A 56788-nucleotide genomic window follows, 5' to 3' on the forward strand; every position below is an offset into this window, starting at 1 on the left:
CCGCACCCACCCCATACGACAACGCCGGCCTTCAAGACCACAACCGAGTCTTGAAGGCCGACGTCACGCCAGGCCCCGAATTAACCAACGGCATCCGCGTGGAGGCGGACCGGGGCCCCTTCGCGCACATGCGCTCAGGAGCCTGCTGCAGGGCCCGTGGAGCCGCGCGGGGCCAGGGTCACGGGCAAGAGGTCGGGAGTAGCCGCTTCGCCCGCCAGGACGCTCAGGAGGGCTTCCATGCCCCGTTCCCCGATGCGCTCGGCGGGGAGGGCGACGGTGGTCAGCTCGGGCTCGACGGCGGTTGCGAGCGCCAGGTCGTCGAATCCGGTGACCGAGACGTCTTCGGGGACCCGCAGTCCGAGGCGGCGCAGGGCCTTGCAGGCCCCGGCCGCGAGGATGTCGTCGTCGCAGACGAGGGCGGTGGGACGGGGGCCGGGCGCGGCAAGGGCCCGCTCGGTGGCGGCCATGGCGCCGTGCACGTCCAGCGGGGCGCGGACGGTCCGCACCGAGACCTCGGCGAGGGACTCGGCGAGGGCTGCGGCGCGGACGTCGAAGGTCCAGGACGGCACGGCCGAGGCGAGGTGGACGAAGCGCCGGTGGCCGAGCGCGAGGAGGTGCCCGGTGACCTGGCGCATGCCGTCGGCGACGTCCAGGTTGACGTGGGCGGCAGCGGCGTCCGCGGGGTCGCTGTCGAGCATGACCAGGGGCAGGTCGGTGCCGCGGAAGGCCTTGAGCGCGTCGGACGCCATGGAGGAGGCGATGACGCCGTCGAGGGCGGCGCGGGCCGAGGCGAAGGGGTCCTTGGCGGGCCCGATGCCGTCGGGGGAGGGGTAGAGGACGACGCCGAAGCCGTGCCGGGCTGCGACGGAGGCGGCTCCGGTGTAGACCCGGGCGAAGAACTCGTTGGTGAGGGCCGGTACGACGAGGAGCGCGGTGCGGGTCCGGCCGAGACGGAGGTTCCGGGCGGCGAGGTTGGGGCGGTAGCCGAGTCCGCGGGCGGCCTCGCGGACGGCCTCCGCGGTGCGTTCGGAGACCCGGCCGCGCCATTTGTCGCCGAGGACGAGGGAGACGGTGGCCTGGGAGACGCCCGCGGCCCTGGCGACGTCCCGGCTGGTGGGGCGGGAGCCGCCGAGCGGTTCCGGGGTCTGCACAGGAGCCTCCGAGTCGAACGGTCACGGGGCGCGGGCTGGACCCGCGCACAGGCGACATGGTACGTATGACGCCAGAAGTTATACGTAAAACCTCGATCTGGGATCGGGGCGACGGGAGAGTGACATGGCCACCGAGGCCCCCGCGCACGGCGGCTATCTCGACATACTCCGGGCGCCGCACGCAGCCCGACTGCTCGCGGGAACCCTCGTCGGCCGGCTCCCCAACGGCACCGGCCCCATCGCCATGACTCTGTTCGTCCGGGACCAGGGCGGCGGCTACAGCCTGGCCGGTGGCCTGATCGCCGCCTACGGCGTCTCCAACGCGGTCGGGCAGCCGCTCCTCGGCCGCGCCGTCGACCTCAAGGGACAGCCCAGGGTCCAGCTGCCCGCCGCGGTGCTGTCCGCACTCGGCATGGCCCTGTTCGCCCTCACCGGCATCGGCAACCTCGCGCTCGCCTATGCGGCCGTCGTCGTCGCGGGGCTCTTCACCCCACCGCTGGAGGGCGGCCTGCGCGCCCTGTGGCCGAGCGTGCTGGGCCGGGAGGACCGGGTGCACCGGGCGTACGCGCTCGACGCGGTCGCCCAGGAGGTGATGTTCACCGTGGGCCCGCTCCTGGTGACGCTGCTCGTCGCCCTGCGGTCGCCCGCCGCCGCCCTGCTCGTCATCAACCTCCTGGGCGTGCTCGGCGCTCTCGCCGTGGTGCTCTCCGAGCCGTCCCGCACCTGGCGTTCCGCCGCGCGCGAGGCCCACTGGCTGGGCGCCCTACGCTCGCCGGGCCTCCTCGCCCTCCTCGGTTCGTTCTTCTTCGTCGGGCTGGCGCTCGGCTCCATCACGGTCTCCGCCGTCGCGTACGCCGACGACCGGGGCGCGCCGTCCGTGTACGGCTGGCTGATGGCGGCCCTCGGCCTCGGCGCGCTGTTCGGCGGGGTCCTCTACGGCGCCCGGCAGTGGGTCGGGGCACCCGAGCGGCGCCTCCGGGCCCTCGTGGGCCTCCTCGCGGTCTGCTACCTGCCGCTCATGCTGACCCCCGGCCCCGTCGCCATGGCCGGCCTGTCGGTCCTCTCCGGGGTCTTCCTCGCCCCCGCCCTCGCCTGTGCGTTCATCGTGGTGGACCGGCACGCCCCGAGCGGCACCGTGACCGAGGCCTTCTCGTGGCTCGTGACCACCTTCGGGGTCGGCGCGGCCCTGGGCTCCGCCGCTGCGGGGCCCGCCGTCGAACTGGCGGGAACCACGGCCGGGTTCGCCGTCGCGGGAGCCGGCGGGCTGGCCGCCCTGCTCGTGCTGCTCGCCACCGGTCGCGCCCTCCGCGCCCCCACCGGCCGCGGCACCACCGTGCGACACGCCGCAGGAGGGGCGGTTCCCGGCGGCGTGCACGCCGAAAAGAACGCGCACTGATCGGAACACGACCGAAACGGGAACGTCCAACCCGGTTTCAGCGCACGCCGTCAGGCGTAATGTTCAGACATGGACCGCCGCATTTTCGGGCTGGAGAACGAGTACGGCGTCACGTGCACGTTCAGGGGACAGCGCCGACTGTCTCCTGACGAAGTGGCGCGCTACCTCTTCCGCCGTGTCGTGTCATGGGGCCGCAGCAGCAACGTCTTCCTGCGGAACGGCGCCCGCCTGTACCTGGACGTGGGTTCACATCCGGAATATGCCACACCGGAATGTGACAACGTGACCGAACTGGTCACCCACGACAAGGCCGGCGAGCGCATTCTCGAGGGCCTTCTCGTCGACGCCGAACGACGCCTGCACGAGGAGGGAATCGCGGGCGACGTCTATCTCTTCAAGAACAACACCGACTCGGCCGGAAACTCCTACGGCTGCCACGAGAACTATCTCGTCGCCCGGCACGGGGAGTTCTCCCGGCTCGCGGACATCCTCATCCCCTTCCTCGTGACGCGGCAGCTGATCTGCGGCGCGGGAAAGGTCCTGCAGACCCCGCGGGGTGCGGTCTACTGCGTCTCCCAGCGCGCCGAGCACATCTGGGAGGGCGTCAGTTCCGCCACCACGCGCTCCCGGCCCATCATCAACACCAGGGACGAGCCGCACGCCGACGCCGAGCGCTACCGCCGGCTGCACGTCATCGTCGGGGACTCGAACATGTCCGAGACGACGATGCTGCTCAAGGTCGGCGCCACCGACCTCGTCCTCCGGATGATCGAAGCCGGCACGGTGATGAGGGACCTGACCCTGGAGAATCCCATTCGGGCGATCCGCGAGGTCAGTCACGACATCACCGGGCAGCGCAAGGTCAGGCTCGCCAGCGGCCGTGAGGCCTCCGCCCTGGAAGTGCAGCGCGAGTACTACGAGAAGGCCGTGGACTTCGTCGACCGCCGGGGCATCCGCGCCGGCACCGTCGCCCAGGTCCTGGAACTGTGGGGCCGTACGCTCGACGCGATCGAGAGCGAGCAACTGGACCGCATCGAGACCGAGATCGACTGGGTCATGAAGCACCGACTCATCGAGCGTTACCGGACCAAGCACAACATGACCATGTCCAACCCGAGGGTCGCGCAGATAGACCTCGCCTACCACGACATCCACCGCCGCAGGGGGCTGTACTACCTGCTCCAGAAGAACGGCCAGGCGGCCCGGATCTGCAACGACATGAAGATCTTCGAGGGCAAGTCGGTGCCCCCGCAGACCACCCGGGCCCGGTTGCGCGGCGATTTCATCCGGCGCGCCCAGGAACAGCGGCGCGACTTCACCGTCGACTGGGTCCACCTCAAGCTGAACGACCAGGCCCAGCGCACGGTGCTGTGCAAGGACCCGTTCCGTTCCGTCGACGACCGGGTGGAAAAGCTGATCGCCGGAATGTAGGAAGGTCGCACTGGTCGGCTGGGCCCCGCACGTTCCCCGTGCGGGGCCCTCGACGTGACAGGAGGAACGCCTAGAGTGTCGGCACCATTACTGTGCCGTCTGAGATCTGAGGAACACGTGCGCCGACTTGCCGGCCTACTCGTCGTCCCGCTGCTGCTGCTCTCCACCGCGGCGTGCGGCAGCGACGACAAGGGCTCCGATTCCGTCTCGATGAAGAACGGGCTGCCCGCCATCACCGCGGGGGAGAAGTTCGGGGAGAAGCCGACCCTCTCCAAGGGGGAGGGCGACCCGCCCAAGGAACTGAAGGTCAACGTCATCAGCGAGGGCGACGGCGCGGTGACGAAGAAGGGCGATGCGCTCCAGGTGAACTACCTGGGCCAGGCCTGGGACTCCACCACCCCGTTCGACAACAGTTTCGACCGCGGTCAGCCCTTCGACCTCACGCTGGGCGCCGGTCAGGTCATCAAGGGCTGGGACCAGGGTCTGGAAGGCCAGAAGGTCGGCAGCCGCATCGAGATCGGCATTCCGCCGGAGCTCGGCTACGGTGCGCAGGGGCAGGGGGACATCAAGCCCAACGCCACCCTCGTCTTCGTCGTGGACATCCTGAAGGCCGTGACCATCCCGAAGTCCGCCACGGGCACCCCGGTCGCCCAGGACGACAAGGACCTGCCGCAGGTCGGTACGAACACCGACGGCAAGGCCCCTTCGCTGACGGTCCCGAAGGCCGACCCGCCGACCAAACTCGTCTCCAACTACGTGCTGGAGTCCACGGGCGAGGCCGTCCAGGCCACCGACACGGTGGTCGTGAACTACGTCGCAGCCCTGTGGGCGGACGGCAAGGTCTTCGACTCCACCTACACCACGGGCAAGCCCGCCAACTTCCCGTTGCCGCAGCTCACCCTGAAGGGCCTCAAGGACGGTCTCGTCGGCAAGAAGATCGGCAGCCGCGTCCTCATCGTCGCTCCGCCGTCGGAGGCGTTCGGCAACGAGGAGAAGCAGGGCATCCCGAAGAACTCGACGCTGGTCTTCGCCGTGGACATCCTGGCAAAGATGTAAGACTGTCCCGATCGCGCATTTCACCCTTGCGCAGTTCATCAGTATGAGGAGCAGTTCAGTGAGCATCGAGAAGCCCGAGGTCGACTTCCCGGGTGGCGAGCCGCCGAAGGACCTGGAGATCAAGGACATCTGGGAGGGCGACGGCCCGGAGGCCAAGGCCGGCGCCACCGTCTCCGTCCACTACGTGGGCGTCTCCTTCTCCACCGGTGAGGAGTTCGACTCCTCCTGGAACCGCGGCACCCCGCTGCAGTTCCAGCTCGGCGTCGGCCAGGTCATCCAGGGCTGGGACAAGGGCGTGCAGGGCATGAAGGTCGGCGGGCGTCGCCAGCTGATCATCCCCGCCCACCTGGCCTACGGCGACCGGGGCGCCGGCGGCAAGATCGCTCCGGGCGAGACGCTGATCTTCGTTTGCGACCTGGTCGCCGTCTGATCGGTCACGCCCGACCGGTGACGGTCTTCCGAGGGTCCTCGTCGTCCACGGCGAGGACCCTCGGCTTTTGTCCCGACACTCCGGGGCGGTACGGTCGGACGTCCGAGAACTGGAACCGGGGAAGGGTGCGGGGCGTCGATGGCGATCGCCAAGTCCGAGCGGCTGATGAATCTCGCGCTGTGCCTGCTCGGGACGCGCCGTCCGTTGAGCAAGCGCGAGCTCCGCGGTTCCATCGAGGCGTACCTCGAGGCGAGCGGCGACGACGCCTTCAACCGCATGTTCGAGCGCGACAAGGACGACCTCCGCGAGCTCGGCCTGGTCATCGAGACCGTCGAGAACCTGGAGGGCGAGACCGGTTACCTCGCTCGCCGCGACTCCAACCGGCTCCCGCCGATCACCCTCGACGCCGAGGAGGCCGCCGCGCTCGGCCTCGCGGCCAAGGTCTGGCAGCAGGCCCGTCTGGCCGGGGCCGCCAGCGGTGCCCTCCAGAAGCTTCGCGCCGCCGGCATGCCCGAGGCCGGGGACTCCTACGACACCCAGCCCAGTGCCCTCGAACCGCGCATCCCGGTGCGCGAGACCGCCTTCGAGCCGCTCATGCTGGCCTGCCGTGACCGACGGCCCGTCGTCTTCGACTACCGCAAGGCCAATGCGGCCCGCCCCGAGACCCGCCACGTCGAGCCGTGGACCCTCGAATGCTGGCGCGGTCACTGGTACCTGGCCGGTTGGGATCGCGACCGCGGTGCCGAGCGCGTCTTCCGGCTCTCCCGCATCACCGGGAAGGTCCGCTCACGGGCCGGTGCCTTCACCGCGCCCGTCCCCGACGTCTCCACCGTCCGGGAGACCGTCGAGAGCTGGGCCGGCGAGACCGCCACCCGCTCCGCCCGGATCAGGCTCCGCGCCGGCTGCGGCTACCCGCTCCGCGCCCGTGCCGGTTCGGTGACCGAGGGTGACGACGGCTGGGACGAACTGGAGATCCCGTACGGGCACGGGCTCGACGCCTGGCTCGTCGAGTTCGGCCCCGACGTCGTCGTGCTGGAGCCGGCCGACCTGCGGGCCGACGTGATGGACCGGCTGCGCGCCGTGGCCAAGGGCTGAGGGGGAGACGTACCGCATGGCTGCCAACGCGATCGACCAGACGAGGCGAATGCTCTCCCTCGTCACCTATCTCCGCGAGCGCCCCGGCGCCCACGTCGCCGACGTGGCCCGTGCCTTCGGGATCACCGAGGACGAGCTCATCGCCGACCTGGACGTGCTGCCCATGTGCGGCACCAGCTTCCGCGGCGGGGACCTGCTCGACATCGACACCGACGGCGACCGGATCTGGTGGCACAACCCCGACGACGTGGCGGAACCGCTGCGGCTCGCCGCTGATGAGGCGACCGCGCTGCTCGTCGCCGCCCGTGCCGTCGCCACCCTTCCGGGGCTCCGCGAGAGCGACCGGGAAGCCCTGCTGCGGGCCACCGCCAAGCTGGAGGCCGCGGCCGGCGAAGCCGCCGGGGCCAGTGCCCGGCTCTCGGTCACCTTCGAATCCGAAGGAGGGGTCTTCGCCGAGGTGGACCGGGCGATCTCCGAGCGGCGACGCCTCTGGGTGCGGTACTACTCGCCCGCGCGTGACGAACTCACGGAGCGCGAGGTCGACCCGATCCGGCTCTTCGCCGTCGGCCACACCTACATGGAGGCGTGGTGCCGGCTCTCCGAGGCACGCCGCACCTTCCGGCTCGACCGCGTCGCGGAGATCCGCATCCTCGACGAGCACGCCGCGCCGCCCGAACTGGAATTGCGGGACCTCTCCGAGGGCCTCGTCCAGCCGTCCGCCGGTGACCCCGAGGTGATCGTCGAGGTCGGACCCGGCGGTCGCTGGGTGGCCGAGTACTACCCGCACGACCGGGCCGAGGAACTGTCCGACGGCGGACTCCGGATCACCCTGCGGACGCCCGATCCCGCCTCGCTGCGCAGGCTGGCGTTGCGGTTGGGCAGCGACGGACGCATCGTGGCGCCTGCGGACCTCGCGGACAGCGCGAGGGCGGCGGCCTCTGCAGCGCTCGCCGCGTACGAAGCCGTGTGACGTTCTCCGGTTCGGGGGCGCTGTTACTGACGTGATGCCAAAGTCGAGAGAGATGAGGGAGATGTCCGCGATGTATGGATTTGCGGCTTCCGTGACCCCGGTCCTCTTCAAGGCCGCCTGCCCCGACTGCCGCTCCCGCTTCGAACTCTCCGCGAGTGCCCTGCGCCTCGCCATCGGAGCCAGCCGCCGCACCACCTTCTACTCCTTCACCTGCCCCGAGTGCGGCAGTTCCGTCCGCAAGCCCGCCGGTGAGCGCATCGTCGAGCTCCTCACCGGCGGTGGGGTCCGTACCCTGCGCCTCCACACCACCGTCTGAACGATCCGCATCCGTCCAAGGTCTAGGCTCAGCACATGTTCTGGCCCATGCTCGCCATCGCCCTCGGCTTCCTCGGCCTCGCCGTCCTCGGCGTCCTCGCCGTCCGGGTCTTCCTCGAGGTCAGGCGCCTCGGCCGTCAGGTGGCCCACACCACGCGGCGCATCAACCAGGCCGCCCAGGAATTGGAAACCGCTGCCGCCGATCTTGCCCGAACCGGTGATTCGCTCCGCTAGGTCGGTGCCGTACGCTGCAGGAAACGCCCTTGGTCCGGGCCCGCGCGGCGCAATCGGGAGTATGCACGGGCATTGCCCCGCGTTTACTCCTGCGGGTTACGATCGCAGGCAGCGCGGTGGCCGGACGCATGTCCGACCGGCCGGGCACGCACTCCCCATGCCGCCTCGGTGAGAAGGTAGACCACAGCCATGTTCCGTCAGATCGGTCCCCTCGAGATCAGCCTCATCCTGCTCGTCGTCGTGCTGCTCTTCGGCGCCAAGAAGCTCCCCGAGATGGCGCGTTCCCTGGGCAAGTCCGCCCGGATCCTGAAGAGCGAGGCGAAGGCGATGAAGACGGAGGGTGCGGAGGGCGCCGCCGCCCCCGCCGCCCAGCAGGCCGAGCAGACGGCCGCTGCTCCGCGGACCATCAAGGCCGCCCCCGGCGACGTCACCTCGGCCCGGCCCGTCACCGAGACCACGGACACCACCCAGCGCTGATCCGGTTCGACCCGCTCGCCCCAAGGCCGCAGCACGGCGGCCTGCCCGCATGAGATGAGGACGTGGGTTGCTCAAGTCTGCCCGCACACAGAAGCAGAAGGACCCCGAGGGGCGGATGCCGCTCGTGGACCACCTGCGCGAGCTGCGCAACCGCGTGGCCAAGGCGATGCTGGCGATCGTCGTGGCCTCCATCGTGGCCGCGTTCTTCAGTCAGCAGCTGATGGACCTTCTGTCCTCGCCCGTGCCGAAGTGCCCGCCCGACACCACGGTCTCCGACAACACCGGCGGTCGTTGCGTCATCATCGCGTACCAGACCATGTTGTCGCCGTTCACCTCGACGGTGAAGGTCGTCATGCTGGCGGGCGTCATCGCCTCCACACCGGTCTGGCTGTACCAGCTGTGGGCTTTCGTCGCGCCCGGCCTCCACAAGAGCGAGAAGAAGTACACGTACTACTTCGCTGCCGCTGCGGTTCCCCTCTTCGCCGCCGGCACGTACACCGCCTACCTGATCATGCCGGTCAGCGTGAAGGTCCTCATCAGCATCACGCCCGACGTGGCGTCGAACTTCCTCTCGCTCGACGACCTCCTGGACTTCACCACCCGCATGGTGCTCGTCTTCGGCCTGGCCTTCGAGCTGCCGCTGCTGTTGATGATGCTCAACTTCACGGGACTGGTCACGGGCAAGCGCATGGCCGGGTGGTGGCGCGCCATGGTCATGTCCACCTTCATCTTCGGTGCCGTGGCCACCCCGTCCACCGACCCGCTCGGCATGATCGCCCTCGCGGGGCCGATCATCGTCCTCTACTTCATGGCGGTCGGCGTCGCCCTCCTCAACGACCGCCGACGCCAGCGCGCCAACCCCGACGCCGAACTGAGTGACGACGAGGCCTCTTCGCTCGACCTCACCCCGGAGGCCGTGGGTGCCGTCGAACCCTTGAACGGAACCCGCTCCCTGCCCGAGCAGGCCACCGGCGAGCAGGGTGGGACCGGGACGCACCGGCTCAACGGTTACGACGACATCACCTGATCTTGTAGGGTCCCCCCAGACTCCGTCCGGGGGGACCCCCAATGGCCAGCGACATCACCCTCTTCGTCAATCCGACTGCCGGCCGCGGCCGTGGCGCCCGCGCCGCCCAGCCCGCAGCCAGGACGCTCCGGGACGCCGGATTCTCCGTCCGCACCGTCCTCGGGATCGACGCCGAGGACGCCCTGGCGCGCGCCCGCCGGGCCGTCGGCGAGGGCACCGGAGCCCTCGTCGTCGTCGGAGGCGACGGCATGGTCTCCCTCGCGCTCCAGGCCGTCGCCGGCACCACCACCCCCCTCGGGGTCATCGCTGCCGGAACCGGCAACGACTTCGCCCGCACCCTCGACCTGCCCGTCCGTGAACCGGCCGCCGCGGCCCGGCTCGCCGCCGACGTCCTCAAGGGCGGGGGAGCCCGGGCCATGGACCTCGGGCGGGTGACGGTCGGAACCCGCACCCGCTGGTACGGCACCGTCCTCGCCTCGGGCTTCGACTCCCGCGTCAACGACCGGGGCAACCGGATGCGCCTCCCCGTCGGGCGCTTCAAGTACGACCTTGCGATCCTCGCCGAGCTCGCCGCCTTCAAGCCCGTCCCGTACCGCCTCGCCTTCGAGGACGGGCGCGTGCTGGAGGTCGACGCGACCCTCGTCGCCGTCGGCAACGGCACCTCCTACGGCGGCGGCATGCGGATCTGCGCCGACGCCCGCACCGACGACGGACTCCTGGACGTCACGGTCGTCGGCGACTGTGACCGCACCACCCTGATCAAGGTGTTCCCCCGCGTCTACCAGGGCACCCACCTCGACCACCCCGAGGTGACCACTCACCGGGTCCGCTCCCTCACCCTCGACGCCCCCGACACCACCGGCTACGCCGACGGCGAGCGCCTGGGCTCCCTGCCGCTCGCCGTGGAGTGCGCACCGGGTGCGCTGCGCGTCCTCGCGCCGCCCGTGCCCTCCACCGGAGCCCCACCCTCCGCATCCCCTCGATAAAGATCGCGTCACTGTCACAGGGGGCGGGTAGGCTCGACAACAAGATGACAGAGGACCTCACACCAGCCGAGGCGTACGCGGCGGCCCGCGCCCGCAACGCCGAGCAGGCCACCGCGCTGGCCCCCTTCCGCGAGATGTACGACTTCGACCTGGACCCCTTCCAGATCGAGGCCTGTCAGGCACTCGAAGCGGGAAAGGGCGTGCTCGTCGCCGCGCCGACGGGATCCGGGAAGACCATCGTCGGCGAGTTCGCCGTCCACCTGGCCCTCGCCCAGGGCCGCAAGTGCTTCTACACGACCCCCATCAAGGCGCTGTCGAACCAGAAGTACGCCGACCTCGTCAAACGGTACGGGGCCGACAAGGTCGGTCTGCTCACCGGTGACAACAGCGTCAACGGCGACGCCCCGATCGTCGTCATGACCACCGAAGTCCTCCGCAACATGCTCTATGCGGGGTCGCAGACGCTCTCCGGCCTCGGGTACGTCGTGATGGACGAGGTCCACTACCTCTCCGACCGCTTCCGCGGCGCCGTCTGGGAGGAAGTGATCATCCACCTCCCCGAGTCCGTCACCCTCGTCTCGCTCTCCGCGACCGTCTCCAACGCCGAGGAGTTCGGCGACTGGCTCGACACCGTACGCGGCGACACCGAGGTCATCGTCTCGGAGAGCCGGCCCGTGCCGCTCTGGCAGCACGTGCTCGCGGGGCGCCGGATGTACGACCTCTTCGAGGAGGAGACCGACCACGGCGGTCGGGGCGCGTCCCGGCGGGAGCTCAACCCCGACCTCCTCCGTCTCGCCCGCACCGAGAACACGCGCACGTACAACCCGCGCGACCGGCGGCGCGGCAAGATGGTTCGCGAGGCCGACCGCGAGCGCGAGCGCCGCCAGCGCTCCAGGATCTGGACGCCTGGCCGCCCCGAGGTCATCGAGCGCCTCGACGCCGAAGGGCTGCTGCCCGCCATCACCTTCATCTTCAGCCGCGCCGGCTGCGAGTCCGCCGTGCAGCAGTGCCTCTACGCCGGTCTCCGACTCAATGACGACGAGGGGCGGCAGCGGGTCCGGGAGATCGTCGAGGCGCGCACCGCTGCGATCCCCTCCGAGGACCTCCACGTCCTCGGGTACTACGAGTGGCTCGAAGCCCTGGAGCGGGGCATCGCCGCCCACCACGCCGGAATGCTCCCGACCTTCAAGGAGGTCGTCGAGGAGCTCTTCGTCCGTGGGCTGGTCAAGGCGGTCTTCGCCACCGAGACCCTGGCCCTCGGCATCAACATGCCCGCGCGCTCCGTCATCCTGGAGAAGCTCGTCAAGTGGAACGGCGAGCAGCACGCGGACATCACTCCCGGTGAGTACACCCAGCTCACCGGCCGTGCCGGGCGTCGCGGCATCGACGTCGAGGGGCACGCCGTCGTGCTCTGGCAGCGTGGCCTCGACCCCGAGCACCTCGCCGGACTCGCCGGCACGCGCACGTACCCGCTGCGCTCCAGCTTCAAGCCCTCGTACAACATGGCGGTCAACCTGGTCGACCAGTTCGGCCGGCACCGCTCCAGGGAGCTGCTGGAGACCTCCTTCGCCCAGTTCCAGGCCGACCGCTCCGTCGTGGGCATCTCGCGCCAGGTCCAACGGAACGAAGAGGGGCTCCAGGGCTACCGCGAGGGCATGACCTGCCACCTCGGTGACTTCGAGGAGTACGCGCGGCTCCGCCGCGACCTCAAGGACCGCGAGACCGAACTGGCCCGGCAGGGCGCGGCCCAGCGCCGCGCCCAGGCAGCCAGTTCCCTGGAGAAGCTCAAGCCCGGTGACGTCATCCACGTCCCCACCGGAAAGTTCGCCGGCCTCGCGCTCGTGCTCGACCCGGGCATCCCCGCGGGCCGCACCAACGGCCACCGGGGCTTCGAGCACCACGACGGGCCGCGCCCCCTCGTCCTCACCGCCGAACGACAGGTCAAGAGGCTCGCCTCGATCGACTTCCCGGTCCCGGTCGAAGCGCTGGAGCGCATGAGGATCCCCAAGTCCTTCAACCCACGCTCCCCGCAGTCCCGGCGCGATCTCGCCTCCGCCCTGCGGAGCAAGGCCGGGCACATCAACCCCGAGCGGCACCGCCGGCAGCGGTCGGCAGCCGCCGATGACCGCGAGATCGCCAGGTTGCGCACCGAGATCCGCGCCCACCCCTGTCACGGCTGCGACGAGCGCGAGGACCACGCCCGCTGGGCCGAGCGCCACCACCGGCTGCAGCGCGACACCCAGCAGTTGGAGCGGCGGATCGAAGGCCGTACCAACACCATCGCCCGTACCTTCGACCGGATCGTCGCGCTTCTCACCGAGCTCGACTACCTGCGCGGCGACGAGGTCACGGCCAATGGCAAGCGGCTCGCCCGGCTCTACGGCGAACTCGACCTGCTGGCCAGCGAATGCCTCCGCGACCGGGTGTGGGAAGGGCTCACCCCGGCCGAGCTCGCGGCCTGCGTTTCGGCGTTGGTGTTCGAGGCGCGTCAGTCCGACGACGCCGTCGTGCCCAAGCTGCCCAGTGGGAACGCGAAGGCCGCCCTCGGCGAGATGGTCCGCATCTGGGGTCGACTGGACGCTCTCGAAGAGGAGTTCAAGATCAACCAGGCGGAGGGGGTCGGCCAGCGCGAGCCCGATCTCGGCTTCGCCTGGGCCGCCTACCAATGGGCCTCCGACAAGAGCCTCGACGAGGTGCTCAGGGAGGCGGAGATGCCCGCGGGCGACTTCGTCCGGTGGTGCAAGCAGGTGATCGACGTCCTCGGACAGATCGCTGCGGCGGCGCCCAAGGAGAACAGCACCGTCGCAAAGAACGCCCGCAAGGCCGTGGACGCGCTGCTGCGCGGTGTCGTCGCCTACAGTTCGGTGGGCTGACGGACCGTCTCTTTCCGGTGGGGTCCACGGCCTTCGGGGCGTGGACCCCACCGTTGCGTCGTGCCGGCGGTTGTCCACAGGTACTTGTCCACAGGGGTGGCGCGGGGGTCCGGCCTTCCGCTTGCATGGACCTGCAAGCAGAGGAAGCCAGTCGGGGAGGACACGCATGACCGTGCACGCTGGTCCGGGTGTGGGGGCACGAGACGAGGGACAGCGGGCCGAGCCGTCGGGCCGGGAGCACGCCGAGGGGGCGACACCGGTGTTCGCCGAGGGGCCTCGGGGCCTGCCGCTCCTCGGGAACCTCCCCGCCTTCGGCAAGGACCCCCTGGCCTTCTTCGAACTCCTGCGGGAGCGCGGGGACTTCGTCCGCTGGCGCTTCGGTCGTGGTCCCGCCCTCTTCATCGCCGACCCCGATGCCATCGGTGAACTCCTCACCGAGGTCGAGCGGACCTTCGACCAGCCCGATCTGGGCATTGCGTTCCGGACCCTCCTCGGCAACGGCACCGTCGTCGCCAAGGGGGCCGACTGGCGGCGCAAACGCTCGCTGGTACAGCCCTCGGTCCGCCCCAAGCAGGTGCGTTCCTATGCGTCGACGATGGCTGAGTGTGCGGTCGCCCTGGCCGACCGTTGGACGGACGGGCAGCACGTCGACATCAAGAAGGAGATGGCGGCGCTCACCCAACTCATCGCGGTGCGGACCATCTTCGGCGTCGACACCGCTGCGGACGCCGAGTCCATCGGCCGTGCGATGGATGTCGCGCAGAAGGAGATCGGAGCCGAGTTCAGCGGCATCGGCGCCCTGTTGCCCGATTGGGTACCCACCCCCGGGCGCGCCCGGATCAAGCGGGCCACCGCCGTCATCGACGCCGAGGTCTCCCGGGTGGTCTCCCGTCACCGCGGCGGTGACACCGAGCGCCCCGACCTGCTGAGCAGGCTCCTGACCGCCCGTGACGAGACCGGCGCCAGCCTTTCCGACCGGGAGATCCGTGACGAGACCGTCACCCTGTACATCGGCGGTCACGAGACGACCAGCTCCACCCTCGTCTGGGCCTGGTACCTGCTCTCCCAGAACCCGCGGGTCCGTGAGGCGCTCACCACGGAACTCGACCGCGTCCTCGCCGACCACGAGCCCGGATACGACGACTACGCGGAGCTCACCTACACCCAGGCGGTCATCAAGGAGACGCTCCGCCTCTACCCCACCATCTGGCTCCTCACGGGCATCGCCAAGGAAGGCGCCACCCTCGGTGGCACCCCGGTGCCCGCCGGTACCCGGGTGTGGTCGAGCCAGTGGGCCACCCACCGTGACCCCCGCTGGTACGGCGACCCCGAAGCCTTCCGCCCCGAGCGCTGGCTCCCCGGCGAGGACGGCGAACCGGCCGAACGGATCCCGGAGTACGCCTGGTACCCCTTCGGCGGTGGTCCCCGCGTGTGCCTGGGCACCCGCTTCGCCCTCGTCGAAGCGGTCCTCGTCCTCGCCGTCCTCGCCCGGCGCTACGACCTCGACCTCACGACCGGGGGGATACGTCCGGTCCCCAGCCTCACCCTCCAACCGGACCGGGACGTCCTCGCCACCGTGCGTGCCCGGAAGTGAGGACGGCGCCGGGTCGCTTCCCCGCGGTCGCGCGTTGACCGGGTGCGGCTAAGGTCGCTGGATGGTTCATGATCCGGAGGCCTTCGACACCGCGATGATCGCCTGGCAGGAATGGCAGGAGGCCCCGTGGGGCCGGCTCCGTTACGCACTCGCTGAGGCCAACCTGGTGCATGACCTCGGCGACGGCTGCGGCGCCGGGCCCCTGCGGGTCCTCGACCTCGCGGGTGGCGACGGAGGCGACGCGCTGCGGCTGGCTGCGCGTGGGCACCTCGTCACCAACTGTTGGCGTGGATCGAGGCCGCTACCACCGTCGACTTGCCCAGCCTCCAGCGGTTCGCCCGGTACCTGGAGCGCGACCTCGACGCCGGCACCGCCAGGCTCTCGCAGCCGTGGAACTCCGGAGTCGTCGAGGACCATGTCAACCAGATCAAGATGGTGAAGCGCCAGATGTTCGGCCGAGCCGGCTTCGTGCCCTCCTCGGTCACGCCAACGCCGAGCGTGAGTTCGCGAGGGGATGCCGAGCGAGGCGGAGGCCTGCCGCCGTTCCGGGACGGGAGATCCTTGTGTGCCAGAGGGCGGTTCATGAGGCTTTGGCAGGTTCTGTCGTCGCCTGATGGTGTGGGCGCGGGGCGGAATCCGCCGGTCCGTAGCCGCTCGTCTGCTGGTGTGGTGATGTGAGCGAACGCAAGCCGTACCCCAGTGACTTATCGGACGAGCAGCGGTCCTTGATCGAGCCGGTGATCACCGCGTGGAAGGACCGGCACCGCTCGGTCAGCGGCCATCAGGGCGCTTATGCGATGCGGGAGATCGTGAACGCGATCCTCGCCGTCATCGTCCTGGCCGCGAACACCCACGACAACACGCGGGCATCGCCCTGCTGGACCAGGTCGCCGAGCACACCGGCGGCATCGTGGACAAGGCCCTGGTCGACCAGGGCTTCAAGAACGCCGTGGTCGCCCACGGCACCGCGCTCGGTATCGACGTGGAGATTGTCGAACGCAACCCGCAGGAGACGGGGTTCGTGCCGCAGTCGAAGCGGCGGAGGGTCGAGCAGACCTACGGGATCCTGATACCGCACCGGCGTCTGGTCCGCGACCACGAGCACCGCCCGGCCTCCTCCGCCTCCCGCGTCTACTGGGCGATGACCCATGTCATGGCCCGCCGCCTCACCAGCGCGAACACCCCCACCTGGCGCGAGCCGCAGGCAGTGGCAGCGTGAACGTCAAACCCCTCCTCGACGCGCTCGGTCTTCAGGAGGACGCCGCCCGGACCATGGCCGACGACCTCCGTACCCAGATCGAAGAACTGCACGGCCGGCTACGGGGGCACCGACGGAAGTCGCTGACGAGCGGTGATGGAGCTGCTACAGCTAGGGCCATCCCACGTCGGTGGAGATCGTTTCCCACGTTCCTGGCGTACTGCCTGGTGCTTACGGCGTAGCTTCGGGGCAGTCGGCTGGGACCCATGTGGCGGTGGAGGCTACGGATCGAGAGCGGCATGACCACACACCTATATCTGGCCAGGCCCGAGACCTCGACACCGTATAGCTTACCGCTGCCGCGTAAGGATGTACCGCTTACCCGAATCCGGCTTGCCGATCCAGGTGAAGACCGTCGGGTGTTCCTCCGTACCGCCGATGTCCCAGCCGAAGCGCAGGCTCTCGCAGTCCGCGATGCGGAGCTCGTACGGCCGACCGACACCGTCGTTCTCGGTCAGCTGCCATTTCCCGGTGCAGTTGGAGGCACCAGACTGCTCACCCGTGGCCTCGTACTGGTTGACGCCCTTCGCCGTCACCGTGCCGTCCGCCTCGAAGCGGAGGCTTCCGCCGTCGCCGTCCGTCCAGGTGCCGACTATGTCGGCTTCAGTGAGCCGGGGCGGTTCGTAGATCTTGAGGATCCCCGAGATGTACGCCGCGACCCCGACCGCAAGCGTCACCGCGAGCAGTCCCAGACCGCCCAACGCCACGCCCCCGAGCACCCGCCATCGGGCCCCGGGCTTTCCGGGGTCCCCCGCCGCCCGGGCGCATAGGGTCGCGGGTGCCAGCCCGACGATGAGACTGAGGGCAAGGACGGGATAAACGAGCAGGTCGCCGGGGCCGCCGAAGCCGTCCAGGAGCATGTAGGAGCCGATGAGCAGCGCCAGGGCGGCGGCAACGACCGCCACAGTGGCCAGGGTGAGCTGCCAGCTGTCGCGCCGCCCCGTGCGGCGGGCCACCGCACGCCCGAGGAGGACTAGGGGAAGCACCGCCATCGCCGAACCGGCCAGCCCTGCGATCGTCGAAATGACTGCCAGCAGCACGAGCGCGAATATGGTGCCGAACAGCCATCCCAGGCCGCCTTCGCCTCCGTGGTGCTCGGACTGCAAGCTGTACAGGACGGCGACCAGCGCGGCTATCACGATCTCAGCCCCGATTGCCACAGCCCCGACGGTGAACACCGCGGCGTTCCCGCCGTCCGGAGGCCGCACGGGCATGAACCCCTGCGGCGGCACACCCGGATTCCCAGGAGCCCCCGGCGGTGTCAGCCCCCATTTCGGCGGCGTGGTCTGCGTCATGCGTCCCCCCTATGTCCAGTCACATCATGCACCCAGGCACACCGGCGTGATCAAAGGGGGGGCAAAGCGCTCGCTTCCCGCGATCGAGCAGCGACCCCGGCAGGAGGTCCGGACGAACCACGAAAGGTGCCCCGCCACCAGCGACTTCCGTCACAGGGACGAGGCACCTCTCGTCGGTGCTTCGCGGGAGGCAGAGACCCACCTCGAACACCTCGCGATCACCCGGAAGACCCTCACTGGCCTCGCCGACCGGCTCCCGGCCGTCCCACCGGCCCTGCCCGAGCACCCGGACTACCTCCCGCATCCTCGGTGTCCTCAATGATGCGACCGGACCGCTACGGGCCCGGGACGTCTGTGAAGCCCTCGATCACGAACTGCTGCCGAAGAACATCGAGGACACCCGCGCCAAGCTGAAACGCCTGGTCAAGCTCGGCATCCTCACCGAGATCGACACGGGCAGCTTCGCCAGGAAGCAATAGCCGACCGAGCCCCGCGACCAGCGGTCCTGCCCCAACCTCACCGGGAAACGGACATCAGATCACGAACCGCCCTCTCAGAAGACCAGCCGACGGTGTCGCTGAAGGCCGATGACCTCATGGACATCACCGACCCGCCGACAGATGCCCGCCCTCAAGCCCCAGCCACCGATGGGTCAGCGCAGTTCCCCCAACGGGGCTCCCCACCCAGGAGCGTTGCGCCCGCCCGCCCAGCCAGGGACAGTCCGCATCCGTATCAACATTCCTGGTAGCAGGCCCATCCCGCCAGTTGTTGTGCGTCCCCTCAGGACGGTGATCACTGAAGCCCGCTCTCGGGCAGAAGTCCAAGGCCCGCACCGGCCATCGACCCGGTAGGCGGACCCGAACTCATTCGTCGACCGCATGATCACCCACGACGTCCTCGACCGCGCGGTCACGTCCGCCGGAGTGGTGCATCAACGGCCACTCGGTGATCCCGTTTTGAGGCCGTGCGGTGAGTTCGGTCGGGATGGCGGGTTCATCGGTTCCTGACTCGATCGGGTGGAGTCGGGCCTCGGCGAGGAGCCATGCCGAGGACCAAACTCTCCGTGGCGTGAGGCATCGGCCCGAAGCTGGCGATCCAGGTCTCGACGAGATGGATCACGCCCGCTTCATCGATGCCCAGGAAGAACCGGCCGTGGTCCAGCTCGCCGAGCGGGTAAAGACGGCGCCCGATCGCTTCGCCCCACTCCGCGAACCGGTCGTTTTCGCCCCAGGCCAGCTCGGGGTCCAGCTCGAACGGCGTGCGTGCACAGCTGATCCCCGGTCCGTTGACGTTCACGGTCAAACCGCCGAACTCTTGCAGGAAGGCTTCCGCGGCGTCGTGCATGGCGAGGCCGACGGATTCGAACATGGATCGCCAGCGATCCGTGCCCACCTTCCGTCCAGGCGTCCATCCCGACGCCTCCAATACCGCATTTACCTCTGGCGACCAGTTGCTCATCTGGGTCCCGACTCCTCAGCTGCGGGTGAGCAGTGGTCATCTCGGCGGTCGACTTCACTGAGCAGCGCGTGACCGCTGCGTGCGACCAGGGCCGCGGCCATGGTCCGCAGGTCGTCGGCGTACAGGACCCGGCCGGCGGAACCGGGCAGGGGGACGTGGAGGAGGGAGGTCCAGCGGGCGGGAATGGCGGCGGGGCCGTACACCGCGCCCGCGAGCGTTCCGGTGACGGCCGCTACGGTGTCGGTGTCGCCCCCCAGGTCGACGGCCGAGGCAACGGCCCCCTCGAAGGAGGCCGTGGTGCGCAGCGCCCACACGGCCGAGCCGAGACAGGGCCAGACCGCCCCGTTGAACTCGGTTGCGGCGTCCGGGTGCCAGTCGGGGGCGAGTACCGTCGCCCACCGTTCCCGGTGCGCGGGCGCCACCTCGGCCAGGGTGACGGCCAACACGTCGAGCGGGTCCTCGCCGAGGAGGGCGGCCCTGACCAGCTCGTGGAGGATCGCCGTGCCCTCCCAGGCGGCGGGGTCCCCGTGCGTCAGCGCGGCGATCCTGCGGGCGGCGTCCATCGTCGCCGCTCGCCCGTGTGCGGCGAAGAACACGGCCGGGGTCGAGGCGCGCATCAGCGAACCGTTTCCGGCGGCCCGACCGTTGACCTGGAAGTGCAGCTCGGCGGCGACGTCCCAAGGGTCCATGCCGAGCAGTACCTGCTCGGTTTGGAGGCCGATGTCCTTCGGATCGGCCGCTGCCCACTGTCGGAAGCGACGGAAGACGTCGGGCAGGTCGAGGCCGTCCCGTTCGAGCAGCGACTCCCCGAGCAGGACGGCCATTTGCGTGTCGTCCGTCGCCTCTCCCGGATCCCAGCCGCCGCCCCCGCGCATGTGCCCGACGCCGTCCGGGAACCGCTCCCGAAACGCACCGGGCAGGCCGAACTCGAAGGGCGCGCCGAGCGCGTCCCCCACCGCGGAACCCAGTACGGCGCCCTTGGCCCGCTCGACGTCTGGCATCCGGCCAGCCTAGACCGGTGGGTCGCGCAACCGTCCGGCAGGTCCCGGGCCGCTCTGGGGGGGGCGGCCCGGGCGGTCACGCGGCTACGGGGACCGCTTGCCGGTGCTGCCGGGACACCCGGATCGAGCGGACGACCAGGAAGAGAGGGAGTCCGAGGGGAGAGAGGAGGATGGTCAGGAGGAGCAGGGGCGCCATCAGGAGCGGGGGGACGGCGAGGCGGCGGGCCTCGCGGTACATCCACTGGCCGATGAGGAGGTCCCAGGCGATGACCTGGGCCCAGAGCGCACCGGCGCCGTTGGGGAGGGCGGTGAGGGCGCGGAAGACGTCGAGGTCGGGTTGGCTGACCGCTGCCCAGAGTTCCGGCAGGACCGGGACGGCGAACACCGCCCAGAGGGCCAGGAGCGGCAGCACGGTGAGCGGAGAGGCCGCGAGGCGTTCGGTGCCGCGCCAGCGCGGTGCCACGATCATGAGCAGCCAGACCGGCGCAGCGAGGAGGAAGGCCAGCTCGAAGAGGCGGTCGGTCATCCCACGACCTCCTCGACCCGGGCGGGGGAGTCGGCGGAGGTACGGAGGGACAGTACGGCGGCTGCGCCCCCGAGCAACAGGATCGCCCCCGCGCCGGCGAGCGTCGCACCGTCCGGTGCGAACAGCGCCTGGCCGCGCAGTGCCTGCCAGGTGAGCAAGATGAAGACCGCCGCGTACACGGCCGAGGCAGTGAGCGTGAGGCGCAGTCGTACCTGTTCGTCGGCGAGGCGGGCGAGTCCGGGGAACCGGTGGGAACGCGAGGCGAGGGCGGTCAGGGCGATCAGCAGCAGTGGGAGCAGTTGGAGCGCGTGCATGCCGAAGAAGTGCGCCACGCGCAGGTCGCCACCGGTGGCCGCCCAACCGGTCAGCGGCATTGACGGCCCGCCGTCGGGGACCCCGACGCTGTGGGCGCCGATGATCGGCGAGTCGTCGACCGCCAGTTGTTCCGGCGTGGGGCCGACCATCAGGAAGCCGACGGCGGCGCCCGCCAGGGCGATCAGCGAGGACAGCCGGACGGCCCAGGCCATCGCCCGGTCGAGGATCCGGGCGCGCAGCAGGAGCACGGCAATGACCAGGGCGGCCAGCCACAGCACGGCGACGGTGCCGCCCATGACCTGGAAGACGGCTGCGTCGAAGGGGGTCGCCTGGTTGAAGTGGCTCTGGGTGCCGCGGAGGACCTGGAGGGTGATGAGGGTCATCTCCACGGCGCTGGCGGCGGTGATGACCGTCCCGGCCCACCAGCCGATCCATCGGCCGTGGGGCAGCAGCGAGAGCATCCAGGCCAACGACAGTCCGTAGGCGATGAACGAGACCGAGAACTTGAACGGCTTGGTCCAGATCGGCACGCCGACCAGGATCCGGTCGTCGAAGAGGAGGCCGACGACGGAGACGAGGGCGAGGACGCCCATCGATGCGGCGAACCAGACCAGCGGCTGGTGCAGCCGGGGTGGTGCGGTTGAAGGGGCGGGCGAGTGCTGCGGGTTCGGCGAAGACATGGGAATCCCCCGTGACAAGAATAGATAGTGGCACTCGCCACTATCTGATAGCGCCACTATCTATGATGGGATGTCGGTGGGCAAGGCCTGATTGGTGCTGGGAAGGTGAACGCGCGGTGCGTATCGGAGAGTTGAGTCGCAGGACCGGGGTGTCCGTGCCGACGATCAAGTTCTACGTGCGGGAAGGGCTCCTTCCTGCCGGCGAACTGACCAGCCCGAACCAGGCCTCGTACGCTGAGACGCACGTACAGCGACTTCGCCTGATCCGGGCGCTCCTGGACGTCGGTGGTCTGTCGGTGGCGGACATCCGCGAGGTCATTGCGGCGATCGACGACTCCGGCCGGACCGTGCACCAGGTGCTGGGCGATGCCACGGAGCGAATGGTGCCGCGCTACGACCGCGAACCGAGCGCCGGCTTGGAGGAGGCGCGGGAGCGGGTCGCCGAACTGATCGCCGCGCGCGGTTGGCAGACCTACTCGGGGGGCCGGACGACGGAGGTGTTGGTGGCGGCCCTCGCTGCGCTGTACGAGGTCGGGCACGGCTCGTTCGACCAGGTCCTCGACGTCTACGCGGACGCGGCGGAGCGGGTGGCGCAGGCGGATCTGGAGTACGTGGCGCGCTACGTGGCGCGCGAGGAGCTCGTGGAGCGGGTCGCCGTCGGTACGGTCCTCGGCGACGTGATCTTCTCCGCGCTGCGCCGGCTGGCCCAGGTGGACGCCTCGGAGCGCGTCTTCGGCGAGTCCATCTGAGGGTCGTCCCGCACCCACCGGCGGGTGCGCGGTGAAGGTCACGGTGCCTCGCCGGGGCGTCGGGCCACTGGAACGGGTCCGGCGCGAGGCCCCCTCCGGCCTGCGGCGCACCGCGCCCGGCGCCGGGCGCTGATCCGGCCCGACGTCTGTTCGGCAGGGGGCGGGCGCGATGGATCGCCGGCGGCCCCGCCCCGCCGAACGGCGAGGGGGACGGGTGTTGCCCCGTCCCCCTGGGAGTCTCAGTCCTCCTGTTCGCGCTCCACCTGCTCGTTCCACTCGCGCTTGATCGCCCGCCAGGCTTCGTCCGACTTGCCCAGGCGCCAGTAGCCCGAGATCGACAGGCGCTCGCGCGCCACTCCGCGGTCGTGCCGCAGGTGCCGGCGCAGCTCCTTCACGAAGCCCGCCTCGCCGTGCACGAAGGCGTGCACGTCACCGGCGGGGAAGTCCAGTGCGGTGACGGCCTCGACGAGTGCCCGGCCCGTCGGGGCCCCGCCCCGGTGCAGCCAGGTGACGTCGATGTCCGTCGCCGTAGCGAGCTTCTGTTCCTCGGTCGCATCCGCGACCTCGATGAGGACCCGCGCCCGAGCCCCCTCGGGCAGTTGCTCCAGGGTTGCCGCGATGGCCGGCAGGGCGCTCTCGTCCCCCACGAGCAGATGCCAGTCCGCCGTCGGGTCCGGCGCGTAGCCGCCGCCGGGGCCGAGGAAGCGCACGACCTCGCCCGCCTGGGCGCGTGCCGCCCAGGGGCCCGCCAGCCCCTCGTCGCCGTGCACCACGAAGTCGATGGTCAGTTCGCGGTGGACGGGGTCCCAGGCCCGCACCGTGTAGGTACGGGTCGTCGGCCACTGCTCCCTGGGGAATTCCGCCCGGATCCGCTCCATGTCGAACGGCTCCGGGTAACTGACGCCCTCGGGGGCGAAGAGGAGCTTCACGTAGTGATCGGTGTAAGTACCCGCCTCGAAGCCGTCGAGTCCGGAGCCGCCCAACACGACCCGCACCATGTGCGGAGTGATCCGCTCGGTGTGCACCACGCGCGCTTCGGTGGCCTTGGGTGCCTTGCGGGTCGGCTGTTCTGCCACGGCGGGCTCTCCTGACTCTGCGTACTTAGGTATGCCTAAGCTAGCACTTCGTGCGCCAAGAGGCCCGGTGTGCCTTCCGGGGAGACCCGGGAAGGGGAGGCGGCTCAGCGCTCCAGGACCGGCAGCAGCCTGCCCACCGCGCCGCCCAGTCCCCAGCGCTTCACCAGTGCCTCCAGGGCGGCCGGGTCGCGGGGGGCGGTCGGCAGGGTCGGATCGAACTCCGGCAGGGGCACGTCGGTGGCGACCCGCACCACCGTCGGCGCCACGTCCAGGTATCCGGCTGCCTCCAGGATCCCCCGTCGCTTCGCCGGGGTGAGCTTGGAGGTCGGGTCCCCGGCCGCCGCCCGTACGCCCGCCAGGTCCTCGTACTCCGTGATCAGCTGTGCCGCCGTCTTCTCGCCGATCCCCTTCACCCCGGGCAGGCCGTCGCTCGCGTCTCCGCGCAGCGCTGCGAAGTCCGCGTACTGGTCGGGGCGGACCCCGTACTTGGTGCGGATCAGCTCCGCGTCCACCAGGTCGCAATCGCCCACGCCCTTCCGCGGGTACAGCACCCGCACGCCCCGGGCGTCGTCCACCAGTTGGAACAGGTCGCGGTCTCCCGTGACGATGTCCACGGCGTGCTCGGCGCGGGTCGCCAGCGTGCCGATCACGTCGTCCGCCTCGTATCCCGGGGAGCCGATCCGGGCGATGCCCAGCGCGGCGAGGACCTCCTCGATCACCGGCACCTGTGGGGCCAGTGTGTCCGGGACCTCCTCCTCGTCCGGGCCGGTCGAGGTCTCCGCGACCGCGCGGTGCGCCTTGTACGAAGGGATCAGGTCCACCCGCCACTGCGGTCGCCAGTCCTCGTCCCAGCAGGCCACCAGTGCATCGGGGTGGTGGTCCTGGACAAGCCGGGTGATGAAGTCGAGCAATCCGCGGACGGCGTTCACCGGGGTGCCGTCGGGTGCTCGGACGGAGTCCGGCACGCCGAAGTACGCGCGGAAGTAGAGGCTTGCGGTGTCGAGGAGCATCAGGCGTCGCGTCACCCCCCGATCATGCCGCACCCCACTGACGGTCCCGCCGAGCGGCGTGCTTCCCCTCTCGCGTCCGGGCGCGGGGCTGCGCCCCCTCCGAGGGGGCGTCCACTCGGGGATGACGGCCCCACCCCACCCTTCCGTAGCCGTAGCCGTAGCCGTAGCCGTAGCCGTAGCCGTAGCCGTAGCCGTAGCCGTAGCCGTAGCCGTGATCGGGGTCGAAGGCGAAGCCGGGGCCCTGGGCGGGCTTCCGCCGCTTGCCTTTCGTGACCCCTGTCACCTTTGCGTTTGCGTGCTGCGAAGGCGGAGAGGCGTGGGTCCGGAGTGGAGCCCAGTGCGGGATGCAACTAAATGGATTCCCGTGCACAACGGGCCCGCGGGCCGATCCCGTCCGCTCCGTGGCCCGACCGCGCGGGGGTGGTGGGGCCGTTCTCCGTTTCTACCCGTGAGGTGTATGTGTCCAGGCTTCAGGCCGACCACCTGTACAAGGTGTTCGGCGGACGAGCCGGCGAAGCCGTCCGCCGGCTCGCTGATGGTGCCGACCGCGAGGAACTGCGTGCCGAAGGAGTGACCGCCGCGGTCGTCGACGCCGACTTCACCGTCGAGCCCGGCCAGATCTTCGTGGTGATGGGACTCTCCGGATCCGGGAAGTCCACCCTCCTGCGCATGCTCAACGGCCTGCTCGAACCCACGGCCGGTCGGGTCCTCTACGACGGCCACGACCTCACCGCGCTGTCCCCTAGGGAGCTCCGCGCGGTCCGCTCCACCAAGATCAGCATGGTCTTCCAGCACTTCGCGCTCTTCCCGCACCGAAACGTTCTGGAGAACGCCGCCTACGGCCTGGAAGTCCAGGGCTTGCCGCGTGCCGAGCGGGAGGCCCGGGCCGCCGAGGCCCTGGAGCTGTGCGGTCTTGCCGGCTGGGAGAAGTCCTGGCCGGACGAGCTCTCCGGCGGGATGCAGCAGCGCGTCGGTCTGGCCCGCGCGCTGGCCACCGACGCCGACCTGCTCCTCATGGACGAGTCCTTCAGCGCGCTCGACCCGCTGATCCGCCGTGACATGCAGGACCAGCTCCTCGTCCTGCAGCAGCACCTGAAGAAGACCATCGTCTTCATCACCCACGACCTCAACGAGGCCATGCGCCTGGGTGACCGGATCGCCGTCATGCGCGACGGCAGGATCGTGCAGCTCGGTACCTCCGAGGACATCCTGGTCCGCCCCGCCGACGATTACGTCGCCTCCTTCATCCAGGACGTCGACCGTTCCCGGGTGCTCACCGCCGCCTCCGTCATGACGGAGGCCGTCGCCCCGGCCGACTGCGCCGGGGACTGTGCCTGCCGGCCCGTCGGGCCCGACACGTCCGTCGCCGACCTGTGCGCCGTGGCCGCCGTGACCCCCCATCCCGTGACCGTCGAGGACGCCGAGGGCTCCGTCCTCGGCGTCGTGCCGACGGAACGCCTCCTCGCGGCCATGGGAGGACTTGCCGTCGGGGAAGCCGCGAACGGCCGGAAGGAGACCGCCCGTGCCTAGGCTCCCCCTCGGTCAGTGGGTCGACGGCTCCGTCGACTGGCTCCAGGACCGGCTTTCCTGGCTGTTCGACGCCGTCAGCGCTGGTGTCAGCGGCCTCTACGACGGCATCGACGCCGTCCTTTCCGCACCCCAGCCGCTGCTCTTCGCCGGCGTCCTCGCCGTCGTCGCCTGGTGGCTGCGCGGCCTCGCGGCCGGCGTCCTCGCCTTTGCGGGCCTCGCCCTCGTCGACTCGGTCCAGCTGTGGGACGAGGCCATGGCCACGCTCTCCCTCGTCCTCGTCGCCACCCTCGTCACCCTGGCGATCGCCGTCCCGCTCGGGATCTGGGCGGCCCGCTCGAAGGCGGTCAGTGCCGTCCTGCGGCCCGTCCTCGACTTCATGCAGACCATGCCCGCGATGGTCTACCTGATCCCCGGCATCATCTTCTTCGGCGTCGGCGTGGTCCCCGGCATCATCGCCACCATCGTCTTCGCGCTGCCGCCGGGCGTCCGCATGACCGAACTCGGCATCCGTCAGGTCGACGGCGAACTCGTCGAGGCGGCCGAGGCGTTCGGCACCACTCCGCGCAACACGCTGCTGCACGTACAGCTGCCGCTCGCGCTGCCGACGATCATGGCCGGCGTCAACCAGGTCATCATGCTCGGCCTCTCCATGGTGGTCATCGCCGGCATGGTCGGCGGCGGTGGTCTCGGCGGCGCGGTCTACCGCGCCATCGGCAACGTCGACATCGGCCTCGGTTTCGAAGCCGGCGTCTCCATCGTGGTCCTCGCCATGTACCTGGACCGGATGACCGGAGCCCTCGGCCGCCAGGTCTCCCCGCTGGGCCGCCGCGCAACGGCCAAGGCGCGCGCCGCGAGCGACAAGAGCCCCGGCGCCCGGCTGTGGGCCCACCGCCCCCAGCCGGTCACCGCGCTCGTCGGCGTCGTGGTCCTCGCGCTCGTGGCCAGCGGCGCGGGCCTCCTGGGTGGTTCCGGCGCCTCCGGCCCGGCGGACGGCAACGGCAAGAAGATCACCATCGGCTACATCCCCTGGGACGAGGGGATCGCCTCCACGTACCTGTGGAAGGAGCTCCTGGAACGCCGGGGCTACCGGGTCGAGACCAAGCAGTTGGAGGCCGGCGCGCTCTACACCGGCCTGGCCGGCGGACAGCTGGACTTCCAGACCGACGCCTGGCTCCCCGTCACCCACGCCCAGTACTGGGAGAAGTACCGGAACGAGCTGGAGGACCTCGGCTCCTGGTACGGCCCCACCTCCCTGGAGCTCTCCGTCCCCTCGTACGTGAAGGACGTCGACTCCCTCGCCGACCTCAAGGGGAAGGCCGGACGCTTCAAGGGCCGGATCATCGGCATCGAGCCCAGCGCCGGAATGATGGGCATCCTCAAGGACGAGGTCCTCGGGGCGTACGGCCTGGAGGGGGAGTACGAGGTCGTCGACGGCTCGACACCCGGCATGCTCGCCGAACTGGAGCGCGCCTACGACCGCAAGGAACCGGTCGTCGTCACCCTCTGGTCCCCGCACTGGGCCTACTCCGCCCACGATCTGAAGAAGCTCGCCGACCCCCAGGGGGTCTGGGGCGAGGGCGACGGCGTCCACACCCTCGCCCGCAAGGGCTTCGCCGCGGAGAATCCCGAGGTCGGCCGTTGGCTGAAGGACTTCTCCCTCACCGAGGAGCAGCTCACGGGCCTCGAAGCCGCCATTCAGGAGACCGGCAAGGGCAGGGAGCAGCAAGCGGTCCGGACCTGGCTCGACCGGAACCCCGGCCTGGTGGAGGAGCTCGCCCCGCGGTAGCCACGGGGTGGCCGTCGAGGCTCACTGGCCGAAAAGGAGTGGTCGCCGATCGTGTGCGATGGCCACTCCTTTTCGGCACGACGCGAAACCCCGCCCCAAAGCTGCGTAAGGTTCAGGTAACCGACTGGTACGAGCAGAGGGAGGGAGCCGACGTGGACGAGAAGGAATCACCCCGCGTGGGCGCGGCCGTCAAGAGGCGCCGCAGAGCGCTCCAGCTCACCCTGGCCGTCGTCGCCTCCCGCAGCGGGCTCTCCGTGCCCTTCCTCAGCCAGATCGAGAACGAGCGGGCCCGACCGAGCCGCCGCTCCCTGGAGCACGTCGCCGAGGCCCTGGAGACCACGGTCGGCGAGCTCCTCGCCGCCGCCGAGGCCTCCCGCACGGTCGACGTCGTACGGGCCGGGGAGCGCTCCCCGGTGCTGCCTCCGGGGGTGCGGTCGCTGGTCCGGGGCCGTCACCAGCTGCACGCCATGGAATTCACCGGGGAGCAGGACGCCGGCCGTGAGTTCCAGCACCGGAACGACGAACTCCTCTATGTCGCCGACGGCGCCGCCGAGGTCGAGGCGGAGGGGCGGGCCCATCGACTGGGCCGTGGCGACACGCTCTACCTCTCCGGCGGGGTCCGGCACCGGTGGCGCGCCACCGAACCCGGCACCCGTCTCCTCGTCGTCGCCGTCGGCGACCACGTCGAGGCCGAGGAAGAATGAGCGGGGGAAGGGGGGCCGGGAGCCTCCGTGTCGTCTCCCTGGTGCCGTCCCTCACCGAGGCCGTCGCCGTCACCCGGCCCGGTGTCCTCGTCGGTGTGACCGACTGGTGCAGCCACCCCGCCGGTCTCGACGCCACCCGGATCGGTGGCACCAAGAACCCCGATGTCGTGGCGATCGCCGGACTCCGGCCCGACCTCGTCGTCGCCAACGAGGAGGAGAACCGCGCCGCCGACCTCGACGCCCTGCGCGCCGCCGGGCTGGAGGTCCTCGTCACCGAGATCCGCACCCTCGACCAGGGGATCGGGGAACTCGCGCGGGTCCTCGCAGCCTGTGGCGAGCCCCGGCGACCGCGCTGGTTGGAGGAAGCCGAGTCGGCCTGGGCGTCCGTCACGCCCATCGGGGAGCTCACCGCCGTCGTACCGATCTGGCGGCGGCCCTGGATGGTCCTGGGGCGCGACACCTTCGCCGGCGACCTCCTCGCCCGCTTCGGCGTCCGGAACCTGTACGCCGAGCACCCCGAGCGCTACCCCCGGATCCCGCTCGACGCGCTCCGCGCCACCGGCCCCGACCTCGTCGTCCTGCCCGACGAGCCCTACCGCTTCACGCGCGACGACGGCCCCGAGGCGTTCCCCGGGACCGCCGCCGCCCTTGTCGACGGGCGCATGCTCACCTGGTACGGGCCTTCGCTGGCCGAGGCCCCGCGGGCCCTCGCCCGGGCCCTGCGGGCAGCGCACCGCTGAGCAGTCCGCGTGCGGTGAGGGAACCGGCCACCAGCCAGGCCGCCACGAGGAACCCGTACAGGCCGATCGAGAGCCAGCGGAACTCCGCCAGACCGGTGTGCCGGGCGAGCGCCGCGGCGCCCGTCACACAGGTTCCGACCGGGAAGGTGAACGCCCAGAAGGTCATGGCGAAGCCCATGCCCCGCCGCCGGGCCCGCAGCGCCATCGCCCCGGCGAGCGCCAGCCACAGCAGCGCGAAGCCCATGACGGGCACCCCGTAGAGGACGGCGAAGGCGGCGAACCCGTGCGCGTACGGTGCGGGCAGCACCCCCGCGGCCGTGTCCGCGAATGCGCTCGCCGCCGTGGTCGACTGGCCCAAGGGCCCGAGGACCAGGAAGAGGGTGGGGGTGAGCGCGAGCGGCAGCGGCCCACCGGTGACCAGCCGTCCGAAGACCAGGGGCAGGATCACCAAAGTGGCGAGCAGGCTCATGCCGAACAGCGCGTAGCAGCCGATCAGCAGGGCCTTCCCGGCCTGCCCCGCGGGCAGATGGGGGACCAGCAGCGGACCGAGCGCGGCCGACACCATGGGGGCGACGACCGGCAGCAGCCACACCGGTGACGCGCTCTCGATCCGGTGGTGCACCACCATCAGGTACGGGACGGCCACCGCGGCCACCAGGCCGATCACGGTGCCCGTGGTGAAGAGGACGGCATCGAGGGCGACGGCCGCGGGGAGGCCGATCCAGTCCCGCCCCACGAGCAGGGCCCCGCCGCCGACCGCGAGCAGTGCCATCGAGAGGCAGCCGTAGAACGGCGCCATCGCCGGGTCCAGGAGGTGTGCCCGGGCCTGGTCCCGGTGCCGGATCCAGTGCGCCGTGCGGGCGGCCACCAGGACGAGTAGCATGGCGCACGACAGGGTCCAGACCGCCGCGCAGGCCGTACGGAGCCCCGGGACGTCCGCCGGGAGCGCGGCACCCGCATTGGCGACGATGGCCGTGCCCATCACCGAGGCGTACCAGTTGGGGCCGAGGTGACGGACGGAACGGGACGCCGGCGCGCCGGGGGTGGTGGCGCGAAGGGCCGGAAGGAGGGGTGCGAGGCTTGCCATGTCCCGATCGTTTCGCGCGGGAACCGCCCCCACCAGGGATCTTGTGACTATGAGGCCATAAGCTTGCCTTATGAGCAGTGAGTCGAGCGAGACGTCGTCACCCCTCTCCCACCGGGTCCCGGACCTCGGTGCGCTCGAACTCCTCCTCGCCGTCGCCCGGCACGGAAGCCTCGGCGCAGCCGCCCGGGAGGTCGGCATCACCCAGCCCGCCGCGAGCAGCCGGATCCGTTCCATGGAGCGGCAGCTCGGCGTGGCCCTGGTCGACCGCTCGCCGCGCGGTTCCCGGCTCACCGATGCGGGCGCCCTGGTCACGGACTGGGCCCGGCGGATCGTGGAGGCCGCGGAGGCCTTCGACGCCGGCGCCCAGGCATTGCGCGGACGGCGGGACTCGCGGCTGCGCGTGGCCGCCTCCATGACGATCGCCGAGTACCTGCTGCCCGGCTGGTTGATCGCGCTGCGCGCCGAGCGCCCCGACACCGCCGTGTCGCTCCAGGCCGGGAACTCGGCCGCGGTCGCGGAGCGCCTCTTCACCGGTGAGGCGGACGTCGGCTTCGTCGAGGGGCTCGCCGTGCCGGACGGCCTCGACGGGGTCGTGGTCGCGCACGACCGGCTCGCGCTCGTCGCCGCGCCCTCGCACCCGTGGGCCCGACGGCGGAAACCGCTCGACCCGGCGGAGCTCGCCGTGACCCCGCTGGTCCTGCGGGAGCGCGGCTCCGGCACCCGACAGGTCCTCGACGCGGCGCTTTCCGCGCACGGCGGACTGGCCCCGCCGCTCCTCGAACTCGCCTCCACGACCGCGGTGAAGGCGGCTGCGGTGAGCGGGGCGGGGCCTGCGGTCCTCAGCGAACTCGCGATCGCGGAGGAGCTGGCCTCGCGCCGGCTGGTCGCCATCCCGGTGGACGGGGTCCTCCTGCGCCGGGACCTCCGCGCGGTCTGGCCCGTGGGCCACCGCCCGACGGGTCCGGCCCGGGACCTGCTGTCGCTGACGCGGGGGTGACGACCATCCCGTCCGCCCCGGTGGATCGGCCCGCGCCGCCGGATCAGAGGTCCGTCGCGCGGAACGTGATGCGACCTCCGACCACGGTGAGACGGACCGGGACGTCCGACAGCTCCGTCGCCGGGGTCCTCAGGGGGTCGGCCGCCAGGACCGTCAGATCGGCCCGGTAACCGAGGGCGAGACGGCCCGCCTCGTGCTCCTCGCCCGCCGCGTACGCGGGTGCCGTCGTCATGCCGCGCAGCGCCCCCAGGGCGGTGAGCGCCTGCTCCGGTCCGTGCGGAGCCCGCCCGAGGTCACGGTTCGGGCGGCGGTGCCGGGCTCCGGCCATCACGCCGAGCGGCGGGAAGGGAGCGATCGGCCAGTCGGACCCGAGCACCACCGTGGCACCCGATTCCGCCAGGTCACGGCAGCGCCACTCCCACACCCCGTCCGCGTCGGTGCCCGGCTGGCACCAGGGCGCCACGTGGAGTCGCAGCGGCAGCTCACCGGCCGCGTCGAGCGCTTCGTACAGGGCCAGGCTGTCTCCCGTCTGCTACTTCGCGCTCAACCTCGCCGCCGCCGCGACGGCCGCCTTCGCGCTGGTGGAGAAGGCCGACGTCACCGCCGGCGTTCCCGTCCAAGTGGCCGTCATCGTGCTGATCGCCGCCCTCACGCTGGTCATCAGCGTCTACGGGCACGCCCTGATCATCAAGCTCTACCTGCCGATCACCCTGGCCCTGGCGGGTGCCTTCACCGTCGTCGCCCTCGCGGTCCTCAAACACGCGGACTTCTCGTACGTGCCGGACCGGCCGCTCACCGGGGCCGAACTCTGGGCGATGCTCGTCGCGGGCACCACGATGATCGCCTCGGGTCCGCTGTCGTACACGACGAGCGCCGACTTCTCCCGCTACCTGCCGCGCACGGCCCCGCCGAAGGCGATCGCCGGCTGGACCGCCCTCGGAGCCTTCCTGCCCAGCCTGGTGGTGGGCGCGCTGGGAGCGCTCGCCGCGACCGCCGTCGACATGACCGACCCCCAGGAGGCGCTCCAGGAGATCCTGCCGGGCTGGTTCGTCCCGGTCTTCCTGCTCACGCTCGTCCTCGGCACGATCTCCATCAACGCCCTGACCGCGTACAGCGCCGGACTCGCCCTGCAGGCCGTCGGACTGCGCATCCGACGCACCGTCAGCGTCCTCTTCGACGGCGCCGTCGCGATCGCCCTCACCCTCTACGGCCTGCTGGTCTCCAACTTCCTGGACACCGTCAGCAACGCCCTCCAGATGACGGTGGTCCTGATCGGCCCGCTCATGGCCGTGTACGCCACCGACATCGTGTCGCGCCGGAACCGCTATGACGGGCGAGCGCTCTCCGACGAGTCCCCCACCAGCCCGTTCTGGTTCACCGCCGGTGTCAACCCGGCCGGTGCGCTCGCCCTGCTCGCGGGCGTGGCTTCGGCGGCCCTCTGCGTCAACACGCTCTACACGGGTCCGGTCGCCTCCGTGCTCGGCGGGATCGACCTCTCCCTGCCGGTCGGCATGACCGTGGCCGCCGCCCTGTACGCGCTCCTCGGCCGCCGCGCGGTGGCGGCCACGAGCGCCTGAGCCGCGGGGCGGCCGGAGCCCACCCCGGCCGCCCCGCTCACGATCTGCCGCCCCGCGCCGTCCGTCGGGAGGTGTGGGGCCGGCCCCGCGTCAGACCCGCACGGACGCCGCGGCCCCGACCAGCCCCTGCGTCACGCGCAGGTCCTCGCCCATCTCCGGGTGCCACTGCACGCCGAGGGCCCAGGCCGGGGCGGCCAGCTCCACCGCCTCCACCGTGCCGTCCTCCGCGTGGGCGGAGACCGTGAGCCCCGTGCCCAACCGGTCCACGGCCTGATGGTGGTAGGTCGGGACCTCGGTGAGTTCGGGCACCAGGGAGGCGTAGCGGGTGCCCGGCACCGGCTTCACCGCATGCCGCCCGATCACTCCGACCGCCTCCGCGTGCCCGTCCAGGTGCTGGACCAGCGTGCCGCCCAGGGCCACGTTGAGCAGCTGCATTCCCCGGCAGATGCCGAGCAGCGGGGTTCCCGAGGCGAGGGCCGCGTCGATCAGGGCCAGCTCCCAGGAGTCCCGGGCGCGGGCCGGTGGTCCGGTCCGCGGGTCGGGCTCGGCCCCGTACCGTGTGGGCTCGACGTCGGCCCCGCCCGCGACGACCAGGCCGTCGAGCCGGGACACGACTGCCGCTGCGGCCTCCGGCCCGTCCGGCGGAAGCATCACCGCGAGCCCGCCGCTCTCCCGTACGAGCTGGGGGTAGCGAGCCGGCAGCAGGGCCGCGGTCATGTCCCACACCCCCCAGCGTGCCTGGTCCAGATAGGTGGTCACGCCGATGAGCGGCTTGGTCACGGAACTTCCTCCAGTGCTGCGGAGAGGCGGGCGGGTCAGTCGCGTTCGAGTTCGGCTTCGGCCGCGGCGAGCGCCGCGAACTCCTCCTCGGGCGCCCGGGCCACCAGATGGTGCCGACTGTAGAACGCGAAGTAGGCGAGGGCGATCACGTACACCCCGAGGGCCATGAGCGCCGCGGTCCGGTCCACCAGGAAGGTCGCGACCAGGGCCGAGAGGGCCAGGACGAAGGCGACGGACGAGGTGGCCGCCCCACCGGGCGTGCGGTAGGGCCGGTGCAGCCCGGGCTCGCGGCGGCGCAGCACGATGTGGGAGAGCGCCATCAGGGCGTAGGAGATGGTGGCCCCGAAGACGGCGATGTTGAGCATCCGGGCCCCGTCGCCCGTCCCGGCGGCGAGCGCGAAACCGATCGCGCCCGGGATGAGCAGCCCCAGGTACGGCGACTTCCGACGGCTGGTCAGGGAGAGGAAGCGGGGCAGGTAGCCGGCCCGGGAGAGGGCGAACAGCTGGCGGGAGCCGGCGTAGATGAGGGAGAAGAAGGACGCGACCAGGCCGGCGAGCCCCGCGTAGTTCACGAAGCGGCTGAGCGCGGTCGGGTCCCCGTCGCCCTGGAGCGCCACCACGAGCGGGTTGCCCGCTTCCTGTACCGCTGCCGAGCCGCGTGCGCCGGTGGTGGCGAAGAAGGTCATGACGGCGAGGAGCACCAGGACGCCCATGGAGATCGCGAGCGCCCTCGGCATCGACCGCACCGGGTCCTTGGCCTCCTCGGCGGCGAGCGGCACGCCCTCGACGCCGAGGAAGAACCACATGCCGAAGGGGAACGCGGCCCAGATGCCGAGCAGGCCGAACGGCAGCCAGGAGTTCGCTCCGAAGGCCTCGCCGTCGACCGGAATGTCGTTCAGGCCGTCCACGTGGAAGTCGGTGAACGCGCCGAGTGCGAAGACGAGGAGCGCCGCCACCGCGATCGCCGTCACGATCAGGCTGAAGCGCAGCGCCTCGCCCACGCCCCACAGGTGGATCCCGATGAAGAGCGCGAAGCAGACCAGGTAGACCGGCCAGCCGGACTCCAAGCCGAAGAGCCCCAGGGACTCGACGTAGTCGCCGATGAAGATGGAGATCGCGGCGGGAGCGAGGACGTACTCGATGAGGATCGCGGTGCCGGTGAGGAAGCCGCCCCAGGTACCGAGCGCCCGGCGGGCGAAGCCGTAGCCGCCGCCCGCGGTGGGCAGGATGGCGGAGAGTTCGGCGAGTGCGAAGACCAGGCAGGCGTACATCGCGCCCATCAGGACGGTGGCGACGGCGAGTCCCCCGAAGCCCCCCTTCGACAGGCCGATGTTCCAGCCGGAGAAGTCCCCGGAGACGACGTACGCCACGCCGAGCCCGGTCAGCAGCAGCCAGCCGGCGCTGCCGCGGCGCAAGGTCCGGCGTTCGAGGTAGTCGTCCTTCGACGGCGTGGTGTCTTCGAGCGTCATGGCAGCGTCAGCTCCCCGCAGCGGGCCCAATGGATTGGTCCCATACCTTTGCGGCGCCCATGCGGGATGCGCAACCCCCATGCGTTACTTTCGGGTTACGCCGCCGGGGTGCCGCCTCAGGTCAGGAACCCCCGCAGCAGGGCCGCCGTGCCGGAGCAGTGCTCCCGCATCACCTCGCGCGCCGCGTCCGCGTCCCCGTCCAGGACCGCCTCCACCAGGGCGGCGTGCTGGTGCTGGGAGTGCTCCAGATTGCGTACGAGCAGGGGGATGCAGTCCAGCAGGTCGTTCACCGTCGCGCGGACCGCGGCGTACTGGGCCGTCAGCGTCGGTGAGCCGGAGAGCTCGGCCAGTGTGAGGTGGAACAGGGTGTCCTGGCGGCGGTACTCGGTCAGCGGGGCGTCGTTCGTCGCCGCGGCGGCGGCCCTCAGTCGTTCGGCCCCCGCCGGGTCGAGGCCGTGGGCGGCGCAGAGTCCGGCCGCTCCCACCTCCAGGACCTCGCGGAAGCGCAGGGTGTCCTCCACGTCGACCGCGGCGATCCGGCGGCGCAGTTCGTCCTCGTCCGTCGTTTGGGCGCGGGGCAGCACGAACGTCCCGCCGTACCGGCCGCGTCGGCTCTCCACGAGCCCCTGTTCCTGGAGCACCTTGAGGACTTCGCGCAGCGTCACCCGGCTGATCCCCATCCGGTCGGCGAGTTCGCGTTCGGCCGGCAAGCGCTCTCCGCCCGGCACCAGGCCCAGCCGCACGACCCGGAGGATCTGTTCCAGGGCCTCCTCGAACCCGTTGCCCGCCCGCACCGGGCGCAGCACGGGCGTCAGCCGGTCCGCCGGTTCACTCGTACTGGCCACGTTCTCGTTTCCCTTCCTCCAGGACTTCCCAAGCAATGGTCTAACGCAATACCTTATGGCTTCCGGCAGGCCGAAGGAGGAGCAGTCCCGTGGCAGACCGCACACCCCCGCTCACCGTCGAGGAGCTGCGCGCCCTCGTCGCGAGCGGCGAAATCGACACCGTCGTCCTGGCCTTCCCCGACATGCAGGGGCGGCTCCAGGGCAAGCGGTTCGCCGCACCGTTCTTCCTGGACGAGGTACTCGGCCACGGCACCGAGGGCTGCAACTACCTCCTCGCCGTCGACACCGAGATGAACACCGTCGACGGATACGAGATGTCCTCCTGGGACCGCGGCTACGGCGACTTCGCGATGCACCCCGACCTCACCACCCTCCGTCGCATCCCCTGGAACGAAGCCACCGCCATGGTGACGGCCGACCTCGCCTGGGCCGACGGCACCCCCGTCGTCGCCGCGCCCCGCCAGATCCTCCGCCGCCAGCTGGAGCGCCTCGCGGAACTCGGCCTCACCGCCCACGTCGGCACCGAGCTCGAATTCATCGTCTTCAAGGACAGCTACGAGCAGGCCTGGGACGCCCACTACCGCGGCCTCACCCCCGTCAACCAGTACAACATCGACTACTCCGTCCTCGGTACCGGACGCATCGAACCGCTCCTGCGCCGCATCCGCAACGAGATGGCCGGGGCCGGTCTCACCGTGGAGTCCGCCAAGGGCGAGTGCAACCCCGGCCAACACGAGATCGCGTTCAAGTACGACGAGGCCCTCGTCACCTGCGACCAGCACGCCGTCTACAAGACCGGTGCCAAGGAGATCGCCGCCCAGGAGGGCCGCTCGCTCACCTTCATGGCGAAGTACGACGAGCGCGAGGGCAACTCCTGCCACATCCACCTCTCCCTCCAGGACGCCGAGGGCCGGAACGTGATGGCCGGCGACGACCCGCACGGCATGTCCGAGACCATGCGGCACTTCCTCGCCGGCCAGCTCGCCGCCCTGCGTGACTTCTCCCTCCTGTACGCCCCCAACATCAACTCGTACAAGCGGTTCCAACCCGGTTCCTTCGCCCCCACCGCCGTCGCCTGGGGCCACGACAACCGCACCTGCTCGCTCCGGGTCGTCGGCCACGGCCGCTCCACCCGCTTCGAGAACCGCCTCCCCGGCGGCGACGTCAACCCCTACCTGGCGGTCGCCGGCCTCATCGCGGCCGGACTGCACGGCATCGAGCAGCGCCTGGAACTGCCCCCGCCCTGTGCCGGCAACGCCTACACCGCCGAGTACGCACACGTCCCCACCACCCTGCGCGAAGCCGCCGAGCTCTGGGAGACCAGCGAGATCGCCAAGGCCGCCTTCGGTGCCGAGGTCGTCGCCCACTACCGGAACATGGCCCGCGTCGAGATCGACGCCTTCGACGCCGCGGTGACCGACTGGGAGCTGCGCCGCTCCTTCGAACGCCTCTGAGAAACCCCCTGCGAGAAGTGAGAGGAACGAGTTGCTCCAGGTACTGAACCCGGCGACCGAGGAGTTGGTCGCCACCGTCCCGGCCACCACACCCGGTGACGTCGACGCCGCCGTTGCCCGCGCCGCCGCCGCGCAGCGCGGCTGGGCCGCCGCCGCCCCCGCGGACCGGGCCAGGTTGCTCCGCCGCTTCGCCGCCGTCGTCGACGAACACGTCGAGGAACTCGCCCGCCTGGAGGTCACCGAGGCGGGCCACACCATCGGCAACGCCCGCTGGGAAGCCGGCAACGTCCGCGACCTGCTCGACTACGCCGCCGGGGGAGTCGAGCGCCTCAACGGCCGCCAGATCCCGGTGGCCGGCGGCCTCGACATCACGATCCTCGAACCCCTCGGGGTGGTCGGCGTCATCGCCCCCTGGAACTTCCCCATGCCGATCGCCGCATGGGCCACCGCCCCCGCCCTCGCAGCCGGCAACGCCGTCCTCCTCAAGCCTGCCGAGACCACCCCCCTCACCGCGCTCCGCCTCGCCGAACTCGCCCTGGTCGCCGGCCTCCCCGAAGGCCTCTTCCAGGTCCTGCCCGGCACCGGACCGATCGCCGGGAACGCACTCGTCGAACATCCCGGCGTCGCCAAGATCGTCTTCACCGGCTCCACCCGGGTGGGGAAGGGCATCATGGCGAAGTGCGCCGACCGGGTGAAGCGGGTCACCCTGGAGCTCGGCGGCAAGAGTCCCAACATCGTCTTCGCCGATGCGGACCTGGAGGCCGCCGCCGCCGCGGCGCCGATGTCCTTCCTCGACAACAGCGGCCAGGACTGCTGCGCCCGCACCCGCATCCTCGTGCAGCGGAGCGCGTACGACCGCTTCCTGGAACTCCTCGCCCCCGCCGTCCAGGGGATCGTCGTCGGCGACCCGCTCGACGAGCGCACCCAGATGGGCCCGCTCATCTCCCGCACCCAACTCGATCGCGTCCGCTCCTACGTGACCGACGACCTCGAGGCCCTTCGGGGCAAGGCCCCCGAGGGCCCCGGCTTCTGGTTCCCGCCGACCGTGCTCACCGGCGTTCCCGAGGACGCCCCCTGCGCCGTCGAGGAGGTCTTCGGGCCCGTCGCCGTGGTCCTGCCCTTCGAGGACGAGGCCGATGCGATCCGCCTCGCCAACGCCACCGAGTACGGCCTGTCCGGATCGATCTGGACCCGGGACGTCGGCCGCGCCCTGCGTACCTCCCGAGCCGTCCGGGCCGGCAACCTCTCCGTCAACTCCCACTCCAGCGTCCGCTACTGGACCCCGTTCGGCGGCTACCAGCAGTCCGGCCTCGGCCGTGAACTCGGCCCCGACGCCCTGACCGCCTTCACCGAAACCAAGAACGTCTTCATCAGCACGGAGGGCCCCGCACTGTGAGCACCGAAGAGATCGTCTGCCGCCGCCTCGTCGGCCGCACCGCCGTCATCACCGGAGCCGGCAGCGGCATCGGCCTCGCCACCGCCCGCCGCCTCGCCTCCGAAGGCGCGCACGTGGTGTGCGGCGACATCGACGAACGGGCCGGCAAGGCCGCCGCGGAAGAAGTCGGCGGCACCTTCGTGAAGGTCGACGTCACGGACCCCGAGGAGGTGGAGAACCTCTTCCAGGTCGCCTTCGACACCTACGGTTCCGTCGACATCGCCTTCAACAACGCCGGCATCTCGCCGCCCGACGACGACTCCATCCTGGAAACCGGGCTGGAAGCCTGGAAGCGCGTCCAGGACGTCAACCTCACTTCCGTCTACCTCTGTTGCAAGGCCGCCCTGCCCTACATGCGCCGTCAGGGCAGGGGCTCCATCATCAACACCGCCTCCTTCGTCGCCATCATGGGAGCGGCCACCAGCCAGATCTCGTACACCGCGTCCAAGGGCGGGGTCCTCGCCATGTCCCGCGAGCTGGGCGTCCAGTTCGCCCGTGAGGGCATCCGCGTCAACGCCCTCTGCCCCGGGCCGGTCAACACCCCGCTCCTCCAGGAACTGTTCGCCAAGGACCCCGAGCGCGCCGCGCGCCGCCTGGTGCACATTCCCGTCGGCCGCTTCGCCGAGGCCGAGGAGATCGCCTCCGCGGTGGCTTTCCTCGCCAGCGACGACTCCTCCTTCATCAACGCCACCGACTTCCTCGTCGACGGAGGCATCTCCGGCGCGTACGTCACCCCGCTCTAGAACCTCGCCACCGCCGCCACTCCCCGACCCCCACCCCACGCAGCCGGGCGTCGCAAGGCGCCCGGCTGACGTGCGCACGGACAGGAGAGCGTCCATGCACCGCAAGCTCCGCACCAGGGCCGCCGCGACGGCCCTGCTCCTCGCCGCGACCGGCCTGCTCCCCACGACGAGCGCCGCCGCCCGCCCCGCCGGACCCCGTGACTGCCCGACCCTCACCGTCGCGGAGGGCTGGTACGGCGACAACAAGGCGCGCCTCGACGAGCTGATCGCCGCCCGGTGCGCCGAGGCCGCGACGCACCGGGGCCCCAAGGGCGACAAGCCGGTCGCCGTCTTCGACTGGGACAACACCGTCATCAAGAACGACGTCGGCGACGCCACCTTCTACTGGCTGCTCCGCAACGACCGCATCAGGCCCCCGCGCCACGGAGACTGGTCCACCACCAGCCGCTACCTCACGCCCGAGGCCGCCGATGCCCTCGGTGCCGCCTGCCCCACCGGCGGTCGCACCCTGCCCACCGCCACCGACCTCCGCTGCGCCGACGAGCTCCTCTCCGTCTACGGCTCGGGCTCCACGACCGACGGCAAGACCGCCTTCGCGGGCCACGACCACCGCCGCATGGAGCCGCAGTACGCCTGGCTCGCCCAACTCCTGCGCGGCTGGACCGCCCGTGACGTCCGCTCCTTCGCAGCCGCGGCCCGTGCCGAGAATCTCGCCGCGCCCCGGGGCACCACCCAGCGGGTCGGCAGTCGGCAGGTCACCGGCTGGATCCGTTACTACGACCAGCAGCGCGACGTGATCCGTGCGCTCCAGGGCGCCGGCTTCGACGTGTGGATCGTCTCCGCCTCCCCCGAGCCCGTCGTGGAGGTCTGGGCCCGGGGCGTGGGCATCGACCCCTCCCACGCCCTCGGCATCCGCAACACCACCGAACACGGCCGCCTCACCGGTCACCTCAAGGGCTGCGGCACCGTACGGGACGGCGAGGACACGATGATCACCTACATCGACGGCAAGCGCTGCTGGATCAACCAGGAGGTCTTCGGCGTCCGCGGCGTCGCCGCCGAGCGCGTCCAGCCGGCAGGCCGGCGCCCGGTCTTCGCCGCGGGAGACTCCGACACCGACGTCTCCTTCCTGCGGGACGCCACCGGGCTGCGGCTCGTCCTGAACCGCAACAAGAACGAACTCATGTGCCGGGCCTACGAGAACGGCGACGGCCGTTGGCTCGTCAACCCCATGTTCATCGAACCGAAGAAGCCGAAGCCGAGCCCGTATCCGTGCTCGACCACCGGCTACACGGCGGGCGACGGCACGGCACAACCGGTCCGACGCGCTGACGGAAGCATCGTCCCCGACCAGGTCGACTCGGTCTTCTAGGCGGTCGTGCCCGGATCCGCGGGCCAGCAGCGCTCTCCACCCCTCCCCTGGGTCCGTCACGCCTTCTAGAGGAAGGTCATCCCCTCGCCCCGGTACGTGGGCACCGTCGCCGTGATGCGGTCGCCCTCGACCAGCTGCAGGTCCGCGAACCGCTCGCACAGCTCCCCGGCCTTCGCGTGGCGGAACCAGACCTTGTCGCCGATCCTCAGGTCGTCGGCCGGGGAGCCCAACAACGGGGTCTGCACCTCGCCGGGCCCCTCCTGCGGGTCGTACCGGAGCCCCTCCGGCAGGTACGGGACGGGCAGTCGGTCCGGACCCGCGGCCCCCGACGCCGGGTAGCCCCCGCCGAGCACCGTCACCACGCCCACGCCCGGACGGCGCACCACCGGTTGGGCGAACAGCGCCGCCGGGCGGCCGGAGAAGGACGTGTAGTTGTCGAAGAGCCGCGGTACGAAGAGCCCCGAGCCCGCCGCGATCTCCGTCACCGCCTCCTCGGCCGCCGTGTGCTGCACGCTTCCCGTGCCGCCGCCGTTCACGAACTCCAGGTCGGGTGTCACCGCCCGGACGGCCCGCACCACGGCCGCCCTGCGCTCCGCCAACTCCCTGCGGGCCGCGGATTGCAGGAAACGGATCGCCCGGGACCGCAGCGGTCGGCCCGCGACCGCGTCCCCGACCCCGGCGACGTGGCCCTCGTACGCCATCAGGCCGACCAGTCGGAACCCCGGCCGCCGCACCACGGAGCGGGCCAGCTCGGCCAGGTCGGCGGGGGTCCGCAGCGGTGAGCGCCGGGCCCCCACCCTCATCCGCCCGCCGAGCAGGTGCAGTGCGGTGTCCATCTCCAGACAGACCCGCACCTCTTCCGTCCCGCCCGCGCGGGCGGCGTCGATCAGATCCAGTTGAGCCACGTCGTCGACCATCACGGTCACGGCGGCGGCGAGCTTCGGATCCCGCGCGAGTTCCCCGAACCCGGAGCGGTCGGCGGAGGGGTAGGCCAGCAGCACGTCCTCGAACCCGGCGCGTGCCAGCCACAGCGACTCGTCGAGGGTGAACGACATGACCCCGGCGAAGCCGTCCCGCCCGAGCACCCGCTCCAGCAGGGCCCGGCACCGCACCGACTTGCTCGCCACCCGCACCGGCTTGCCCCCGGCCCGGCGCACGAGGTCCGTCGCGTTGGCGTCGAAGGCCTCCAGGTCGACGATCGCCACCGGCGCGTCGAGATGGGCGGTGGCCCGGTCGTAACGGGCCCGGTCGGCGGCACGGGGAGTCATGGCCCGAGCTTGCCAGACCGGTTTGCGGGTGGGTAGCCCCTGAGTTCCCGCACCCGGGGGAACAGCCCGTAGAGTGACGGACATTGTCGAGACGAGCGGGGACGGGGATGACCAGCGAGCACCACCCCACGACCTCCCGCATCACCGAAGCCCTGCTCCCGACGACGGACGAAGGGGAGCGCACGACCCGGCTCCGCCCGGTGCGCACCCCCCGGGCACCCGTCGAAGCACCGCCCGCCACCGCCCCGCGGTCCGCGCCGGCCCGTCCGATGACCGCCCCGAGCGGCGCTCCGGCACCTGTTCCGGGATCACCCGGGCCCGTGGCCGCACCCGTGTCGGTGCCCGCCCCCGAGGGACCGACGACCGCGTCCGCTCCGGTGGCCGCCGCACCAGTCGTGTCCACGGCTCCGCCCGGCCCACCGCCGGCCGCTCCCGTACAGCCGCAGCACTTCCCCCCGCACGTCCACCACCACGGCCCCGGTGCCCTGCCGCCGGAGGTCCCCGTCGGCGCCACCGACCTCCGGCCCGTCCGGGAGCGGAGCATTCGGCGGACCCTCGCGGTCGCCGTCTGCACGGTGCTCGGTCTCGGGCTCGTCGGAGGAGCCCTCGTCGGGGTGTGGCTCGCGGCGGCCGAGCCCACCGAGCCCGCTGAGCCCGTCGGCTACGCGGAGGCGAAGGAGCTCTGGCACGAGGCCCCCGTCGACACCCTCTTCCCCCGCACCCTCGCGGGCCGCGGCGACGGCCCCGGCGGCGCCGACCGCACCTGGACCCGGATCGTCGTCGCCCCGGACGCCGCCTGCACGCCGGCGGTCCTCGCCAGCGGCCTGCTCGCCACCGTCGAGCCGCTCGGCTGCGAGCGCGTCCTGCGCGCCACCTACACCGACGCCACCGCCAGCAGCGTGATCACCGTCGGTCTGGTCTTCACCCGCGCCGACGTCGCCGCCCAGGGGGCCCTCGGCACGGACCTCACCACCCGCCTCGGCGCGGACGTCCCCCCGGCCCTTTCCGGCCCCGGCACCGTCGCCGCCCGGTTCGGCCCACCGCAGCGTGCCGCCTGGTGGTTGGCCGCCCCCGCCGACCTCCCCGTCGTCGTCACCGCGGTTTCCGGCTTCGCCGACGGCCGGATGGTCGACGGCGGCCCGCTGCTCGCCGACCTCGCCATGACCGCACGGCGCACCGACGCCGTCTCCCAGGCCGGCCTCGGCCACGAGGCCAAGGGCATCGCCGAACGCCTCGTAGGACTCCTGCGCACGGCCGCGACCACGGCCGCGACCACGGCCGCCAAGGAGAACGCCCGGTGATCCGTCCCAGTCGGCGTCGCACCCGTGGCGCCGCGGTCGCCCTGCTCGCCGCCCTCTTCTCCGTGCTGCCCGCCACGACTTCCCCCGCGCACGCCGACACGATCCGGGCCCGCCAGTGGGGCCTCGAAGCCCTCCACACCGAGGAGGCCTGGCACACCACCAAGGGCAAGGGCATCACCGTCGCCGTCCTGGACACCGGCGTCGACGCCGACCACCCGGACCTCGTGGGGTCCGTTCTCCCCGAACACGACCTCGTCGGCTTCGGGGCGTCGAAGGGCGAGCGGGCCTGGGCCCGTCACGGCACCGCGATGGCCGGCATCATCGCCGGCCACGGCCACGGCCCCGGTGCCCAGGACGGAGTCCTCGGCATCGCCCCCGAGGTCCGGATCCTCCCCGTCCGGGTCATCCTGGAGTCCACCGACAGCGCCCGGGGCAAGGCCCGCAAGTCCCGGGGCACCGCCCTCGCCGAGGGCATCCGCTGGGCCGCCGACCACGGCGCCGACGTCATCAACCTCTCCCTCGGCGACGACTCCAAGTCCGCCCACCCCGATGCGGGTGAGGACGCCGCCGTCCAGTACGCGCTCGCCAAGGGCGTCTCCGTCGTGGCCTCGGCCGGCAACGGCGGCGAGAAGGGCGACCACGTCTCCTACCCCGCCGCCTACCCCGGCGTCATCGCCGTCACCGCCGTCGACCGCTACGGCACCCACGCCGCCTTCTCCACCCGCCGCTGGTACGCCACCGTCAGCGCTCCCGGCGACGACATCGTCATCGCCGACCCGGACCGCCGCTACTACGAGGGCTGGGGCACCAGCGCCGCAGCCGCGTTCGTCTCCGGTGCCGTCGCCCTGGTGCGCTCCGCGCACCCCGACCTCACCCCGGCCCAGGTCAAGCGCCTGCTCATCGACACCGCCCGGGACCGGCCGAAGGGCGGGCGCAGCGACGCCAAGGGGTACGGGACGGTCGACCCGGCCGCCGCGATCGAGGCCGGCGGTCGGATCGAGGCCGGTGACCCCATGAGCAGGACCGCCGGCTACCGGGACCCGTACTTCGGGCCGGGCCCCCTCCCCGCGGCCGAGGACGGCCGTGGCTTCGGCCTGTTGGCCCCCGTCGCCGGCGGACTCGGGGTGCTGTTGCTCCTCACCGCCCTGCTGCTCGTGCGGACCCGACGAACCTCCTGACGCCGGGGGGTGTCCGGTCCACCGGGACCGGAGGCTAGGCTCGGTGCGTGGCGCTCAAGAACATTCCGGACCCCGGTTTCTCCGACGACGACGGCACGGCCGACCCGCAGCTCGCGGCGGCCCTCGCGGCCTGGGCGGAGGACAGAACCGTCCACGGCCCGGTCCTCGAAGCCCTCAAGGGGGCCCGGCTGCTGGTGCCGGTGGTGGCAGTCCTCGGCGAGGTCGAGATCGACCCCGAGACCGGGCTCAAGCAGGAGAAGACCAGCGACATGGCGGTCCCCACGCTGACGGCCGGTGACCGGCGGGCCCTGCCCGCCTTCACTTCGATCGCCTCGCTCGCCCTGTGGGATCCGGCGGCCCGCCCGGTGGCGGTCCCCCTCCACCAGGCACTCCAGGCCGTCGCCCACGAGAGGGCGGACACCCTCGTCCTCGACCTCGCGGGCCCTGTGCCGTACCAACTGACCGGCTCCGTCCTGCTCGCCCTCGCCGAAGGCCGCACCAGCACTGATCCGCTGGACGACCCGGTGGTGCGGGAGGCCGTGCGCGCCGTGGTCGCGGCCGAGCCCGCGGTGCTCCGCGCCCATCTGGGTCCGGGCACGGCCGACGGCACCGTCGCCCTGGTCCTCGCCGCGGACGCCGCCCCGGCGGAGGCCGCCCAGCGGGTGGCCCGTGCCCTGGCAGCCGACGAGACCTTGAGGGCCCGCCTGGTGCGGGGTCTCGACCTGGCGCTGCTGCCGGCCGAGGCCACGCCCCCGGGCGAGCCCTTCTACGTGAAGCGGTAGGCGTTTCCTAGCCGTACACCGGCCCCGTGTACTTCTCGCCGGGGCCCTGGCCCGGCTCGTCCGGGACCAAGGAGGCCTCGCGGAAGGCGAGCTGGAGGGACTTCAGGCCGTCCCGCAGGGGCGCCGCGTGGAAGGAGGAGACCTCCGTCGCGCTGGCGTCCAGGAGGCCGGCGAGCGCGTGCACCAGCTTGCGCGCCTCGTCGAGGTCCTTGTGCTTCTCGCCCTCCTCGGTGAGCCCGAGCTTCACGGCGGCGGCGCTCATCAGGTTGACGGCGACGGTCACGATCACCTCGACCGCCGGGACCTCTGCGATGTCGCGGGTCATGGATTCGAAGTCGGGGGTGTCGGAGGGGGCCGTTGACTCGTTCTGGGGCGTCTCGCTCATGCCCCACACGATATGACGGTCCACGGTTAGCGGAGACCGCCGGGTCCTGCTAACCTTATGTAACGACCGGCCGGACACCTCTGTGCCCGGCCCACAAGTGGAGGCTCCGTACTCCCACCTGACCACCCTCGCGGGTGGCGGGTCACCGGTCAGGTGGCGCCCATCGTTCCGTACGGACGATGGAGCCGCCCGATGTGCGCCCCGCGGTTCACCGTGGTGGTGCTCCGGTTTTCCGTGGAGCCCCGCCTGTGTACCGTCCGGGGCTTTTTTCGTGCGTCGGCTCGGTTGGTTTCAACTGTTTCACGTGACGTGTCCGTCCGCCAAGGCGGTCGCGTGGTGCTACCGAGGAGGATCCATCAGCGCCGAGCCCCGCATCAACGAGCGGATTCGCGTTCCCGAGGTGCGTCTTGTCGGCCCCAGTGGCGAGCAGGTCGGCATTGTGCCGCTTGCCAAGGCCCTGGAGCTCGCTCAGGAGTACGACCTCGACCTGGTTGAGGTCGCGGCGAACGCCCGCCCGCCCGTGTGCAAGCTCATGGACTACGGGAAGTTCAAGTACGAGTCGGCCATGAAGGCCCGTGAAGCGCGCAAGAACCAGGCGCACACGGTCATCAAGGAGATGAAGCTCCGGCCGAAGATCGACCCGCACGACTATGACACCAAGAAGGGTCACGTCGTCCGGTTCCTCAAGCAGGGCGACAAGGTCAAGATCACGATCATGTTCCGTGGTCGTGAGCAGTCCCGCCCGGAGCTCGGTTACCGACTCCTCCAGCGCCTCGCCGAGGACGTCCAGGAGCTCGGGTTCATCGAGTCCAACCCGAAGCAGGACGGCCGGAACATGATCATGGTTCTCGGTCCGCACAAGAAGAAGACCGAGGCCATGGCCGAGGCTCGCGAGGCCCAGGCCGCGCGCAAGGCGGAGCGCCAGGGCGGGACGCCCGAGGCCGCCGCCGAGGCCCCGGCCGAGACCCCGGCCGAGAACGCCGAGGCGTGATCCATGGGGGCTGCCCTCCCGGCAGCCCCCGGGTTCCGCCCGGTCCCACCCAATCGAAGAATGACGCTCCCGGCTGACCGGTGTCCGCACCGGGGGGAGCGCCACTGACGAGGAGAGAACGGCGCCATGCCGAAGAACAAGACGCACTCCGGTGCCAAGAAGCGCTTCAAGGTCACCGGCTCCGGCAAGATCATGCGGGAGCGCGCCGGCAAGCGCCACCTGCTCGAGCACAAGTCGTCCAAGCTGACGCGTCGCCTCACCGGCAACGCCGAGATGGCCCCGGGTGACTCCGCCAAGATCAAGAAGATGCTGGGCATCTGAGTTGATCTCCCGCCCTCGGCGACGAGGGCATCCGGCACAGACCGGGACCCATCCGTTTTTTCGGGTCGTGTGAGGACCACCACGACCCCGCTACAAGGAGTAAGAAGTGGCACGCGTCAAGCGGGCAGTCAACGCCCACAAGAAGCGCCGGGCGATCCTCGAGCAGGCCTCCGGCTACCGCGGTCAGCGTTCGCGCCTGTACCGCAAGGCCAAGGAGCAGGTCACCCACTCGCTGGTCTACAACTACAACGACCGCAAGAAGCGCAAGGGTGACTTCCGTCAGCTGTGGATCCAGCGCATCAACGCCGCTGCCCGCCTGAACGGCATGACGTACAACCGCCTCATCCAGGGTCTGAAGGCCGCCAACATCGAGGTGGACCGCAAGATCCTCGCCGAGCTGGCCGTCAACGACTCCAACGCGTTCGCCGCGCTGGTCGAGGTCGCGCAGAAGGCCCTCCCGGCCGACGTCAACGCCCCGAAGGCCGCCGCCTGATCTTCCAGGCCGCAGTACCTCTGCCCGGACCCGCAAGCGCGCTCGCGCCTGCGGGTCCGGGTGCGTCGGCCCCCCGACACCCGTAGTTCCGGCCCGTAGCGCCACCGGCCCGACCGGCCGTCCGGCCGAAGAGCCCCGGCCCCGAAGAGAGAACCGCCGCACCTCATGGTCACCCCCGAGCTGATCTCCCCGCGTTCCCCGCGCGTCGTCGCCGCACGGCGGCTCGCCAAGCGCAATTTCCGGGGCAAGGACCGCCTCTTCATCGCCGAGGGCCCGCAGGCCGTCCGCGAGGCCGTGGAGCACCGCGGCAGCACCGGACAGCCCACCCTCGTCGAGCTCTTCACCACGGTCGAGGCCGCCGAGCGCTACGCCGCCATCGTCGAAGCCGCCCGCGCTGCCGGCGCCCGTGTCCACTTCGCCTCCGACGCCGTCCTCGCCGAGGTCTCCCAGACCGTCACCCCGCAGGGGCTCGTCGGCGTCTGCCGGTTCCTCGACTCGCCGTTCGAGGAGATCATCGCGGCCCGGCCCAAGCTGGTCGCCGTCCTCGCCCACGTCCGCGACCCCGGGAACGCCGGCACCGTGCTGCGCTGTGCCGATGCGGCCGGCGCCGACGCCGTCGTCCTCACCGACGCCTCCGTCGACCTCTACAACCCCAAGTCCGTGCGCGCCTCCGTCGGTTCCCTCTTCCACCTGCCGGTGGCCGTCGGCGTCCCCGTCGAGCAGGCCGTCGCCGGTCTCAAGGAAGCCGGCGTGCGGATCCTCGCCGCCGACGGGGCCGGTCAGGACGACCTCGACGACGAACTCGACGCCGGGACCATGGGCGGCCCCACCGCCTGGATCTTCGGCAACGAGGCCTGGGGGCTGCCCGAGGAGACCCGGGCGCTCGCCGACGCCGTCGTCCGCGTCCCGATCCACGGCAAGGCCGAGAGCCTCAACCTCGCCACCGCCGCCGCGGTCTGCCTCTACGCCTCCGCACGCGCCCAGCGCCCCCGAACCTCCGCCTGAGGGCCCACCCGGCCCTCCCCGCCCAGTAGAGTGGCGCACTCGGGGCCCACTGCGCTGAACGGAGGGGTGGGGAACGGGGATGACGGTCGGTACGGACAGTCCCGCACAGGTACGGAGCAGCGCGCCGCACGCCCCGGAACCGCCGGATCCCGGGGCTGGCGCGGGTTTCGCCGGCCTCGACCCCGACGACCTGCCCGACGGTCTCGTCATCGCCGACGAGACCGGGCGCGTCGTCTGCTTCAACGCCGCAGCCGGCCGGATCACCGCCGTCCCCCGCGACCGGGCCCTCGGCCTCCCCCTCGACGAGGCACTGCCGCTGGAGGACCTCAAGGGGCGCCGCTGGTGGCCGCTGGTCGATCCCTACGGAGGTCTCGCCACCCGTCGTGGTCAGCCCGAACGCAACCTGCTGCTTCCCGGCGGCCGTGAGGTCCTGGTCTCCGCCCGGTACGTCAGGGAGCACCCCACCGGGCCCGTCCGCAGGGTCGTGGTCTCGTTGCGCGGGACCGAGGCGCGTCGTCGCACCGAGCGCAGCCACGCCGAGCTCATCGCCACCGTCGCCCACGAGCTGCGCTCCCCGCTCACCTCGGTGAAGGGCTTCACCGCCACCCTGCTCGACAAGTGGGAACGGTTCAACGACGAGCAGAAGCGGCTCATGTTGGAGACCGTCGATGCCGACGCGGGTCGCATCAAGCGGCTCATCGCCGAACTCCTCGACATCTCCAGGATCGATTCCGGCCGTCTCGAAGTGCGCCGCCAGCCGGTCGACATCGCCGCCGCCATCGGCAGGCACATCCATGTGCACACCACTGCGGGCCAGTCCCCGGACCGCTTCTTCGTACGGATCAGACCGCAGCTGCCCGCGCTCTGGGCCGATCCCGACAAGATCGACCAGATCCTCGGGAACCTCCTCGAAAACGCGGTGCGCCACGGCGACGGAACTGTCACCATCGAGGTGGCACCCACCACGCTGGGCGACGACGGAGAAGAGGGAACGGAGGTCACCGTGAGCGACGAGGGCCCCGGCATCCCCGAAGCGTCGATGAGCCGTGTCTTCACCCGGTTCTGGCGGGGAAGCAAACGCGGCGGCACGGGCCTCGGCCTCTACATCGTCAAGGGCGTCGTCGAGGCCCACGGCGGCACCATCACCGTCGGACGGGGTCCCCGTGGCGGGGCCGAGTTCCGATTTATCCTGCCCGTCGGCACCCCGGCCCATCTCCTCTGACGTCTCAGCAGGCGAGACCGTACGAGATCAGGAGCCGCCCGGGTCGTCCACGGGCTCATTCGCGTCCCTGCGCCCCGTTAGACTCGTCCTTTGGCACGTTTGCGCCCTTGACGTCGAGCGGGGCCGCCCAGCCAGCCAACGGAAGCACGGGAAGAGATGTCCGCACCCAATAAGTCGTACGACCCGGTTGAGGTCGAGGCACTGAAACCGGAAGAGATCGAGCGCATGCGGGACGAGGCGCTCGCCGCCTTCGCCGCCGCGGGCGACCTCGACGCGCTCGCGCACGCGAAGACCGCGCACACCGGTGGCACCTCGCCGCTGGCGCTCGCCAACCGGGAGATCGGCGCCCTGCCCCCGCAGGCGAAGGCAGCCGCCGGAAAGCTCGTGGGCCAGGCCCGCGGCATCGTCTCCAAGGCGCTCGCCGCCCGTCAGGGCGAGCTGGAGGCCGAGCGCGACGCCCGCGTCCTCGTGGAGGAGGCCGTTGACGTCACGCTGCCGTACGACCGCGTCCCGGCCGGCGCCCGACACCCGCTGACCACCCTCATGGAGCGCGTCGCCGACGTGTTCGTCTCCATGGGGTACGAGGTCGCCGAGGGCCCCGAGGTCGAGGCGGAGTGGTTCAACTTCGACGCCCTCAACTTCGTCCCGGACCACCCGGCGCGCCAGACCCAGGACACCTTCTTCGTCCAGGGCCCCGAGGGAACCACGGGCGACGAGTCCGGCGTCGTGCTCCGTACGCACACCTCGCCGGTGCAGGCCCGCACGCTCATCGACCGGGAACCCCCGGTCTACGTCGTCTGCCCCGGCCGCGTCTACCGCACCGACGAGCTCGACGCCACGCACACCCCGGTCTTCCACCAGATCGAGCTGCTGGCCGTCGACGAGGGCCTGACCATGGCCGACCTCAAGGGCACCCTCGACCACATGGTCCAGGCGCTCTTCGGCTCGGACATGAAGACCCGGCTGCGACCCAACTACTTCCCCTTCACCGAGCCGTCCGCCGAGATGGACATGCTCTGCTACGTCTGCCGCGGCGAGTCCGTCGGCAACCCGGACCGTCCCTGCCGCACCTGCGGCAGCGAAGGCTGGATCGAGCTCGGCGGCTGCGGCATGGTCAACCCCAAGGTGCTGGTCGCCTGCGGAGTGGACCCCGAGAAGTACAGCGGATTCGCCTTCGGGTTCGGCATCGAGCGGATGCTGATGTTCCGCCACAACGTCGAAGACATGCGAGACATGGTCGAGGGTGACGTCCGGTTCACCCGGCCGTTCGGGATGGAGATCTGATGCGGGTCCCGCTTTCTTGGCTGCGGGAGTACGTCGACCTGCCGGCGACGGAGACCGGCCGTGACGTCCAGGCCAAGCTCATTTCGGCAGGCCTCGAGGTCGAGACGGTCGAGCAGCTCGGCGCCGGCCTGACCGGCCCGCTGGTGGTCGGCAAGGTCCTCACCATCGAGGAGCTGACGGAGTTCAAGAAGCCCATCCGCTTCTGCACCGTCGACGTCGGCCAGGCCAACGGCACCGGCGAGCCCCAGGAGATCATCTGCGGCGCCCGGAACTTCGCCGAGGGCGACAAGGTCGTCGTGGCCCTGCCCGGCGCCGTGCTCCCCGGAGACTTCCGGATCGCCGAGCGCAAGACGTACGGCCGCGTCTCCCGCGGCATGATCTGCTCCGGCGACGAGCTCGGCATGGGCGACGACGGCACGCACGGCATCATCGTGCTGCCGCCGGAGCACGAGGTCGGCACCGACGCCACGGTCCTCTTGGAACTGTTCGACGAGGTCCTCGACATCGCCGTCACCCCGGACCGCGGCTACTGCCTCTCGATGCGCGGCGTCGCCCGTGAGGCGGCCACCGCCTACGGCCTGCCGCTGCGCGACCCGGCGCTGCTCGACGTGCCCGCGCCGAACTCGTACGGCTACCCGGTCCAGATCACCGACCCGATCGGTTGCGACCGCTTCACCGCCCGCACCGTCGTCGGCCTGGAGCCGGAGGCGCGTTCCCCGATCTGGCTGCAGCGCCGCCTCCAGAAGGCCGGCATGCGCCCGATCTCGCTGGCCGTCGACATCACCAACTACGTGATGCTGGAGCTCGGCCAGCCGCTGCACGCCTACGACCGCGACCGGCTCGACGGCTCCATCGGGGTCCGTCGCGCTGAAGCCGGCGAGAAGATCACCACCCTCGACGGCACCGTGCGGGTCCTGGACGCCGCTGACCTCGTCATCACCGACAACCGCGGTCCGATCGGCATCGCGGGCGTCATGGGCGGTGCCAACACGGAGATCGCCGACCCCGAGACCGACCCTGAGACCGGCATCGTCACCGGCACCTCCGAGGTCGTCATCGAGGCCGCGCACTTCGACGCGATCTCGATCGCCCGCACGGCACGCCGCCACAAGCTGTCCTCCGAGGCGTCCAAGCGCTTCGAGCGCGGTGTCGACCCGCAGGCCGCCGCCGCTGCCGCGCAGCGCTGCGTCGACCTGCTCGTGCTGCTCGCCGGCGGCACGGCCGAGGCCGGGGTCACCGAGGTCACGGCCCCGTCCGCGCCGCGGACGATCGCCATGCCGGCGAACCACCCGGACAGGATCGCGGGCGTCGACTACGGCCGAGAGACCGTGGTCCGCCGCCTCCAGGAGGTCGGCTGCGACGTCTGCGGCCAGGACGAGCTCGTCGTCACCGTGCCGTCGTGGCGCCCCGACCTCAGCGAGCCGAACGACCTCGCCGAAGAGGTCATCCGGCTGGAGGGCTACGAGAACCTGCCCTCCACGCTGCCGAAGCCGCCGGCCGGCCGCGGGCTCACCGAGCGCCAGCGCGTCCACCGCCGGGTGGGGCGCGCCCTGGCCGGCGCCGGCTACGTCGAGGCGCTGAACTACCCGTTCATCGGGGAGCAGGCCCTCGACCACCTCGGTCTCGACGCGGACGACGCCCGTCGCCGCCTCGTGAGGCTGGTCAACCCGCTCTCCGACGAGGAGCCCGCGCTCCGCACGACGCTCCTTCCGGGGCTGCTCGGCGCGCTCCGTCGCAACGACAGCCGCGGCAGCCACGACCTGGCGCTCTTCGAGACCGGCCTGGTCTTCCGGCCCGAGGGAGAGCCGCGCATCGCCGTTCGGCTTCCGGTCGACCGCCGTCCCACCGACGAGGAGATCGCCGGCGTCAATGCCGCGCTGCCCGTGCAGCCGCGCCACGCCGCGGTGGTCCTCGCCGGTTCGCGCGAGCAGGCCGGCTGGTGGGGCAAGGGCCGTCCGTCCGACTGGGCGGACGCGATCCAGGCCGCCCGGACCGTCGCCACCGGGGCCGGGGTCGAGCTGATCGTCAGCGCTGCCCAGCAGGCTCCTTGGCACCCCGGCCGCTGTGCCGCGTTCCACGTCGAGGTCGACGGCGAGAAGGTCCTCGTAGGCCACGCCGGCGAGCTCCACCCGCGCGTGGTGAAGGCCTTCGGCCTGCCGGCCCGCAGCTGCGCCATGGAGATCGACCTGGACCTGCTGGAGAAGGCGAACGAGGGGCCCGTGAAGGCCCCCCGGATCTCCTCCTTCCCGGTCGCCACCCAGGACGTCGCCCTGGTCGTCGCCCAGGGTGTGCCGGCCGCCGAGGTCGAGGCCGCCCTCACCGAGGGCGCGGGGCAGCTCCTGGAGTCCATCCGGCTGTTCGACGTCTACACCGGCGACCAGCTCGGCGAGGGCAGCAAGTCCCTGGCGTACGCGCTGAAGTTCCGCGCCCCGGACCGCACGCTGACCGTCGACGAGGCCAGCGCGGCCCGCGACGCGGCGGTGGCCCTGGCCGCCGAGCGCACCGGCGCCGTCCTGCGCGGCGCCTGACGCTCCGCAGCACGGAGGAGGGCCGTCCCGGGATCGTCCCCGGGGCGGCCCTCCGCCGTTCCGGGGCACGGGTGCTTCCCGCGCCGTCGTGCCCCTTCCGGGCCCGTATGCCCGCTCGGGGGTCGGTCGCCCGTGCGCATGGCGCGGCCCTGGCGAAGGGCGGCGAGCCGGCGGCGCTCACTCCTTCGGGTGAGATGACCGAAGGGTGTTCCTCCCCGATCCGCCGGTCGGCAGAATCGATGCGGCTGCAGGCGCGGACCTGCGTGCCGCAGGGCCTCCGGGCACTGCTGGGGCTCGGGAAGGGCCGTACATGATCCGTACCAGCTCCTTGGTCGCCGACGGCTCCCCGCTCCGCCGGGCGGCGCCGCTCGCCCTTCCCCTCGGCTGGGGCGCCGCGGCCGTGGCGTGGAAGTTCGGTTGCCCGCTGGCCCGCCAGCCGGGTGTGCCGATGCGGATCGCCACCAGCGTCGTCTTCCTCGGCGTCGGCATCGCCCTGGTGCTGGGCGTCCGTCGGGGGCTCGCGCGGGAGCTCGACCGGGTCCGGGCCGTCGCTGCCGCCGCCCAGCGGGTCCTGCTGCGTCCGCCGCCGGCCCGGCTCGGCGGGTTGAGCCTTGCGGCGGGGCAGCTGTCCGCCTCGCGGGACGCGATCGTCGGCGGGGACCTCTACGAGGCGGTGGTGACCCCCCACGGGGTGCGGATCGTCATCGGGGACGTGCGGGGCCACGGGCTCCCCGCGCTCGGTGCGGTCGTCGCGGTCCTCGGCAGCTTCCGCGAGGCCGCTCACGACGAGCGCGAACTCGGCGGCGTGCTGCGCCGCCTGGAGCGTGCTCTGGAGCGGCACCTGAGGGAGCGGGCGCGCGAAGAGCATCCGGCGCGGTGCGCTGCGGGGCCCGAGCGTCCGGTGGGGGAGGAGTTCGTCACGCTGCTGCTCTTGGAGGTCCGCTCCGACGGGCGGCTCGCCGTCCTCAACTGCGGTCACCCCGCCCCGTACCGCCTCGGGCGCCGGGTGGAGCGGCTTTCGACCGGGGAGCCGCTGCCGCCGCTCGGGGTGCTGCCGCTGCCCGCCGGGCTCGTGCCCCATGTGACGGCTCGGCTGGTGCCGGGCGAGACGCTGGTCCTGCACACCGACGGCGCCGAGGAGGCCCGCGACCGCCGGGGCCGGTTCTTCGCGCTCGACGCGGTTCTGGCCGGGGCGGTCGGCGAGGAGCCAGCGGCCCTGGTCCGCCGGGTCCGCGCGGCCCTGCTACACCACACGGGCGGCCGGGTCACTGATGACGTCGCGCTGCTCGCGGTCCGCAACGATCGGGTCCGGGTTCCGGCGCAGCCCGCCGAACCCGGGCTGCGCCGCACCCGGCCCGCTCCCTCCTCGCCCTGTTGAGCGGAGGGCATCGGGGCCGGCGCCGCCCGCCCCGCCACGGAGTGTCGGGCAGATCAGCGGGGCGGACGACGCGGACCGGGCGGCCGCACTGTACGAGGGGGAGCCGGCGGCCCGGCCGTCGCCGTGCGGCGAGAAGCACAGTCAACCGTGGCCGCACCGGGTGCGGCAGAGCGCGCGGACCGGGAGAACGGGTACTTGGTTCACACCCCGTGCGAAATCGGCCACCGCTAGGCTGAGTTCACGGAGCGACCGGAGTGACCGGAGCGGCCATGCAGCCCAACACCTTGCTCGACGCCCTGCTCGACGAAGCGGGCGTCTCGAACGCCGGCCTGGCGGCCCACGTGAACGTGGCGGGCCGGGACAGGGGCCTCGCCCTGCGGTACGAACACACCGCAGTGGCACGCTGGTTGAAGGGGCAGCGTCCGCGCGGTCAAGTGCCGGACCTGATCTGTGAAGTGCTCGCCACCCGGCTGCACCGGCAGGTGACCCTGGACGACATCGGCTTCGGGGTACCGGACGGGCCGCTGCCGGCAGCGGGTTCGCCGTTGTCCGGTTTCGTGGAGCGGGCGGCTGCCCTGTGGCGGTCCGACGAGCAGCAGCGCCCGCACATCGTGACCGCGCCCGCCGTGACCGGAACCCCGGCGGTGATGCCGGTGTGGGAGTGGGAGAACCCACCGGAGGACGCGGACGTCTCCCGCGCGGGCCGGACGACGGTGTCGGCCGCCGACATCACCGTCCTCACCGCTGCTCGTGCGCACTACGAGCAGATGTACCGCAAGGCGGGGGGCATCGCGACCCGGGCCCGGATCGTCGGTTTCCTCACCAGCCGGACCGCGCCGCTCCTGAGGGGCGCCTACGGCGACGCCCTCGGCCGGCAGCTGCACCGCGCCACCGGCGGTCTGGTGGCGGTGGCCGGCATCTGTGCCTACGACGCGGACGCGCACGGGCTCGCCCAGCGCTACTTCCACCAGGCGCTGCGGCTCGCGAAGGCGAGCGGGGACCGGGGACTCGGCGCCTATGTGATCGCGCTGCTGGTCAACCAGGCGCTGTTCATGGGGGAGTACCGGCAGGCGGTGGCGTTCGCCGAGGCGGCGCTGCGGTCGGCGGGACGGCAGATCACCCCGGCGCTCGCCGCCGATCTGACGGCGATGCAGTCGAAGGCGTACGCGCACCTGGGCGACGGGTCCGCTGCCTTGGCCTGCATCCGGCTGGCCGAGGCGGCGGCGGAGCGGATCAGTCCGGGAGAGGAGCCGGCCGAAACGGGATACGTCGAGCCGGGGCTCGTCAACGTGCAGGTCGCGGAAGCCCTGCTCGGCCTGGGGGAACTCGCGGCGGCCCATGAGCACGCGTCGGCCGCGGTCGGGACGCACTCGCACGACCGGGGTCGGGTGCACCGGCTCGCCATGCTCTGTCAGATCGAACTGCGGCAGGGCGAGGCGGACGGGGCGGCGCGCACGGCGCTGGAGATGACGGAACGGGCCCGGGGGATGGAGTCGCGTCGGCTGCGCGACCGGCTGCGGCAGGTGCGGGAGCACCTCCTCGCCAGCGGAGGCGGAGCGGCCCGGGAGGCGGCCGCGCTCATCGACGAGGCCCTGCGCGTTCCCCTGTGATTCCCTGACTGCTGCGATATTGCCACCAAACAATCACCGATCAGTCGGAAGGTGGCAAGAAAGTGCAGTGGACGAAACTGAGCGAACGCTCTGTCTATGAGAATCGCTGGTTCCGGGTGA

The 56788-nt window shown here is 71.5% G+C and carries 53 protein-coding genes and 2 pseudogenes (1 of these 55 cut by a window edge); 39 read left to right on the forward strand and 16 right to left on the reverse strand.

Going from position 1 to position 56788, the window contains the following annotated elements:
• Nucleotides 1–134: 134 nt before the first annotated feature.
• On the reverse strand, nt 135–1151 hold the full coding sequence (locus ACFW2Y_RS09245) for a LacI family DNA-binding transcriptional regulator (RefSeq protein WP_384875772.1): 1017 nt from the start codon (nt 1149–1151) through the stop codon (nt 135–137).
• Nucleotides 1152–1275: 124 nt separating this feature from the next.
• Between ACFW2Y_RS09245 and ACFW2Y_RS09250 the strand changes: the two genes are divergently transcribed.
• The 14 genes and pseudogenes from ACFW2Y_RS09250 to ACFW2Y_RS09315 all read left to right on the forward strand — a co-directional run bounded on the left by ACFW2Y_RS09250 (nt 1276) and on the right by ACFW2Y_RS09315 (nt 16254).
• Nucleotides 1276–2547, forward strand: coding sequence for an MFS transporter (locus tag ACFW2Y_RS09250; protein WP_384875775.1), 1272 nt, complete (start codon nt 1276–1278; stop codon nt 2545–2547).
• 69 nt (nt 2548–2616) lie between these two features.
• Entirely contained in the window at nt 2617–3978 is a 1362-nt protein-coding gene (pafA, locus tag ACFW2Y_RS09255) for a Pup--protein ligase (RefSeq protein ID WP_384875778.1), read from the forward strand.
• Nucleotides 3979–4095: 117 nt separating this feature from the next.
• On the forward strand, nt 4096–5034 hold the full coding sequence (locus ACFW2Y_RS09260) for an FKBP-type peptidyl-prolyl cis-trans isomerase (RefSeq protein WP_384875781.1): 939 nt from the start codon (nt 4096–4098) through the stop codon (nt 5032–5034).
• Nucleotides 5035–5092: 58 nt separating this feature from the next.
• Nucleotides 5093–5464, forward strand: a complete 372-nt coding sequence (locus tag ACFW2Y_RS09265) for an FKBP-type peptidyl-prolyl cis-trans isomerase (RefSeq protein WP_147977214.1) — start codon at nt 5093–5095, stop codon at nt 5462–5464.
• A 138-nt stretch (nt 5465–5602) separates the two neighbouring features.
• Complete coding sequence (locus tag ACFW2Y_RS09270; protein WP_384875784.1) at nt 5603–6559, forward strand: helix-turn-helix transcriptional regulator; 957 nt, start codon at nt 5603–5605, stop codon at nt 6557–6559.
• 16 nt (nt 6560–6575) lie between these two features.
• On the forward strand, nt 6576–7529 hold the full coding sequence (locus ACFW2Y_RS09275; protein WP_384875787.1) for a helix-turn-helix transcriptional regulator: 954 nt from the start codon (nt 6576–6578) through the stop codon (nt 7527–7529).
• Between the two features lie 52 nt (nt 7530–7581).
• On the forward strand, nt 7582–7845 hold the full coding sequence (locus ACFW2Y_RS09280) for a hypothetical protein (protein WP_384875790.1): 264 nt from the start codon (nt 7582–7584) through the stop codon (nt 7843–7845).
• Between the two features lie 35 nt (nt 7846–7880).
• Nucleotides 7881–8078: a hypothetical protein gene (locus tag ACFW2Y_RS09285; protein WP_384875793.1), complete on the forward strand. Its 198-nt coding sequence runs from the start codon at nt 7881–7883 to the stop codon at nt 8076–8078.
• A gap of 189 nt (nt 8079–8267) precedes the next feature.
• Complete coding sequence (gene tatA / locus ACFW2Y_RS09290; protein ID WP_384875796.1) at nt 8268–8555, forward strand: Sec-independent protein translocase subunit TatA; 288 nt, start codon at nt 8268–8270, stop codon at nt 8553–8555.
• Between the two features lie 67 nt (nt 8556–8622).
• On the forward strand, nt 8623–9582 hold the full coding sequence (gene tatC, locus ACFW2Y_RS09295; protein WP_384875799.1) for a twin-arginine translocase subunit TatC: 960 nt from the start codon (nt 8623–8625) through the stop codon (nt 9580–9582).
• Nucleotides 9583–9623: 41 nt separating this feature from the next.
• Nucleotides 9624–10568, forward strand: a complete 945-nt coding sequence (locus tag ACFW2Y_RS09300; RefSeq protein WP_384875802.1) for a diacylglycerol kinase — start codon at nt 9624–9626, stop codon at nt 10566–10568.
• A gap of 44 nt (nt 10569–10612) precedes the next feature.
• Nucleotides 10613–13441, forward strand: a complete 2829-nt coding sequence (locus tag ACFW2Y_RS09305; protein WP_384875804.1) for a DEAD/DEAH box helicase — start codon at nt 10613–10615, stop codon at nt 13439–13441.
• A 166-nt stretch (nt 13442–13607) separates the two neighbouring features.
• Nucleotides 13608–15035, forward strand: a complete 1428-nt coding sequence (locus ACFW2Y_RS09310; protein ID WP_384875807.1) for a cytochrome P450 — start codon at nt 13608–13610, stop codon at nt 15033–15035.
• 674 nt (nt 15036–15709) lie between these two features.
• Nucleotides 15710–16254, forward strand: a pseudogene (locus ACFW2Y_RS09315) (transposase).
• A gap of 329 nt (nt 16255–16583) precedes the next feature.
• Here ACFW2Y_RS09315 and ACFW2Y_RS09320 read toward each other — a convergent pair.
• Nucleotides 16584–17453: a hypothetical protein gene (locus tag ACFW2Y_RS09320; protein WP_384875810.1), complete on the reverse strand. Its 870-nt coding sequence runs from the start codon at nt 17451–17453 to the stop codon at nt 16584–16586.
• A gap of 311 nt (nt 17454–17764) precedes the next feature.
• Between ACFW2Y_RS09320 and ACFW2Y_RS09325 the strand changes: the two genes are divergently transcribed.
• A complete protein-coding gene (locus tag ACFW2Y_RS09325) occupies nt 17765–18067 on the forward strand; it encodes a hypothetical protein (RefSeq protein WP_384875813.1) in 303 nt (100 codons plus the stop codon).
• Between the two features lie 514 nt (nt 18068–18581).
• Here ACFW2Y_RS09325 and ACFW2Y_RS09330 read toward each other — a convergent pair.
• The 4 genes from ACFW2Y_RS09330 to ACFW2Y_RS09345 all read right to left on the reverse strand — a co-directional run bounded on the left by ACFW2Y_RS09330 (nt 18582) and on the right by ACFW2Y_RS09345 (nt 21568).
• Nucleotides 18582–19046, reverse strand: a complete 465-nt coding sequence (locus ACFW2Y_RS09330; RefSeq protein ID WP_384875815.1) for an SUKH-3 domain-containing protein — start codon at nt 19044–19046, stop codon at nt 18582–18584.
• Nucleotides 19043–20047 carry an ADP-ribosylglycohydrolase family protein gene (locus ACFW2Y_RS09335; RefSeq protein WP_384875818.1) on the reverse strand — a complete coding sequence of 335 codons (1005 nt, stop codon included), beginning with the start codon at nt 20045–20047 and terminating at the stop codon, nt 19043–19045. Before ACFW2Y_RS09335 ends, ACFW2Y_RS09330 begins: the two co-directional genes overlap by 4 nt.
• Before the next feature lie 76 nt (nt 20048–20123).
• Entirely contained in the window at nt 20124–20573 is a 450-nt protein-coding gene (locus tag ACFW2Y_RS09340) for an ABA4-like family protein (protein ID WP_384875821.1), read from the reverse strand.
• The gene (locus ACFW2Y_RS09345; RefSeq protein WP_384875823.1) at nt 20570–21568 is read right to left on the reverse strand and encodes a hypothetical protein; all 999 of its coding nucleotides are present in this window, start codon (nt 21566–21568) and stop codon (nt 20570–20572) included. Before ACFW2Y_RS09345 ends, ACFW2Y_RS09340 begins: the two co-directional genes overlap by 4 nt.
• 116 nt (nt 21569–21684) lie before the next feature.
• Between ACFW2Y_RS09345 and ACFW2Y_RS09350 the strand changes: the two genes are divergently transcribed.
• A complete protein-coding gene (locus ACFW2Y_RS09350; protein ID WP_384875825.1) occupies nt 21685–22317 on the forward strand; it encodes a MerR family transcriptional regulator in 633 nt (210 codons plus the stop codon).
• Between the two features lie 239 nt (nt 22318–22556).
• Here ACFW2Y_RS09350 and ACFW2Y_RS09355 read toward each other — a convergent pair whose 3' ends face one another.
• The 3 genes from ACFW2Y_RS09355 to ACFW2Y_RS09365 form a co-directional block, all read right to left on the reverse strand.
• Entirely contained in the window at nt 22557–23393 is an 837-nt protein-coding gene (locus tag ACFW2Y_RS09355; protein ID WP_384875827.1) for a siderophore-interacting protein, read from the reverse strand.
• 104 nt (nt 23394–23497) lie between these two features.
• Nucleotides 23498–24403 carry a 5'-3' exonuclease H3TH domain-containing protein gene (locus tag ACFW2Y_RS09360; protein ID WP_384875886.1) on the reverse strand — a complete coding sequence of 302 codons (906 nt, stop codon included), beginning with the start codon at nt 24401–24403 and terminating at the stop codon, nt 23498–23500.
• 22 nt (nt 24404–24425) lie between these two features.
• Nucleotides 24426–24686, reverse strand: a complete 261-nt coding sequence (locus ACFW2Y_RS09365) for a hypothetical protein (RefSeq protein WP_384875829.1) — start codon at nt 24684–24686, stop codon at nt 24426–24428.
• 176 nt (nt 24687–24862) lie between these two features.
• On the opposite strand from ACFW2Y_RS09365, the gene ACFW2Y_RS09370 reads away from it, so the two are divergent.
• The 4 genes from ACFW2Y_RS09370 to ACFW2Y_RS09385 all read left to right on the forward strand — a co-directional run bounded on the left by ACFW2Y_RS09370 (nt 24863) and on the right by ACFW2Y_RS09385 (nt 29163).
• A complete protein-coding gene (locus ACFW2Y_RS09370) occupies nt 24863–25933 on the forward strand; it encodes a glycine betaine/L-proline ABC transporter ATP-binding protein (RefSeq protein ID WP_384875831.1) in 1071 nt (356 codons plus the stop codon).
• Nucleotides 25926–27719: an ABC transporter permease/substrate binding protein gene (locus ACFW2Y_RS09375; protein WP_384875833.1), complete on the forward strand. Its 1794-nt coding sequence runs from the start codon at nt 25926–25928 to the stop codon at nt 27717–27719. The genes ACFW2Y_RS09370 and ACFW2Y_RS09375 overlap by 8 nt, the downstream gene beginning before the upstream one ends.
• Nucleotides 27720–27871: 152 nt before the next feature.
• The gene (locus ACFW2Y_RS09380) at nt 27872–28423 is read left to right on the forward strand and encodes a helix-turn-helix domain-containing protein (protein WP_384875835.1); all 552 of its coding nucleotides are present in this window, start codon (nt 27872–27874) and stop codon (nt 28421–28423) included.
• Complete coding sequence (locus ACFW2Y_RS09385; protein WP_384875837.1) at nt 28420–29163, forward strand: helical backbone metal receptor; 744 nt, start codon at nt 28420–28422, stop codon at nt 29161–29163. The genes ACFW2Y_RS09380 and ACFW2Y_RS09385 overlap by 4 nt, the downstream gene beginning before the upstream one ends.
• Here ACFW2Y_RS09385 and ACFW2Y_RS09390 read toward each other — a convergent pair.
• The gene (locus tag ACFW2Y_RS09390) at nt 29090–30250 is read right to left on the reverse strand and encodes a TDT family transporter (RefSeq protein WP_384875839.1); all 1161 of its coding nucleotides are present in this window, start codon (nt 30248–30250) and stop codon (nt 29090–29092) included. The two genes, ACFW2Y_RS09385 and ACFW2Y_RS09390, sit on opposite strands and share 74 nt — an antisense overlap.
• 70 nt (nt 30251–30320) lie before the next feature.
• Here ACFW2Y_RS09390 and ACFW2Y_RS09395 point away from each other — a divergent pair, with 70 nt between their 5' ends.
• Nucleotides 30321–31247 carry a LysR family transcriptional regulator gene (locus ACFW2Y_RS09395; protein ID WP_384875841.1) on the forward strand — a complete coding sequence of 309 codons (927 nt, stop codon included), beginning with the start codon at nt 30321–30323 and terminating at the stop codon, nt 31245–31247.
• Between the two features lie 43 nt (nt 31248–31290).
• Here the strand turns inward: ACFW2Y_RS09395 and ACFW2Y_RS09400 are convergent.
• Nucleotides 31291–31662, reverse strand: a pseudogene (locus ACFW2Y_RS09400) (amidohydrolase family protein); the annotation flags it as partial.
• On the opposite strand from ACFW2Y_RS09400, the gene ACFW2Y_RS09405 reads away from it, so the two are divergent.
• Nucleotides 31628–32824 (forward strand): purine-cytosine permease family protein, encoded by a 1197-nt coding sequence (locus ACFW2Y_RS09405; protein WP_384875843.1) that lies wholly within the window; start codon nt 31628–31630, stop codon nt 32822–32824. The pseudogene ACFW2Y_RS09400 and the gene ACFW2Y_RS09405 overlap by 35 nt on opposite strands.
• Before the next feature lie 90 nt (nt 32825–32914).
• Here ACFW2Y_RS09405 and ACFW2Y_RS09410 read toward each other — a convergent pair whose 3' ends face one another.
• The 3 genes from ACFW2Y_RS09410 to ACFW2Y_RS09420 all read right to left on the reverse strand — a co-directional run bounded on the left by ACFW2Y_RS09410 (nt 32915) and on the right by ACFW2Y_RS09420 (nt 35918).
• Nucleotides 32915–33604, reverse strand: coding sequence for a gamma-glutamyl-gamma-aminobutyrate hydrolase family protein (locus ACFW2Y_RS09410; protein ID WP_384875845.1), 690 nt, complete (start codon nt 33602–33604; stop codon nt 32915–32917).
• A gap of 35 nt (nt 33605–33639) precedes the next feature.
• The gene (gene eat / locus ACFW2Y_RS09415; RefSeq protein WP_384875847.1) at nt 33640–35073 is read right to left on the reverse strand and encodes an ethanolamine permease; all 1434 of its coding nucleotides are present in this window, start codon (nt 35071–35073) and stop codon (nt 33640–33642) included.
• Between the two features lie 116 nt (nt 35074–35189).
• Entirely contained in the window at nt 35190–35918 is a 729-nt protein-coding gene (locus tag ACFW2Y_RS09420; RefSeq protein WP_384875849.1) for a FadR/GntR family transcriptional regulator, read from the reverse strand.
• An 89-nt stretch (nt 35919–36007) separates the two neighbouring features.
• Between ACFW2Y_RS09420 and ACFW2Y_RS09425 the strand changes: the two genes are divergently transcribed.
• The 4 genes from ACFW2Y_RS09425 (at nt 36008) to ACFW2Y_RS09440 (ending at nt 40922) form a co-directional block, all read left to right on the forward strand.
• Nucleotides 36008–37372 carry a glutamine synthetase family protein gene (locus tag ACFW2Y_RS09425; protein ID WP_384875851.1) on the forward strand — a complete coding sequence of 455 codons (1365 nt, stop codon included), beginning with the start codon at nt 36008–36010 and terminating at the stop codon, nt 37370–37372.
• Nucleotides 37373–37403: 31 nt separating this feature from the next.
• Complete coding sequence (locus ACFW2Y_RS09430; protein WP_384875853.1) at nt 37404–38768, forward strand: aldehyde dehydrogenase family protein; 1365 nt, start codon at nt 37404–37406, stop codon at nt 38766–38768.
• Nucleotides 38765–39550 carry a 3-oxoacyl-ACP reductase gene (locus ACFW2Y_RS09435; RefSeq protein ID WP_384875855.1) on the forward strand — a complete coding sequence of 262 codons (786 nt, stop codon included), beginning with the start codon at nt 38765–38767 and terminating at the stop codon, nt 39548–39550. Before ACFW2Y_RS09430 ends, ACFW2Y_RS09435 begins: the two co-directional genes overlap by 4 nt.
• A 94-nt stretch (nt 39551–39644) precedes the next feature.
• Nucleotides 39645–40922 (forward strand): haloacid dehalogenase-like hydrolase, encoded by a 1278-nt coding sequence (locus ACFW2Y_RS09440; RefSeq protein ID WP_384875857.1) that lies wholly within the window; start codon nt 39645–39647, stop codon nt 40920–40922.
• A 65-nt stretch (nt 40923–40987) separates the two neighbouring features.
• Here ACFW2Y_RS09440 and ACFW2Y_RS09445 read toward each other — a convergent pair whose 3' ends face one another.
• Entirely contained in the window at nt 40988–42190 is a 1203-nt protein-coding gene (locus tag ACFW2Y_RS09445) for an amino acid deaminase/aldolase (RefSeq protein WP_384875859.1), read from the reverse strand.
• A gap of 107 nt (nt 42191–42297) precedes the next feature.
• Between ACFW2Y_RS09445 and ACFW2Y_RS09450 the strand changes: the two genes are divergently transcribed.
• Genes ACFW2Y_RS09450 through ACFW2Y_RS09460 form a run of 3 tightly spaced genes read left to right on the forward strand, consistent with a single transcriptional unit; the run spans nt 42298 to nt 45451 of the window.
• Complete coding sequence (locus tag ACFW2Y_RS09450; protein ID WP_384875861.1) at nt 42298–43491, forward strand: hypothetical protein; 1194 nt, start codon at nt 42298–42300, stop codon at nt 43489–43491.
• Entirely contained in the window at nt 43488–44669 is a 1182-nt protein-coding gene (gene mycP, locus ACFW2Y_RS09455; RefSeq protein ID WP_384875863.1) for a type VII secretion-associated serine protease mycosin, read from the forward strand. The genes ACFW2Y_RS09450 and mycP overlap by 4 nt, the downstream gene beginning before the upstream one ends.
• A 47-nt stretch (nt 44670–44716) precedes the next feature.
• Nucleotides 44717–45451: an SseB family protein gene (locus ACFW2Y_RS09460; RefSeq protein ID WP_384875865.1), complete on the forward strand. Its 735-nt coding sequence runs from the start codon at nt 44717–44719 to the stop codon at nt 45449–45451.
• Between the two features lie 7 nt (nt 45452–45458).
• Here ACFW2Y_RS09460 and ACFW2Y_RS09465 read toward each other — a convergent pair whose 3' ends face one another.
• Nucleotides 45459–45836, reverse strand: coding sequence for a DUF1844 domain-containing protein (locus ACFW2Y_RS09465; protein WP_384875867.1), 378 nt, complete (start codon nt 45834–45836; stop codon nt 45459–45461).
• A 304-nt stretch (nt 45837–46140) separates the two neighbouring features.
• Here ACFW2Y_RS09465 and infC point away from each other — a divergent pair, with 304 nt between their 5' ends.
• From infC to ACFW2Y_RS09515, 10 genes are all read left to right on the forward strand, one after another.
• Nucleotides 46141–46827, forward strand: coding sequence for a translation initiation factor IF-3 (infC, locus tag ACFW2Y_RS09470; RefSeq protein WP_384875869.1), 687 nt, complete (start codon nt 46141–46143; stop codon nt 46825–46827).
• A 126-nt stretch (nt 46828–46953) separates the two neighbouring features.
• On the forward strand, nt 46954–47148 hold the full coding sequence (gene rpmI / locus ACFW2Y_RS09475) for a 50S ribosomal protein L35 (protein WP_030493495.1): 195 nt from the start codon (nt 46954–46956) through the stop codon (nt 47146–47148).
• A gap of 106 nt (nt 47149–47254) precedes the next feature.
• On the forward strand, nt 47255–47641 hold the full coding sequence (gene rplT, locus ACFW2Y_RS09480; protein WP_225799578.1) for a 50S ribosomal protein L20: 387 nt from the start codon (nt 47255–47257) through the stop codon (nt 47639–47641).
• 165 nt (nt 47642–47806) lie between these two features.
• Nucleotides 47807–48646 carry a TrmH family RNA methyltransferase gene (locus ACFW2Y_RS09485; protein WP_384875872.1) on the forward strand — a complete coding sequence of 280 codons (840 nt, stop codon included), beginning with the start codon at nt 47807–47809 and terminating at the stop codon, nt 48644–48646.
• Nucleotides 48647–48725: 79 nt separating this feature from the next.
• On the forward strand, nt 48726–49868 hold the full coding sequence (locus ACFW2Y_RS09490; protein ID WP_384875874.1) for an ATP-binding protein: 1143 nt from the start codon (nt 48726–48728) through the stop codon (nt 49866–49868).
• A gap of 156 nt (nt 49869–50024) precedes the next feature.
• Nucleotides 50025–51152, forward strand: a complete 1128-nt coding sequence (gene pheS, locus ACFW2Y_RS09495) for a phenylalanine--tRNA ligase subunit alpha (RefSeq protein WP_384875876.1) — start codon at nt 50025–50027, stop codon at nt 51150–51152.
• Nucleotides 51152–53680: a phenylalanine--tRNA ligase subunit beta gene (gene pheT, locus ACFW2Y_RS09500; protein WP_384875878.1), complete on the forward strand. Its 2529-nt coding sequence runs from the start codon at nt 51152–51154 to the stop codon at nt 53678–53680. The genes pheS and pheT overlap by 1 nt, the downstream gene beginning before the upstream one ends.
• A 310-nt stretch (nt 53681–53990) precedes the next feature.
• Nucleotides 53991–55058, forward strand: coding sequence for a PP2C family protein-serine/threonine phosphatase (locus ACFW2Y_RS09505; RefSeq protein ID WP_384875880.1), 1068 nt, complete (start codon nt 53991–53993; stop codon nt 55056–55058).
• A 269-nt stretch (nt 55059–55327) separates the two neighbouring features.
• Nucleotides 55328–56668, forward strand: coding sequence for a transcriptional regulator (locus ACFW2Y_RS09510; RefSeq protein ID WP_384875882.1), 1341 nt, complete (start codon nt 55328–55330; stop codon nt 56666–56668).
• A gap of 62 nt (nt 56669–56730) precedes the next feature.
• A protein-coding gene (locus tag ACFW2Y_RS09515) for an NUDIX hydrolase (RefSeq protein ID WP_384875884.1) crosses the window boundary here: on the forward strand, nt 56731–56788 show its 5' portion. The gene runs 473 nt beyond the window's last position; 58 of the gene's 531 nt are visible here — the first part of the coding sequence; its start codon is at nt 56731–56733; its stop codon lies beyond the right edge, outside the window.

The sequence above is a fragment of the Streptomyces sp. NPDC058877 genome, assembly GCF_042742855.1.
In the GTDB taxonomy this organism is placed as follows: Bacteria; Actinomycetota; Actinomycetes; order Streptomycetales; family Streptomycetaceae; genus Streptomyces.

Bases quoted from the DNA above. Each gene is read 5' to 3' on its own strand.
- ACFW2Y_RS09335 (WP_384875818.1), bottom strand. From the start codon at position 20,047: ATGCCAGACGTCGAGCGGGCCAAGGGCGCCGTACTGGGTTCCGCGGTG.
- ACFW2Y_RS09345 (WP_384875823.1), bottom strand. From the start codon at position 21,568: ATGTCTTCGCCGAACCCGCAGCACTCGCCCGCCCCTTCAACCGCACCA.
- ACFW2Y_RS09310 (WP_384875807.1), top strand. From the start codon at position 13,608: ATGACCGTGCACGCTGGTCCGGGTGTGGGGGCACGAGACGAGGGACAG.
- ACFW2Y_RS09280 (WP_384875790.1), top strand. From the start codon at position 7,582: ATGAGGGAGATGTCCGCGATGTATGGATTTGCGGCTTCCGTGACCCCG.
- ACFW2Y_RS09485 (WP_384875872.1), top strand. From the start codon at position 47,807: ATGGTCACCCCCGAGCTGATCTCCCCGCGTTCCCCGCGCGTCGTCGCC.
- ACFW2Y_RS09385 (WP_384875837.1), top strand. From the start codon at position 28,420: ATGAGCGGGGGAAGGGGGGCCGGGAGCCTCCGTGTCGTCTCCCTGGTG.
- ACFW2Y_RS09445 (WP_384875859.1), bottom strand. From the start codon at position 42,190: ATGACTCCCCGTGCCGCCGACCGGGCCCGTTACGACCGGGCCACCGCC.
- ACFW2Y_RS09440 (WP_384875857.1), top strand. From the start codon at position 39,645: ATGCACCGCAAGCTCCGCACCAGGGCCGCCGCGACGGCCCTGCTCCTC.
- ACFW2Y_RS09490 (WP_384875874.1), top strand. From the start codon at position 48,726: ATGACGGTCGGTACGGACAGTCCCGCACAGGTACGGAGCAGCGCGCCG.
- ACFW2Y_RS09275 (WP_384875787.1), top strand. From the start codon at position 6,576: ATGGCTGCCAACGCGATCGACCAGACGAGGCGAATGCTCTCCCTCGTC.
- ACFW2Y_RS09390 (WP_384875839.1), bottom strand. From the start codon at position 30,250: ATGGCAAGCCTCGCACCCCTCCTTCCGGCCCTTCGCGCCACCACCCCC.
- ACFW2Y_RS09340 (WP_384875821.1), bottom strand. From the start codon at position 20,573: ATGACCGACCGCCTCTTCGAGCTGGCCTTCCTCCTCGCTGCGCCGGTC.
- eat (WP_384875847.1), bottom strand. From the start codon at position 35,073: ATGACGCTCGAAGACACCACGCCGTCGAAGGACGACTACCTCGAACGC.
- ACFW2Y_RS09330 (WP_384875815.1), bottom strand. From the start codon at position 19,046: ATGAGCAACTGGTCGCCAGAGGTAAATGCGGTATTGGAGGCGTCGGGA.
- pheS (WP_384875876.1), top strand. From the start codon at position 50,025: ATGTCCGCACCCAATAAGTCGTACGACCCGGTTGAGGTCGAGGCACTG.
- pafA (WP_384875778.1), top strand. From the start codon at position 2,617: ATGGACCGCCGCATTTTCGGGCTGGAGAACGAGTACGGCGTCACGTGC.
- ACFW2Y_RS09395 (WP_384875841.1), top strand. From the start codon at position 30,321: ATGAGCAGTGAGTCGAGCGAGACGTCGTCACCCCTCTCCCACCGGGTC.
- ACFW2Y_RS09270 (WP_384875784.1), top strand. From the start codon at position 5,603: ATGGCGATCGCCAAGTCCGAGCGGCTGATGAATCTCGCGCTGTGCCTG.
- pheT (WP_384875878.1), top strand. From the start codon at position 51,152: ATGCGGGTCCCGCTTTCTTGGCTGCGGGAGTACGTCGACCTGCCGGCG.
- tatA (WP_384875796.1), top strand. From the start codon at position 8,268: ATGTTCCGTCAGATCGGTCCCCTCGAGATCAGCCTCATCCTGCTCGTC.
- ACFW2Y_RS09505 (WP_384875880.1), top strand. From the start codon at position 53,991: ATGATCCGTACCAGCTCCTTGGTCGCCGACGGCTCCCCGCTCCGCCGG.
- ACFW2Y_RS09250 (WP_384875775.1), top strand. From the start codon at position 1,276: ATGGCCACCGAGGCCCCCGCGCACGGCGGCTATCTCGACATACTCCGG.
- ACFW2Y_RS09360 (WP_384875886.1), bottom strand. From the start codon at position 24,403: ATGCTCCTCGACACCGCAAGCCTCTACTTCCGCGCGTACTTCGGCGTG.
- ACFW2Y_RS09285 (WP_384875793.1), top strand. From the start codon at position 7,881: ATGTTCTGGCCCATGCTCGCCATCGCCCTCGGCTTCCTCGGCCTCGCC.
- ACFW2Y_RS09450 (WP_384875861.1), top strand. From the start codon at position 42,298: ATGACCAGCGAGCACCACCCCACGACCTCCCGCATCACCGAAGCCCTG.
- rpmI (WP_030493495.1), top strand. From the start codon at position 46,954: ATGCCGAAGAACAAGACGCACTCCGGTGCCAAGAAGCGCTTCAAGGTC.
- ACFW2Y_RS09465 (WP_384875867.1), bottom strand. From the start codon at position 45,836: ATGAGCGAGACGCCCCAGAACGAGTCAACGGCCCCCTCCGACACCCCC.
- ACFW2Y_RS09510 (WP_384875882.1), top strand. From the start codon at position 55,328: ATGCAGCCCAACACCTTGCTCGACGCCCTGCTCGACGAAGCGGGCGTC.
- ACFW2Y_RS09300 (WP_384875802.1), top strand. From the start codon at position 9,624: ATGGCCAGCGACATCACCCTCTTCGTCAATCCGACTGCCGGCCGCGGC.
- ACFW2Y_RS09305 (WP_384875804.1), top strand. From the start codon at position 10,613: ATGACAGAGGACCTCACACCAGCCGAGGCGTACGCGGCGGCCCGCGCC.